This window comes from Brachybacterium vulturis, assembly GCF_002407185.1.
In the GTDB taxonomy this organism is placed as follows: domain Bacteria; phylum Actinomycetota; class Actinomycetes; order Actinomycetales; family Dermabacteraceae; genus Brachybacterium; species Brachybacterium vulturis.
In genome coordinates this window covers 1590909-1646038 of sequence record NZ_CP023563.1, presented here as the reverse complement: position 1 = coordinate 1646038, position 55130 = coordinate 1590909, and the positions used below count along the sequence as shown (strand labels likewise).

The window sequence follows — 55130 nt, the reverse complement described above, 5'->3', positions numbered from 1 at the left end:
TCCGTCACCGCGGTGCGCGCACTAGTTGCCACTACCACTAGTCACGCATACGCTCTAGTCATGAGCTCGGAACAGTGGCCCAGAGAGTGGGTCAGAGCAGCGCTCGAGGTCTGCGTCCTGCGGGCGCTGCTCGACGGTCCGAGCTACGGATACGCGATCACCCGACATCTCGCCGCAGCCAGCTTGGGAGACGTCAAGGGCGGAACGCTCTACCCTCTGCTCGGGCGTCTCGAGCAGGCCGGACACGTCGAGGTCGAGTGGCGCCCAGGAGATGGCGGGCCTGGCCGGAAGTACTTCTCACTGACCGATCAGGGACGCACACACGCCCGGTCCCTGGCGGACCGATGGGCCGCCTTCACCGCCACGACCCGAGAGCTCACCGACGGCGCACTCGCATACGAAGAGAGCAACTGACGTGACCACCATGAACAGGAACGGAGCCACGATGGGGAAGGACAGCACGAGGAGCTTCGGCACCCTGGACGCCTACACGCGGCTGGCCCCGAATGTCGAGAAGGGCTGGGCCGAGCAGTTCGTCCTCGAGCAGCGCCTCCTCGGTCTTCAGGGGAGTCGGATCGGCGACTCCCTGGCGCTCGTGGAGAGTCATGTGGTCGAATCCGGCGAGAGCGCCGAGGCCGCATTCGGTGACCCCCGGAGATACGCCGAGGAGGACGCACCGGAGCAGAGCGAGCGATCCCCCGATCGCCTTGATCGGGGCTGGAGCCTCGGCATCGTTCTCGGTCTGGCAGGCATGCTGCTGAGCACTTTCAGCGCTCAGGCTGCATTCTCCGGTGAATCCTCTCTCCATGTGACCGTCGGACTTCTCGTCGTGCTCGCGATCGTTGCGGGGTCGGCCGCGCTCGTCCTTCTCACTACGCCCGTCCTCATGCGGGCGCTCGCACAGTTCCCGATGCGAAATTGGGTCGGCTGGATGCTGCTGCTCGCCGGGATGGTCGGCGCGCTACTGCTCCTACCTCAGCCGGTCGGGGAGATCGGTGTCGTGAGCGCCCTGGTCATCGCCGGGATCCTGCTCGCCGTCGGTCTCCTCCTGCAACTCCGCGCCCACCTCCGCGGTCGCGTGCAGGAGGATCCGATCGTCGGCCCGGGTGAGCAGCCTGTCAGATCCAGAGCAGGTCTGGTCGCGGTCCTGATCTTCCCTGTCGCGACCATCGCCATGATCGGCTTCTCCTGGCTGCTCCAGGCGATCGTCGAACAGTTCTGACCGGGATCCGCTGAAAGCGTGCTCACCGCGTCGATGAGGTCGAGCTGAAGCGCCGATGTCCCGGTAGTCTGACCGGAGTCAGCGAGCCCGCGCCGTGGAAGAAGGCAGGATGAAGACCACCACGCTCGCCGCGGCGTTCTCGTTCTTCAGCACCTACCCGGACAACCCCCGCTGGTCCTGGTCGGCCGTGAGTCCCGACTCGAAGACGGTCGCCGTCACGATCTGGGAGCACGAGGTCGGCGACGACGGATCGATCGATTGCTTCGGCGATCCAGGTCTGACCACCTGGACGTCGAAGCCTGGCAATCAGGAGCGGATCCGGAATCTGCAGATCGCTCGCGACAACTGCGATGCCCTGTTCCATGTCATCTGGGTGACCGCACGCAACCTCGAGGAGAACCCCTGGACCATCGCAGGCCGGTATCCCGAGGAACACTTCATGATGAAGCTGATCGACCTGAACGAGGTGACGGGCGAGTTCTCCGCCGTCCTCGTAGATCCGGCGTCGGCGGGCCATGAACTGCGGACGATGTCCGACCGGCCGACCAAGCCGCCCGTGTACAGCCTGCGGATCCGGACCGACCGACGGCGAACGAGCGAAGCGACGTCTCGACGTGCGATCGCAACCTGTCCAACCTGCTTCATGGCGCTTCCCGCTACCGGCATCTGCGATACCTGCGAATAGGACCGACCGGCGCGGGAAGCAACCGAAAGCCTCCCCACCCAAGAGCGTCGAAGTCATCGCGTTGCTCGCCGTCGAAGAGCGCCCGGAGCTCGGCGAGGTCCGTGTCAACGAACTCTTCGTCGGCAACGACGTCGATCGACGGATGCGTCACCCGGTGGCGCTCCACGGGTCGACCAGCTCGATGCCGGTATGCGCGAAATCCTTGACGTTGCGCGTCGCGCAGGTCGCTCCGTGCGTCAGGCAGATCGCGGCGATCTGCGCGTCGGCCGTGCTGATCGGTGCTCCCGCACTCTCCCGAGCAACGAGGACGTCGGTATAACGTTCGGCCGCCGAGCCATCGAACGGAAGCACCGAGCGACTCCCCCGATACGGCTCGAGCGCCACCTCGATGCGCCTGGTCAACTCATCCTTGCGCCGACCGTCCGGGAGTCGCCGCACACCAGCCAGCAGCTCCGCGAGCGTGACGGACGTGATCGCGACATCACCCGTCAACGACGCGAGCCAATCGACCACGCGCACCTCCGGCGACGGCCGGAAGATCTCCGAGATGACGTTCGTGTCGAGGACGATCACTCGAACTCCACGGACCGTGCGACGTCGTCGCGCCTCGCGATCGGCAGGTCCTCGACTCCGCCGGCATCCTGCGCCGCGGACAGCAGCGCCATTCCGATGTGCGGCCGTCGCGAGGCCTGGGTCAGGATCTCGCGGACCTCGGCCTCCATGGAACGGCCGTGCTCCTTCGCCTGCGCGGCGAGCCGCTTCTTCACTGCTTCGTCGAGCCCGCGAACGATGATGGATGACATCAGCGATCACCTCCTCTGCTATCAAGCATGATAGCGCCGCTGCCTCGACTCGCGCCCGATGCTGTACAGCTCCTCCGATACGACACCGCCTCGACCGCCTCTCGACGAGGCGACCGGGGCGGCGCATGACTGTGATTCGGGCTGGGATCGGGGCGCGATAGAAGTACTGGTGGACGAGGATGTTGCGGAAGCCTCGGATCTGCGGCCAGGGGACGTCCGGATGCGCATCCGTGATCTCGGCGGGGAGATGGTTCACGGCTTCGCCGATGATCTGCAGATTGCGCTCGATCGCGTCCTCTGCCATCTCTGCCATGTCCGCATCACCGTCAAGAGCGGCGACATATCGCCGGCAGCGTTCGATGGCCTCGAGGACATCGGCGATGCGCTGCGCAGGGCCTCGGCTCACAGTGCGACCGCGTCGATCAGTGCCGAGTCCGAGATCGGCCGCTTGAGCAGCTGGACGGAGAACACGTCGATGTTGTCGCGGCCGAAGAGCGCTCGGGTCTCTTCCATCAGCCCGGAGGCCCGCATGAGCAGATTCCCCTCCGCAGGGTCCATCTCGACCAGGATGTCGATGTCTGATCCCGGGTGGGCGGTGCCCCGGGCAACGGAGCCGAACAGCTTCGGGCTGGTGGCGCCGTACCGGTCCAGGATCGCCAGGAACTCATCGCGATGCGCGTCAAGGAGCTCGCGGAGGGCGAGCGTCTCTGGCGTCACGGCGATCTCAGGCATGCCGCCAGGATACCGGCGACGGTGCCGATAGGCACGGCTGCTCACCCCAGCACGGCCGTTCCGCCGCCGATCTGAACTGATGAGGCCCGACGGCCTGAGCCACCTGGCAATACCTCATGTGGCGTCGGCCAGCCGGCTTCCGCGGAGGAAGGACAGCATCCGTGCACTGCACGGTGAAACGGACCTCCACCACGTGCCCGCGCACCACGTGCCCGCGCGTAGGGCCATTTGACTCAGTAGTGATAGCGGGCCTGCAGGATCACGAGGTCCTCGTCGTCCACGAGGCAGACCAGCCGGTGCTCATCGGTGATGCGCCGCGACCAGGCACCCTGCGCTCCGTACTTCAGCTGCTCGGGCTTGCCGATCCCGGAGAACGGTTCGCGCAGGCAGGCGTCGATCAGCGAGTTGATGCGCTTCAGGATCTTCCGGTCGGCGGTCTGCCAGTGCTCGTAGTCCTCCCACGCCGACTCGTCCCAGACCAGACGCACTCAGGCTTCCTCGTCTGCGCGATCGAGGTCGTGGACCTCGACCTTTCCGGCGCGGGCACGGTCGTAGGCATCGAGCAGGCGGCGGGCGTTGGCCGGCGAGCGGAACAGGTAGGCGGTCTCCTGCCACGCGGCGTACTCGTCGGCCGGCATGAGAACCGCGTTGCCCTTGCGAGAGACGATCTCGACGGCCTCGTGGTCCTCGTTCACGCGCTCGATGAGAGGGAAGAGGGTCTTGCGCGCCTCGCTTGCGCTGATGGACATGATGAGGGCCCCCGTTCGGATCGATGGTACAACTTCACGGTACCACTCCTGACGGCGGGTCGCACAGCACGCGGCGACCAAGTCATGCCGAGCACCTCAACTCCGCCCATGGACCGACACTCGCTGTGGAGACAGCCTGACGTGGCCTGCTTGTGCACCAGCCCGCCGAACCGGGACTGGATTCACACGTTGAAGCGGAACTCCACCGCGTTCCGGTACGTAGGACCATGTGCGTCAGCGCCGGTAGACGTCACGCCTGTTCCCCGCCGCGACGACCAGGACGAGGAGTTCGTCATCGTGGATCTCGTAGATGACTCGCCAGTTCCCCGTGCGAACTCGCCAGGCGTCACGGCCGGTGAGCTTCTTCGACGCTGGCGGCCGAGGCTCGTCGGCCAGCAGGACGAGTACGGCGGCGACTCGCTCCTGACCATCACGCGGGAGCCTACGGATCTGACGACCCGCGGCAGACGCGATTCGAACCGCATAGGTCATAGACCGAGCTCGCGACGGAGCTCATCCAGCGTGACGCTCTCTCCGCCTTCGGCCTTCGCCGCGTCATAGGCCGCGATGTCGTCAAGTTCCTCGGCCGCTTCCATCAGCCGATCGAGCGTGTCGGCATCCACGATCGCGCCCACCCGCCGATCGTGGCGAGTGAGGTACACGGGCTCGCTGTGCGCTCGGTCGATGAGCCGACCGAGCTGGTCGCGTGCCTTGGTTGCGGTGATCTCCATGACTCAAGAGTACCCCAAAATGTACATTATCGGGGAAACCGAGACGTCGCGGCCGACACTGCCCGAGGCCCCATGGGCGATCTCTAGCCGATCTCCGCCTGGATCTGCCGGATCACTGAGCCGAGCACGCCGCGCGACAGAAGACCTTCCCCGAGCGGTCCAGATGAGTCAGCCCCGAGGGACGGAAGCCGACGCAGCGCCTCGCGCTCACGGTCAGTGAGATCCGAGATCTGCCAGCGCACTTCTTCCTGCACGGCTTCCGGTCGACGTGGCTCAGCAAGCGAGACGGCCTTCCCAGCGTAGGCGGCAGCCCCCAGCGCGCGGGCACCCATGTGCGCAACCGCGGCCGCCTGACCCACTGCCCGTGCCGCGGAAGCACTCGCTCAGCGCATGACAGCGCCCAGCGCGCCAACACGCGCCGAGCCGAATCACTCAAGGTCTGGATCGATGCCATGCCTCGACCATAGTCGGCACGATCACGCCACGACCGTCACCATGGGCGGACGATGGGCGGGCGCGCGCTCACACGTTGAACCGGAACTCCACCACGTTCCGGCACGTACAGCCATCTGACGATCAGAGCAGAACGTCTGGCTCCGCGCCGGAGGGCAACCACTGGCGAAGCGCTCCGATCCATTCGTCGGAGGCATCAAGATGCGCATCATGGCTCCCCGCAGACAAATCGATGCGATCGGTCGCCCGGCGACGCAGGATCAGCTCGTCCTTGTCGGCTTCGCTGAACATTCCGTCCTTCGCGAAGATCGCGAGAGTCGGGATCTTCAGCGCCTCCCAATCCTCCCAGCGCGGCTCGTGCACGGCTTCGATCGTGCGTTGCATGACATCGGCGTCGAACCGCGGTCGCAGCCCATCGTGGGCCGCCTCGAGGTCGGCGACCCACGCATCGACGATCGCATCCGCTCCAAGGAAAACGCGAGCTTCAGCCTCGTCGAGGAACGGCACCGGCCACGACGCGAAATACCTCCCCAGCCCCACGGCCTCGCCCGGATCGTCACTGCCGATGACGTGTCCTTCGAGCATCACGAGACGCCCGACGATATCTGGGCGCGCAGCGGCAGCAAGGAATGCCGTGTGCGCACCCATCGACTGTCCGACGAGCGACCAAGGCTCTCCGGACACGATCTGCTCGAGCACTGCAACGACGTCATCCACGAAGGCCCTGCGTGACAGGTCGACCGGTCGGCGCGTGCTGAGACCGTGACCTCGCTGGTCCAGGAGCAGAACATGGAAGGAGTCGGTGAGCGCATCCGCGGTGGGCAGGAGTTCCCGTGAGCTGCCGGCGAGCCCGTGCAAGAGAAGGAGAGGGGGCCCATCGCCGCCACGATCAGTGACGGAGAGCTCCACATCATCGCGGCGGACCGTCCGACGGACGCCGCCCGTCATGCGATCTGCAGCGGAGTGATCGCAGCGACCTTCTCGCGCAACGCCCGCCGTCCGAGCCGCAACTCGTAGTTCGACTGCAGGTTCATCCACAACTCCTCGGACGTCCCGAAGTACCGCGCCAGACGGATCGCCGTGTCCGCCGTGATGCCCCGCTTGCCGTGCACGATCTCGTTGATCCGCCGCGGCGGCACACCGATCGACACAGCAAGCTTGTTCTGCGTGATCCCGAACCCCTCAATGAAGTCCTCCATGAGGACCTCCCCGGGATGGATCGGCTCGATCAAGTCACTCTCAGTGGTAGTCGACGAGTTCGACATCTTCTGCTCCTCCATCTCTCCAGACGAAGCAGATACGCCACTGCGCATTGACGCGGATGCTGTGCTGACCCCGACGGTCGCCCACCAACCGCTCCAGCCGGTTCCCGGGAGGAATCCGGAGATCCCCCACGTCCTTGGCCGCGTGGATGAGTTCGAGCTTCCGCATGGTCGCCCGCTGCACCGTCCGGTCGACGCGCTTGACGTACTGCTCATGCCAGATGCGTTCGGTGTCCTTGCTCCCGAACGATCTGATCACGAGACCAGCATATAACGCAGAGCGTCATTAACGCTAGACGTTAAACCTGAACTCCACCACGTCGCCATCGCGCATCACGTAGTCCTTGCCCTCGATGCGCACCTTGCCCTTGGCCTTGGCCTCGGCCATGGAGCCGGCTTCCATGAGCTGGTCGAAGGAGACGATCTCGGCCTTGATGAAGCCGCGCTCGAAATCGGTGTGGATGACGCCGGCGGCCTGCGGGGCGGTGGCTCCCTTGGGGATGGTCCAGGCCCGGGATTCCTTGGGACCGGCGGTGAGGTAGGTCTGCAGGCCCAGGGTGTCGAAGCCGACGCGCGCCAGCTGGGCCAGCCCGGACTCCTCCTGACCGGTGGACTCGAGCATCTCGGCGGCCTCGTCCTCGTCGAGCTCGATCAGCTCGGACTCGAACTTCGCATCGAGGAAGATCGCCTCGGCGGGAGCGACCAGGTTCCGCAGCGCCTGCTGCGAGGCGGTGTCCGCGAGACCCTCCTCGTCGGTGTTGAAGACGTAGATGAAGGGCTTGGCGGTCATCAGCTGCAGCTCGCGGAGTGCGGCCACGTCGATGCCGGCGCCCTCTGCACCCTGGTAGAGCGTTGCTCCGGTCTCCAGCAGAGCCTTCGCCTTGATGACGTTCGGCAGCACGGCGGGGTCGACCAAGCCGCGCTTGGTGTCCTTCTCCAGTCGCTGCATCGAGTTCTCGATGGTCTGGAGGTCGGCGAGGATCAGCTCGGTGGCGATGATCTCCATGTCGTCGGACGGAGAGACGGAGCCCTCCACGCGAGTCACGTCGGGATCGGCGAATGCGCGGGTGACCTGGCAGATCGCGTCGGCCTCGCGTATGTTGGCGAGGAACTTGTTGCCCAGGCCCTCTCCCTCGCTGGCGCCCTTGACGATGCCGGCGATGTCCACGAAGGACACCGTCGCCGACAGCAGCTTCTGGCTGCCGAACACGGTCGCGAGCTCGGCGAGCCGCGGGTCGGGCAGCGGGACCATGCCGATGTTGGGATCGATCGTCGCGAACGGGTAGTTCGCGGCGAGGACCTCGGCGCGGGTCAGGGCGTTGAAGAGGGTGGACTTGCCGACGTTGGGCAGTCCCACGATTCCGATAGTAAGAGCCACGGGAGGTGATTCTACGGGGCGCGGCCGCGCGTGCGGGAGCTGAGGGGGTGAGCCTCTGGTCTCACCCCTTCAGGGCGTCGGGGAGCTGCGGCTCATCGACCGCCGGCTGGCAGAAGATCGGCAGCGGCAGGCATCCCAGAGAGGTATCGCTCAGCCGCGCCTCCCGCACCACCACCAGGCGGGCTCCCGCACCCTCCGCGGGCGGTGCGGACTCCGGCAGCTCGAGGCTCACCGCACCGACAGCACGATGGCTGGGCCCGGGCTCGTCCAGACAACCCTCGCGCAGCGCCGGAAGGCCCTCGACCACGACGGCGGCGAGGTCGATGTCCGAGCGAAAGGGCGCGGACTGCGCATCGGCTTCCACCCGGGCCTCCGCCGCGGGATCGCAGCGCGGGTCCGGGACCACCAGGTACGCGGGCTCCCCCTGCCATGCCGAGACGTCGGCCAGCAGTGCCGTCGCGACTCCGGCCGGCTCCTCCATCGCCGCGGGCACGGCGCGCACCTCGATCTCCCGCAGCGTGCAGGTGTTGCGATGGTCCACCGTCCACCACCCCGCATCCGAGGGCTCCACTCCGCAGTGCACCGTCCGTGTGGTGCCCAGCCGCTGCCCGAACTCCGCATCCAGTGCCGCGGCGTCCTCTGCGCTCAGCCCGGCGAGCTCTGCCCGAGCCCACTCCAGGCCCGCAGTGGCCTCCTGCTGGGCGGCATGCGGCCGCAGCACCAGGGCGCGCAGGAACAGCAGCCCCCAGATCAGCAGGAACACCAGCAGCAGGGCCAGCAGCATCTGCCCGATCCGTCGGCCGATCCGCCGGCCCCCGGACGGACCGCGCGCACCGCGCGCACCGGTCATCTGCTGCTCCCCATCGGTTCCCCTCATCCTCGCGTGTCACACAGAATGCCTCACCGTCGGCCGACGGCGGCGTTCCGCCGCGGGCGTGGCGACGGTCGTCCGTCCCACCCCCGTGGTGTGCTGTGACCATGAGCGGAACATCGGGACTCCTGCTGGGCATGCTCCTGGGCGCGGCGCTCGGCGCCGTCCTGACCTGGCTGCTGCTGCGCGAGCGTGCGCGCGTCGCCGAACTGCGCCGGCGCACCGCGGCGGATGCCTCCGCGCAGCTGCTGCGTCTGGCCGATGAGCGGTACGAGCGGGACACCGCCCGGCGCGACGCCGCCGAGGAGGAGCGGGAGGCCGAGCTGCAGCGCACCCTGGCGCCCATCACGGCGACCCTCACCCATCTGGAGCAGTCCCTGGCCCGCTCGGAGGCCGCTCGGATCGATGCCGAGGGGGCGCTGCGCTCCCATCTCGCACAGCTCGCCCAGCGCGCCCAGTCCCTGGAGACCGGCACCAGCGCGCTCACGGCCGCGCTGCGGGCGCCCACCGCCCGGGGCCGCTGGGGCGAGGTGCAGCTGCGGCGCATCGTCGAGGCCGCGGGGATGCTCGAGCACGTCGACTTCTCCGAGCAGACTGCCGGCACCCGGGCCGACGGCGAGCACGGACAGCGCCCCGACCTGGTGGTGCACCTGGCCGGGGACCGGCAGGTGGTGATCGATGCGAAAGCGCCGATGGACGCCTACCTCGACGCCACCGAGGAGCTCGATCCCCAGCGCGCCGCGGCCCGGCGGAAGGCTCACGCCAAGGCGCTGCGGCACCACGTGGGCGTGCTCTCGGCCAAGGGGTACTGGAAGGCGCTCGGGGACACCCCGGAGTTCACGGTGCTGTTCGTGCCCAGCGACGGGGTGCTGGCCGCGGCGCTGGAGACCGATCCGGCGCTGCTGGAGGACGCCTTCGCCCGGGACGTGGTGATCGCCTCCCCCGCCACCCTGGTCGCTCTGCTGCGCACCGTCGCCCATACCTGGCGCACCGACGCCCTGAACCGCGACGCCCGCGAGGTGCTCGACGCCGGCCGCGAGCTGCACCACCGACTGGGCACCTTCACCTCCCACCTGGGCAAGGTGGGCCGTTCGCTGGACTCCTCGGTCGCCGCGTTCAACGAGGCGGTGGGCTCCCTGCAGTCGCGGGTGATGGTCACCGCACGCCGCTTCGAGGAGCTGGGGATGGCGGGCACGGCGCTGGACGAGGTTGAACAGCTCACCCGCCGGGCACGCACCCTGGACGAGACGGAGATCGCCGAGCTGGCCGCCCCGGCACCGCGGCCGACGACTCGCTCCGAGCCCGAGGACCGCGTCGGCTGAGCGTTTCCGGACCGATCACGTCGGTCGCCAGCAGGTCCGCCACCGCCTCCTCCTCGACCGCGAGGTCCCACTCGACCATCACCTCCGCCAAGTGCGGATCCCACGGCGACAGCGCCGGTCTCCCCGTCAGGTCCCGCGAGGGTCGCCCCTCCCGCACGACCTGCACATAGTCCGTGGCCGTGAAGCGCCACGGCACCCACTCCACCTGCGTGAGAAGGCTCCGTGCGATCCGCAGTCCGGCCCAGTCGAAGTCGCCGTGATACCGCAGCGCCGCCCCCTCGGCGGTCAGGATCTGCAGCAGCTCGACCACGGCCGCGCTCGGCTGGCCCGAGATGCACACCAGCACCGGTCCCGCGGCGTCGCCGAGGGCCTCATCGGGCTGTCCGCCGGTGGAAGCCGCCTCGCGCTCGGCTTCGGCGCGCTGGCGGGCCCAGCGTTCGGCCACCACCTCGACGATGGTCGGGTTCTCGCAGGCATGGACGACGCTGCCTCGCGGCATCGCCCGCACTCCCCCCGAACGCACCTGATCAAGTGTCAGCACCAGCGGAATGCGCGCTTCCCGCATCGCCTCCAAGGACGTCGCCGTCGCCGTCGCGGCTCTCGCCCTCCGAGCACCGTAGCCGGGATCGGGCGAGGACGCGCCGGCCACTCCCAGGACCAGGGCGGTCGAGGAGACCGTGGACAGCATGACTCCGGCCGACGCCCAGACATCACGCCGGGACAGTTCCTCGGGTTCCGCGTCGGGCATGAACGCCGCCCTGGCCACCGCGACCATCAGCCGGCCCAGGGGCCGGTCCGCATCCAGACCGTGCGCATCGCCCATCGTCTCCCGGGCGAGGACCGGGAGCGGCTGCTGCACGGCCGGCAACCGGTCCATTACCGCTGCCGCCCTGCTCACCAGGTCCGCGCCCAGCGCCGGGGTGACCGGAGCACCGATCCGGGCCGCTTCGGTTGAGGTGACCCGCTTCAGGCCGCCGGCTGCGCACCAGGGCCCCCACCACCGGGCAAGCCTCGGGAAATGCGCGATCACCGGGGCCAGCCGATCACGGGCCGCTTCCCATGCGGCCGTCTCCCGGACCTGCTGGACCCGGCGGTCGACCACCGGTCCGGTGAGGGTCTCGACGGCGTCAGCCAGGCCCGCGGGCCAGGGGCCGCGCCGCAGGATCTCCTCGACGACGGCCAGATCCACCCGCAGCGCGGTCCCGGCTCGTCGCGGCGGTCCCACCACTCGCACGGCGGCAGCTCGCTGCTCAGCCGTGGGTCCGCTGAGCTGGACCGTCCCGCTCAGCAGTGCCTCCCCGGCACCGGGGATCCGCTTCCGCACCCGGGTGACCAGCCATTCCATCGCGGGATCGCCCAGCAATCGGTCCAGCGCCGCCCGGTCCCCCGCTCGCGCTGCCGCCCCGCCCCCCGCTCGCCGGCTGCCCGCTGCTCCGTCCTCGGTCATCCGAACAGGGTCTCGCCGTCGGAGGTCGGCGGCGTGCGGGCACCGGCGCGGGCGGAGTCTGCCACCTCGCTCTGGCGGTGTCGGCGCCGGCCGTCCCAGCGCCAACGGGTCACGCCCACCGCGTCGATCCCCTCGATCCGGGACAGCTGCGCGATCGAGAGACCGGGCACCTCGGGGTAGCACCCCCACTCCCGCTCACTGGTCATCACGACGTCGAGATCGAAGGTCGCGAGCAGGCCCAGCGACTTGGCGCGCGAGTCGTCGTCGATGCCGGCGAAGGCCTCGTCGAGCAGGATGAGCCGTGGGGCGTGGTCGCTCGCGGAGTTGTAGTGCGCGGAGGCCGCAGCGAACAGCGGCACCGACACGGCCAGCGCCCTCTCCCCGCCGGACGCGGGCCCGGAGGCCGAGCGCCAGTGGCCGTTCTGTCGCCGTTCGACGACGAAGGTGTGCCACTTCCGGTAGTCCAGCGCCTGCTCCAGGTGCTCCTGCCACGCCCCGGTCGGGTCGGACTGCCGGATCTCGGCGATCCGGGCCTGGAGGAACTCGCCGATCGCAGTGCGGTCCTCCGGAGTCCAGGTGGCGTCGGAGCGCAGCATCAGCCTTCGCGCCGCTGCCAGTCCGGCAGGGGCGTCGCCATGCTCGCGCCACCGCACCCGCAGCTGCATCCCGGTGGACGTCCTGCGTTCGGCGAGTTCGCGGTTCATCCGGTCGATCTGCCCCTCGGCGGTGAGCAGCAGCTCATGCAGGTGACCCGCCACCTCATTGACCAGATGATTCTCGAGGATCTCTCGCTCACGGGCGCTGAGCAACCGTTCACGGTCGGTGACGTCCTGGTCCAGTCGCTCGACCAGGTGGTCGATGTCCACCTCCTCGTGCACCCACCGCACCCGGACCAGGAGCACGTCGCCGCGCTGCTCCGTGAAGGCGGTGTGCCCGTGCCGACTCATCTGCTGGGAGAGCTCCGTGGTCGCGCCGGAGACCCGTTGCTGAACGCTCGCCCAGGCCTCGTCGGTCTCCGCGATCTCGTGCAGATGTTGCTCGGCACTGCGAGCCAGCCCCAGGCCGGCGGTGAGGCTCCATCCCTCGGGGTCCTCGGCGGCCGGCAAGGCGAGGTCCGGCAATGCCACGCGCAGCAATCCGGTCTCGGCGAACGCTCGCAGGGCCTCGATCGTCCCTTCACGCTCCGCTGCCATCTCGCCACGACGCCGGCCGAGGTCGCGGACGTTCTCCTCCAGGCGCCCCTGGGTGCTCGCGGCGGTCAGCTGCTCCGTGCCGACCGTCTTCAGCTCCGCGGCCGTGGCCTCCAGCGCGGCGGTGGCCTCGCCGAGCCGGGCCTGGAGCTCGGCCACCGATGCGCCGACGGTCTCATGAAGGGCCTGGTATCTCGCGCGCCCGGCCGCCGCCCGGGTGCGCAGGTCCCGATGGGTCACCTCTCGACGCTCCTGGAGCGCGGTCGCCTCGGCGGCGCGGCGGTCGGCCCGTTCCTGCGCGGTGGCCGCATCGACGACCGCGCGTGCTGCCCGCCGTACCTCCACGAGAGTCACCTCGTACGCGCTCACGGCGGCCAGCGCGTCATCGGTCTGGGCAGTCGTGGTGCCCACTCCGAGCTCCCAGGCCTGCTCATCGAGCTCCCGGGCCTCCCAGTCGGCGGCGTCAGCCGCCCGTTCCCAGACGGTCAGGGCCGCATCGACCTTGGCCTGCGCCAGGTCCGCTTCCTGCTGCGCGGCCACGGCGCGATCATGGACTGAGCTCAGCTCGCGCTCCCGGGCAGCTGGGTATCCGGCTCGCTCCCGCTCGACCTGCCGGGTCTGTTCATCCGCCGCGGCGACCCGGTCCGCGAGAGCCGTGCACTCGGTCTCCAGCTCCGCGGCCCGACCGCGGAGCTCGCCCAGCAGCTCTCGACGGTGCGCCTCGCGCGCACTGGCACCGAGGTACTCCGCGCGGTCCTTGGTCCAGGACCCTCGTGCCGGTCCCGCGCCCCATCGTCCCTGGCCGTCGATCCACCAGCCAGCTCCCGATACCTCGCCCCATCCGATCCGGCTCAGCACGGCGCGGACGGCCTCCGCGCCGACCGACTCCTCGGGACCGGTTGCGGGCACCAGCACCTCGGCCAGGGAGGGGGTCGACTCCGGACCCGCCGGGCCCAGGACCACGTCCCCGTCGGCGGCCATGGTCCCATCGGGGAACACCCAGGCGTCCAGCAGTCCGGCCGATTGCAGGGCGGCCTCCACTCCGGCCCGGTCGCCCTCTGGGACGGCATCGGCGAAATCGGCCAGCCACCACAGGGGCGCGCCGTGCCGGTCGTCCCGGCGGTGGGCGTCGCGGCTCGAGGCTGACGGCGGCTCCGGGGCGCGCCCGGCCTCCAGCTCAGCGATTCGGGTGCGGACGGCATCCAGCTCCTCGGACAGCCGCCCGGCCGCGTGCGCCGCCGCGGCGCGCTCTCGACCGATACGATCACGGGCCGTCGCCGCTGCGGCGTCAAGGGCGGCCGACACGGGCGGCGTGCCCACCACGCTGCGTGCCCAGTGGTGGGAGAGCTCGGAGAGCTCATCGATGCCGCGGTCCAGCTCCATCAGCTCCAGGCCTCCGAGGTGCGCCTGGACCGCCTCCCCGTAGGCCGCCACAGCTGTCTCCACCCGCTCGTGCACGGCCCGCAGCGTCTCCGCCCGCTCGGCCTCCTCGGACTGGGCCGTGTCGAGCACCGTCCGCTGGTGATCGGCGATCGTTCGCGCACGCTGCGCCGCCTCGATCAGCCCTCGGACGTGCCGGATCCGCTCGCGCCGCCGGGCCAGGGCCCGCCGGGCGGTCTCCTCGTCCCCGGCGATGTCCGCGTGCTCGGGCTGCAGTCCGGCGGGACCTGCCTGCCGGCCCGCAGCGACCTCGTGCCGGTCGGCGTCGGCGCGGGACGCCTCGACGTGCCGTGCCGCCGCGGCGGCCTCCTCGGTCTCCCGGCGGGCGGTGGCCGCCGCCTGCTGGGCCTCCTCACCGGCCTGCGCCGCATTCCGCTCCGCCTCCCTGGCGTCGCGATCCGCCTCGTCGAGACGGTCGGCCTCGCGCATCTCCGGACTGGCCTGCAGTGCCTGTTCCTGACCCTGCAGCGTGCTCCGGCGCTCCTCGGCGTCGAGCTGGCGTCGAGCCAGGTGCTCGACCTCGGTCGTGGCGCGGCTCAGCTGCTCCTCGGCCTCACGGAGGTCGCGGCCCGCCTGCTCATAGGCCGAGTTCGCCAGCCGCACCGTGGTCGTGTGGCGCCGGGAGGCCACCTTGGCGTAGTCCCGGTAATGGCCCAGGAATGCCTCGGCCGCGCCGAGCGTGTCCTTGGCCGCAGCGATCCCGTCGCGTTCATCCTCCAGTGACCGGAACGACTCGGCGACATCGGCGACCACCGCCTGGTCCAGCGGTGCGAGGGCCTCGGTCAGCGCCGCGGACAGGGCCTTCTCGTCCGGCTTCTTGGACAGCTGGGGCTGGCGCAGCTGGATCAGCAGATCGATCAGAGCGCCGTAGCGCTCCTCCCCCAGCCGGAACAGTGCCTCGTCCACCGCCCGCCGATAGGCCGCCTGGGTGGTGTGGACCTGACCGGCTGATGTGGATGCCAGCTCGTCCCGCAGCCGTTCCTGCGTGAGGACGATGCGGCTCTCGTCCAGGAGGCGGAGATCTCCGATCCGCCGGGTGCTGGTGAACCACCAGGTCTTCACGACGCCCCTGCCGGCAGCAGCTTTCAGGCCGATCCCCAGAGTCGTGAAGTGCTCCGTGCCGTCGGCGTCCACCCGTCCGAACTCGGCCCATGAGTAGCCGGTGCGCTCCGAGTGCGGGTGCGCCCCGCCCAGCAGCAGGTTCCAGTCCATGCGCTTCTTGGGGTCCGCATCCGGTTCCACCCGCCGCGGGGCGGTGGAGCCGTCCAGCAGGAACGGCAGAGTCAGTGCCAGCACCTTGGACTTGCCGGTGCCGTTGTTGCCCCGCAGCAGCAGCCGGCCGTCGTGGAACCAGAACTGTTCATCGTCGTAGTAGAAGAGGTCGATCAGTCCCAGGCGCAGCGGCTGCCAGCGTTCGGAGGTGGGGCGCGGCGGCGCTCCGGCCGGGGCGGGCTCCTGCATAGGGCTCTGCGGCACGGGGCTCTGCGGCACATCGGGCTTCGGCACGTCGGGCTTCGGCACGTCGGGCTTCGGCACGTCGGGCTGCGGCACCGGGGGCTGATCCGTATCGGTCATCGGGGGTTCCTGTTCGTGATGGTCGGGGCGGTCACGGCGAAGCGTCGCAGCGCCGGCAACGGCTCGACGAGGGCCTCGGCGCCCTCGCCGGTGACCCGTACCAGCCCCAGGCCCACCAGCCGGTCCAGCGCACCGGTGACAATCGTGGTCTCCGCACCGGGCTCCTGGGTCGTCCTGCGCCAGTAGGTCGCATTCTCCTCGGCCAGTCGTTTCACTCGGCGTCGCAGGGTGGCGACGTCGGCCGGGCCGGAGGCGGCCAGCTGCTCGGCGAGCAGCAAGGTGGCGTGCCCGTCGGTGCCCTGCTCCGGCATCCGTACGTCGGTGAGCTGGTCCTCAGGATCGACCAGAGCGATGCCTTCCGCGCGCATCTCGGGCACCAGCCCGGTCGCGGCGGCCAGTCGGCGGGTCAGCTGGACGCGCTGGCCGACGAGATAGCTGCGCTCGTCCTCGGGGAGCTCGTCGTAGTACACCACCGGGTCGCACAGCAGACGACGGGTGACGGCGTGACGCAGGCGCCTGGTGGTCTCCTCGTCCGTGTATGCCGGGGGCGGCTGGTGCAGCGCGGTCTCGATCTGCTCGATCGAGGGCGTCGGACCGAGCGCGGCCCCGACCAGGCCGGGACCGTGGGTGGTCGAGAGCATGGTCGCCAACACCCGGCGGTCGACGTCGTACAGCGCGTCGCCGCCGGCCGCGACATAGGACTCCTCGTCACCGGCGACCCGCGCGAGCACCCCGTAGCCCAGCAGCAGCCGGATCGCCGCGACCAGATCGGAGCGTTCCTCCCGGGTGCCGAGGGTGAACTCCAGACCGCCCAGTCCGGGCTGGCGGGCGGCGAGGATGATCTGTTCGGCGAGTCGTCCGAGGGAGATTTGCGGATCGGAACGTTCGAGGACGGCCAGGGCGAGGCAGAGCAGGACGTACCGGCGCCGGGTGAAGGGCGGATCGCCTCTGCGGCCGCGGGCCGGGTGCCGCTCGGCGACGGCGACGGCGGTGGGCCCGTGCGGGACGTAGGAGGTCTGCAGGCGGACGGTCTGCGATTCGAGCACCAGCCGCCATCCGGTTTCGCGCTCGAACCACGTCCTCAGCGTGTCAGCGTGGCGGCGGGCCGCGCGGAACAGCTCGCCGTGGCTCTGTGCCCGCAGGACGGGGCGGGCCAGCAGCGCCCGCAGCACGCGGCGGCGGCCCTCGGCGTCCCGGGCCTCCAGTGCGCCCGCGATGCTGGGCGCGATGTCCAAGCGGCTCATGCGCAGACCTCCCGGGCGTGAGCCTCGAGAGCGGAGGGGTCGACACCGCCGGCAGGCAGGCACCCGTCGCCGACCTCGCCGACGTCGAGCGTCGAGGCGATGTCGACGAGATGGTCGGGCCCGGAGAATTCGCCGTCCGGCGTGGAGATCTCCATGGTGGCGGCGCCGGGGAGCCGGGTGAGGATGACCGTGAGCTCCCCGTCGGAGGTGTGCACCTGCGCGGTGGTGGCCGTCGGCCCCATCGCGGCCAGGGCGTCCCCGAGCAGGCCGAGGAAGAGCCGGAACGCATCGGGCTCGAGCTCGCCGAAGGCGGACATCGGCCGGGGACCGGCGGTGAGGATCCGGCGGCGCGCCGCCGCCGTCTGCTCCGCCTCCTGGCGCGCCCGCTCCGCGAGCATCCGTTTCGCCTCGGTCCGGTCGGTGACCCGCGTCGCCCTGCCACGGCGCTCGTAGGATCCGCTCCGCCGCAGCTGCGGGCTGATCTCCACCGGTGGGGCCTGCGCCCATGGGGTCGTGGTGCTCAGCTCGGCCTCCGCCCAGGCATCCTCGGTGGCGGAGGTGAGGCTCAGGTGCCGCACCGGTGCCAGGCCGAAGGCGGAGCGCCATAGCCGGTGCCGGTCCTCATCCGCGGGGAGCGCTGCGAACCACGTCGCCAGGGTGAGGAAGTCCTGGGTCCGATCGGTGCGACCGCCGGACCTCTCGTGCAGGGCACGCACGACGGCGAGCAGCGCCGGGATGGCGGCGCGGGCACGGGCCCGCAGCAGCTTCGCCTCGCTCTCCCGCACGGGCGTGCTGACGAACCATTCGGCCAGGCCCGACCACTGCCGCAGCCATGTGCGGCGGATCCGTGCGCGTTCGACCTGCGCCGCTCCCGGCGCGGCATCGGCCGATTCACGGTCTGCGGCGAGGCCGGCGAGGAAGTGCACGCCCTCCTCCGGGATCGCGTCGAGCAGCTCGCTGATCCGGGCGCCGCGGGTGAGCAGATCATGGATGAACCGCTCCAGATAGGCGATGAGCTCTTCCTTGTAGGCGAGGAAGGCCTCGACATCCGCGTCGTGCAGGTCGATGGTGCGCTGCATCGATCCCATGAAGGCCATGGCGTTCTCGGCCAGTTCGACGAATCGTTCCCGCAGGCTGCGCAGCGTCTGGTGAGCGACGGCCGCGTCCACCGGCCGGTCGGCCTCCTGGGCGCTGACGGTGTCGCGGAGATTGGTCAGGAGCACCACGATGTCCTCCAGCGCGACCGACTGGAGCGCGCCCCGAGTGCCGAGCGCAGCGTCGTACTGGACCAGGGCACGCTCCGCCGCCTCACCCTCGTGCGAGAGCTGGTACAGCATCCGCCGCCGATAGAAGTCCTCCAGCGCCGTGACGCGGCTCGAGTCGGGGAAGCCGAGCAGATTGCCCCATGCCGGCTGGGCCAGCCTCTCCAACGCCTCGCCGACCATGTCCTCCTCGACGGGATCGGCGCCGTCGCGTGCGAGCGCGGCGGATACCTGCTCGGGACGGACGTGGACCGTGAACCTCTCCTTCTCAGCCATCAGCACCCGCATGATGCGCCGGTACAGCGCGGCGTTGGGTGTGCTGAGATACGCGAAGGGTCCGTAGTCGACCGGTCCGCTCTCGGCGCGGGAGGTGCCGGCCTCTGACTCCGTATCGGGCGCGGGATCTTTCATGCCTCCGATCCTGCCACGGGGCTCTGACGCTTCTCGAGCCCTTCGATGAACAGCAGGGCGGCGGCGGCCGACGGCCCGTAGGGACCCGCCGGCCTCAGGACTCCGCGGTGGCGGCCTGGCCGGTCGGCTTCGTGCGGCTGTCGACGGCGCCGCGGTTCTTCATCTCCTGGCGCAGCTCGCGCGGGAGGGAGAACATGAGGTCCTCGGTGGCGGTGCGCACCGGCTTCACGTCCCCGTAGCCGCGCTCGGCGAGGACATTCAGCAGCTGCTGGACCAGGACGTCCGGCACCGACGCACCGGAGGTCACGCCCACGGTCCCGACGCCATCGAACCACTCGTCGCGCAGCTCGTGGACCGAGTCGATGCGGTGGGAGGCCCTGGCCCCGGCCTCCTTGGCGACCTCCATCAGTCGCACGGAGTTCGAGGAGTTCGGCGAGCCCACCACCAGCACCAGATCCGCGTCCGGGGCGATCTTCTTGATCGCGACCTGACGGTTCTGGGTGGCGTAGCAGATGTCGTCGCTGGGCGGGGATTGCAGCGTCGGGAAGCGCTCGCGGAGCTTGTCGACCGTCTCCATCGTCTCGTCGACGCTCAGGGTGGTCTGCGAGAGCCACACGACCCGCTCGGGGTCGCGGACGGTCACCTTGTCGACGTCATCGGGAGAGTTGACGACCTGCACGTGATCGGGGGCCTCGCCGGCGGTGCCCTCGACCTCCTCGTGGCCCGTGTGGCCCACCAGCAGGATGTCGTAGTCCTGGCGGGCGAAGCGCACCGCCTCCTTGTGGACCTTGGTGACCAGGGGGCAGGTGGCGTCGATGGTGCGCAGGTTGCGCTCCTCGGCCATCTCGCGGACCTTCGGGGAGATGCCGTGGGCGGAGAAGATGACGAGCGCACCCTCGGGGATCTCGTCGACCTCCTCGACGAACACGGCGCCCTTCTCCTTCAGGCGGTCCACGACGAATTTGTTGTGCACGATCTCGTGGCGCACGTAGATCGTCTCGTCGTAGTGCTCCAGGGCGCGTTCGACGGCGACGACGGCGCGGTCGACTCCCGCGCAGTAGCCGCGCGGCTCGGCAAGAAGGACTGTTCCGGTGCTCACGCCTCCCATCGTAGGAGCGGAAGCGCCCTGCTGACAGGCCGGTGGGTCAAGACTCACCATCCCTCCACAGGGCAGTCCCCTCCACAGCGCCGCCCGGCGTCCGCGAGCTGTCGGGAGCTCGTGCCAGAGTGGACCCATGACGCAGACCTCCTCCGGCCCGGATGCGGACAGCGCCGCGACGCCGCGGCCTGCCCCAGCCGCCACCGCCGCGCAGACCACGGCGGAGAATCCCTGGCCCCTGCGGCAGCTGTCGGTGAAGGTCGGGGAGTACGTGGCGCGGATGTCGCCGCTCTGGGTCGAGGGCGAGATCGTCCAGCTCAACCGACGTCCCGGAGCCGGGCTGAGCTTCATGACCCTGCGCGACATCGACGTGGACATGTCCTTCTCGGTCCCGGTGCGCGAGCACGTGCTGCGCGCCCTGCCCGTCGAGCCGGTCCCGGGGGCGCGCGTGGTGGTCCATGCGAAGCCGACCTTCTGGACCAAGCGCGGCAGCCTCCAGCTCGAGGCCGATGACATCCGCCCGGTGGGGCTGGGCGAGCTGCTGGCCCGGCTCGAGCAGCTCAAGCGCGTGCTCTCCGCCGAAGGGCTGTTCGCCGCCTCCCGCAAGCAGCAGCTGCCCTTCCTCCCGCGCACCGTCGGGCTGATCTGCGGGCGCGAATCCGCTGCGGAGCGCGACGTGGTCGTCAACGCCCGGCGGCGCTGGCCAGCGGTGCAGTTCGAGATCCGCGAGGTCGCGGTGCAGGGCACGAAGGCGGTGCGGGAGGTCTCTGCGGCGCTGCGCGAGCTGGACGGGCTCGAGCACGTCGACGTCATCATCATCTCCCGCGGCGGCGGCTCCCTCGAGGACCTGCTCCCCTTCTCCGACGAGCAGCTCACCCGCCTGGTCGCGGGGGCGAGGACCCCGATCGTCTCCGCGATCGGCCACGAGGTCGACACCCCGCTGATCGACCTCGCCGCGGATGTGCGCGCCTCCACCCCCACCGATGCCGCCAAGCGCGTGGTCCCTGACATCGTCGCCGAGGTCGAGCAGCTGGAGCTGGGCCGCACCCGGCTGCGGGCCGCGATCCGGGCCCGGATCGAGCGGGAGCAGTCGGCGCTGGACGCGACGCGCTCCCGGCCCGTGCTGGAGAACCCCTCCACGATCCTCGCCGGTAGGGCCGACGAGATCCGTTCACGGATCGCCCTGGCGCGCACCCTGATCGGGTCCCGCTTGGATCGCGCAGCCGATGAGATCGACCATCTGGGCTCTCAGGTGCGCTCGCTCAGCCCGCTGGCGACCCTCGAGCGCGGCTACGCCGTGGTCCAGGACGCGGACGGCTCGATCGTCCGCTCCCCCGAGCAGCCGCAGATCGGCCAGCCGCTCTCGGTGCGGGTGGCCGGGGGCCGCTTCGGAGTGGAGCGCACCGCGACCGATCCGTACTCCCCGCCGGCACGGCCCGCTGCTCCGCAGCAGTCGCACCGGCCCCCACAGACCGCACAGCCCGAGACCACCGAGGAGTCCTGATGACCCCGACCAGCAGCCCCGAGAACGATCTCACCGCCGTCGAGGGCGATCCCCGCGACGCGCAGTCCGGCACCGTCACCCCTGCCGAGGGCGCGCAGCCGCTGCCCGCGGACATCGCCGAGCTGTCCTACGAGTCCGCCCGCGACCAGCTCGTCGAGGTGGTGCGGCGCCTGGAGTCCGGGCAGGGCGGGCTCGAGGATTCGATCGGGCTGTGGGAGCGCGGGGAGATGCTCGCCCGCCGCTGCCAGCAGTGGCTCGATGGTGCTCGGGAGCGGCTGGACGATGCGGTGGCAGCCCGCCGCTCTGCGGATTCCGCGGCGGAGTAGTCCGCCGCGGGTACCTCACTCGAGCGAGGTGATCGCCGCGCTCGCGATCTGCTGAAGCGCTGCCCGGTCCGCGTTCCCGTGGACCACGAAGCCCCACTCCGCGCCCTCGCAGGCGATGCCACGCTCTGCGGTAGCCTGCTCGCCGCGCAGCAGGCTGCAGGTGGCGCCCCCGAGCTCGAGCTCCTCCTCGACGGTGCTGCCCGGGATCGCCGCCGAGAGCATCGAGGCTCCGAGCTCGGACTCCTCGACCAGCGTCACCAGCTGACCGTCCGGCGAGGTGTACTCGATCGTCCACCGCGGATTCGCCCCTGCGGTGAACCGGGCGGAGCGCTCGGTCCACTCCTCCCCCACGGCGGGCACCGCGACGGGGAAGGGTGCGACGGCCTGGGCGCGCTCCGCGCTCGCGGCCACGTCCAGCTCGGAGTTCGCCAGCGGTTCCCGCTCGGGCTGGCTGCCCACGCCGAAGAAGGCGATACCGACCACGACCACCACCGCCATCGTCAACAGCAGCGCCCACACCATGTTGCGCAGGACGGTGTTCTTCTTCGACGGCAGCTCGTACGCGGACTTCGGCTGCGGGGCGGGCTCGTCGATCGGTGATCCGGGCTCGTCGGTCCGCGCGGCCGGCGTCCGCTCCGGCGCCTCGGGGGTCTCGTGGTCGGCATCGTGCATGCGCCCATTGTCCCCGCTCAGCCTCCGTGCCGCTCCCAGCCGCCCCCATCGGACCGCGTCGACCGCGCCACAGCGCGACTCCGACCTCGGCTCCCCGTTCGCCCCTTCCGCGGAAACCTGCGATGATCGAGCGGTGACCACGACATTCCTCATCGTCGGAGAAGCGCTCACGGACATCGTCGTCGACGTCGACGGCGCGCATCGAGAGCACCCCGGCGGATCCCCCATGAACGTGGCCGTGGCGCTCAGCCGCCTCGGTCACGATGCCCAGCTGCTCACCCGCATCGGCGATGACGCTCGCGGAGACGCGATCCGGGAACACCTGGAGGCCTCCGGAGTCCGCCTCACCCCGGGCAGCTCCGTGGCGGCGCCGACGTCGACCGCCCTGGCCCGGCTCGATGCCAACGGCGCCGCGACCTACGAGTTCGACCTCGTCTGGGATCCGCAGCCCGTCGGCCTGCCCGAACGGGTCGACGCCGTGCACATCTCATCGATCGGCGCGGTGCTCGAGCCCGGTGCCGCGACGGTGCGCGACACCCTGCGCCGGTACCGGGAGACCGCCACCATCAGCTACGACCCCAATGCGCGCCCCACCCTGATGGGCGCCCCGGAGCTCGTGCGCGCCGAGATCGAGGCGAGCATCGCGCTCAGCGACGTGGTGAAGGCCTCCGACGAGGACGTGGCCTGGCTGTACGGCACTGACGACGTGGAGGACGTCGTCGACTCCTGGCGCGAGCTGGGACCGGCGCTGACCGTCCTGACTCGCGGCGCCGAGGGTGCCGTCGGCTTCTCCCCGAGCGGCCGTGTGCAGGTCTCCCCCGTCATCGTCGACGCGGTCGACACCGTCGGTGCCGGGGACACGTTCTCCGCCGGGATCCTCGATGCGCTGGCGGCGAAGGGCCTGCTGGGCGCAGAGAAGCGCCCTGCCCTCGCCGCACTGCCCAACGACGAGATCGCCGACGTGCTGCAGCGCGCCGCAGCCCTCGCAGCGATCACCGTCTCCCGGGCCGGCGCCAATCCGCCGTGGAGCCACGAGCTCGCCTGATCCTGCGGCGGACGTGCGCGCTGGTCGGCGCTTCCCCCGCAGCACCTGACTCCCCCGTCCGTTCCCGGACATCCACCCACCGCACCACGACCTGAGGAGGCCGCTTCATGAACCAGTCCACGCCCGCCGCGCAGCAGGACGGCTACCGCATCGAGCACGACACCATGGGTGAGATCCGAGTTCCCGCCTCGGCCCTGTACCGGGCACAGACCCAGCGTGCGGTGGAGAACTTCCCGATCTCCGGCCAGGGCCTGGAGCCCGCACACATCCACGCCCTCGCCCAGGTGAAGAAGGCCGCCGCCCGCGCCAACCAGGAGCTCGGGGTGCTGGATGGGACCATCGCCGACGCGATCGTCGCCGCCGCCGATGCCGTGATCGCCGGTGAGCACGACGACCAGTTCCCGGTGGACACCTACCAGACCGGTTCCGGCACCAGCTCGAACATGAACATGAACGAGGTGCTCGCGACCCTCGCCACGAACGCCGGTGTGGACACCCACCCCAACGACCACGTCAACTGCTCGCAGTCCTCGAACGACGTGTTCCCCACCTCCGTGCACGTCGCGGTCACCCAGGGCGTCGTCGAGCAGCTGCTGCCCGCGCTCGCCCACCTCGCCGAGTCCCTGGAGACGAAGGCCGAGGCATGGAAGGCCGTGGTGAAGTCCGGCCGCACCCACCTCATGGACGCCACCCCGGTCACCCTCGGCCAGGAGTTCGGCGGCTACGCGGCCTCGATCCGCTACGGCATCGAGCGCGTCGAGGCGGCACTGCCCCGCACCGCGGAGGTCCCCCAGGGCGGCACCGCAGTGGGCACCGGCATCAACACCCCGCTCGGCTTCCCCCAGAAGGTCATCGCGAACCTGGTCGAGCAGACCGACCTGCCGCTGACCGAGGCCCGCAACCACTTCGAGGCGCAGTCGGGCCGTGACGGCCTGGTGGAGATGTCCGGTGCCCTGCGCACCATCGCCGTCTCCCTCACCAAGATCTGCAACGACGTGCGCTGGATGGGTTCCGGCCCGAACACGGGGCTCGGCGAGATCTCCATCCCGGACCTGCAGCCGGGCTCCTCGATCATGCCGGGCAAGGTCAACCCCGTGATCCCCGAGGCCGTGCTGATGGTGTGCGCGAAGGTCATCGGCAACGACGCGGCGATCGCCTGGGGCGGTGCACAGGGCTCCTTCGAGCTGAACGTGCAGATCCCGCTGATGGGCACCAGCCTGCTGGAATCGGTCCGCCTGCTCGCCAATTCCTCCACCGTGCTGGCGGACAAGACCGTCGACGGTCTGGTCGCCAACGAGGAGAAGGCCCGCTTCTACGCCGAGGCCTCCCCCTCGATCGTCACCCCGCTGAACAAGCTGATCGGTTACGAGTCCGCGGCGAAGATCGCCAAGCACGCCGTCGCCGAGCGGGTCCCGGTGCGCGAGGCCGTGATCGCGCTGGGCTTCGTCGAGCGCGGCGAGCTCACCGAGGCGCAGCTGGACGAGGCGCTGGACGTGCTGTCGATGACGGCTCCGAAGGCCTGACCCCGGTAGGCCTGACCCCGGAAGGCCTGACCCCGGTGCCGTCCGCTCGGACGGCCTGAGGGGCGGGCCGGGGCGGGCGCTCCACTGCCCAGTGGGCCACCCCGTGCGGTTCCCGGGTGCACCCACTGGCGCTCAGCCAGCATGCGGGGCCGCATACGGAGCCCGTGTGCTGGCTGAGCACCACCGGATGCAGTCGTCACTCCGGACCCGGCCCTCGGCCCCCTCCACCCTGCCCGGCTCCGGCCCTCTGGACGTGCGCCCCGCGCGCCCAGCTCCACGACCTTGATCTGGAGTGCACTCCAGGGTGTTGGCTCGGCGCATGTCGATCCTGCTTCTCGTGCCCTACGCCCTGCTGGCTCTCTCCCAGCTCCTCGCCCTCGTCGCCTTCGCCCAGGCCGCGCCGACCGCCCAGCCCGGCGCGACAGCGCTGGGCGTACCGCTGCTCGCCTACCTCGCGGCGGCGATGCTGAGCCTCGGCTCCGCGGGCCTCGCCGCCGTCCCCGCCCGCATCGCGGAGCCGGGCGCTCCGGGGCCTCTGATCGGACTGGGAGTGCTGGGCGGTGTGCTGATCTGCGCCGCTCCGCTGCTGTGGGGCAGCACGATCGGGGAGTTCCACCTCAACCATCATCTGGTGCGGGCGGCGATCGTGGCCGGCTGTCTCGTGTTGTACTCGATGTATGTCGTTGCCCATCGGTGAGGTCTCCCGCCGCAGCGCGCTGAGCCCGGACACCCTGCGCTTCTACGAGCGCGAAGGGCTCCTCCCTGTGCCGGGACGCACCAGCGGCGGCGCCCGACGCTACGACCCCGCGGTGCTCGACCAGCTCCAGGTGATCTCCACCCTGCGAGGACTCGGATTCGGGCTGGACCAGGTTCGTGATCTCCTCGCCGCCAAGAGCTCCACCCACTCGGTGAGGGCGCGCATCGACGCTGCCCGCGCGAGCATCGACGGGCTCGAGGCGCTGCTGGACGAGAAGGAGAAGGCCCTGCAGGAGGCACGTGACCTGCTCAGTCAGTGGCGTGACGAACTGGATTCGGGGGAGCCGTGGCCGGATACCCCGCTCCCCCGGTGACCGCGGCCCCGCCATCTGGTCACTACGTCCTCAGCGACGCGGCGGGTCCAGATGCTCCCCGCGGCGGAGGATGGCGAGAAGCATCGCCTGCGTCTCCTCCCAGCGCAGGAACACCTGTTCCCAGGAAAGCCGCGTGACGCGGTACCCGCGCGACGTCAGGTAGAGGTCCCGCGCCCGGTCCGCGTCGTAACTGAGCGGATCGTCGTGGAACTCGCGGCCATCGCATTCGATCACCCAGCTCCTGCCCACCAGCAGGTCCATCCGTCGCCGGCCGTCCGGGAACAGCACCTGGGGTCTCACGGGGAAGTGCCGGGATTCCATCCACCAGCGCACCGTCGTCTCCGTCCCGGACTCCGCGTCCGCCCGGACCCTGGTGAGGGGTCGACGGATCCGCTGCGGCAGCGAGGCCAGGATCCGGTCCGCCTCACGCCGGGAGAGCAGCCGCCGGTGCAGCCCGGACTCGAAGAGCACGGCCGTCTTCTCTACGGGGAGGCAGTGTGCGGCATGGGTGAGGACGAGGTCGAGGGCGGGGACGGGGTCGAAGCCGGGCCAGGATCGGAGCGCGGGACCGTGCAGGATGATCTCCTGCTCCTCGGCCAGCGTGATGATCTTCCCCGCCATGCGCCGCACAGGGTGCGCGCGGGCATTCCGCAGCTCCTCACCGACACGCAGCAGCCGCGGACGGAACACATGGAAGCCGGTGTGCGGCGGCGTCCACAGCCCGTGCAGTGATGCCGCGTCCAGACAGGTGGGCCGCACCCCGAAGTGCAGGATCCGGACAAGGCCCAGCGGCGCCTCCGCCGTGACGTACCAGGGTTGGACGCTTCTCATCGTGCCGTTCGCCAACCAGCGCCGGACCGCATGCTGAGAGACTCCGTCCGCGTGGAGGAGTGTCTTGTGCCGAATGCCCCTGAGCTCCATGCCAGAGAGGGAAGCATCGACGCCGTCGCGGGGTCGGCGTACGGCCAGCACTGTGGACCGACCGGCGCTGTGGAGGAGAGGTGACCGCACCCGGAGTGGGCACCGCCCGCCCTCAGCACGCCCGCCCTCAGCACACCCGCCCTCACCACACCCGCCCTCACCACACCCGCCCTCAGCACACCCGCCCTCAGGCAGACCCATCCGCACCCGCTCACCGGCCAGGACGACACCTGAGCCGGGAGGCCGATTGCATCCACTGGCGCTCTGCCAGCACGCACCCCCGCATACGGCCCCCGCATGCTGGCTGAGCGCCACCGGATGCCGAGTCCCCGCCGCGAACCGGGCCCCGTGGCGGACCCGGGCCCACCAGCCCCACGGCACGCCCATCCGTCCCGGGCCCGGCGCCACTTCGCCCGTCAACGCCACGGCACGCTCACCCCGTCCCGGGCTCCGTTCCGCTCGACCCGCTCTGCCCCGCGGCGGCGCTCCCGCCCGACCACCCTCAGGGGATCGGCTCGTCCAGCACGTGGGTGACCAGCTCGGCGACCTTGGACCTCTCGGAGCGCTGCAGCGTCATGTGGGCGAACAGGTCCTTCTCCTTGAGCGCCTCGACCACGGAGGCGATCCCGTCGTAGCGGCCGATGCGGAGGTTGTCGCGCTGGGCGACGTCGTGGGTGAGCACCACGCGGGAGTTCTGGCCGATGCGGGAGAGCATGGTCAGCAGCACGTTGCGCTCCAGGGACTGGGCCTCGTCCACGATCACGAAGGCGTCGTGGAGGGAGCGGCCGCGGATGTGGGTCAGCGGGAGCACTTCCAGCATGCCGCGGGAGAGCACCTCATCGATGACGTTCTGCGAGACCATCGAGCCGAGGGTGTCGAAGACGGCCTGACCCCAGGGGCCCATCTTCTCGCCCTGGTCGCCGGGCAGGTAGCCGAGCTCCTGGCCACCCACGGCGAACAGCGGGCGGAACACCATGATCCTGCGCTGGGTGCGGCGCTCGAGGACCGCCTCGAGTCCCGCGCACAGCGCCAGGGCGCTCTTGCCGGTGCCCGCGCGACCGCCGAGCGAGACGATGCCGACGGACTCGTCCTGCAGCAGGTCGATCGCGACCCGCTGCTCCGCGGAGCGGCCGGAGACGCCGAAGACGGTCTGGTCCCCCGGGACCAGCCGCACCTGCTTGTCCCGGGTGACCCGGCCCAGAGCGGAGCCGCGCGGGCTGGTGAGGGTGAGCCCGGTGTGCACCGGATGGTGGGCGACCTCGGGGACCTCGACGGTCTGGCCGTCGTAGAGATCGCTCATGGTCTGCTCATCCACCGAGGCGGTGACCATGCCGGTATAGCCGCGGTCGCGGGCGAGCTCGGCCCGGTACTCCTCGGCGTGGACGCCGGTGGCCGAGGCCTTGATGCGCATCGGCAGATCCTTCGACACCAGCACCACGTTCTTGCCCTCGAGCTGGAGGTTCTTCGCGACGGCGAGGATACGGGTGTCGTTGTCGCCGAGCCGGAAGCCGTCCGGCAGGGAGGCGGTGCTCATGTGGTTGAGCTCGACGTGCACGTGGCCGCCGTCCTTGCCGATCGGTAGCGGCTGGGAGAGGTTGCCGTGCAGCTCGCGGAGGTCATCGAGGATTCGCAGCGCCTGACGGGCGAAGTAGCCGAGGTCCGGGTGGTGGCGCTTGGCCTCCAGCTCGGTGATGACCACGATCGGCAGCACGATGTCATGCTCGGCGAAGCGGTGCAGGGACTGCGGGTCGGACAGCAGCACCGAGGTGTCCACGACGTAGGTGATCACGCCCGTCTCGACATCGGCGAGCATCTGCTGCGCGGCACCGGGCAGCAGCGAGGGCACCACGGGGGCACCGTCGGGGTTCGCAGCCCCGATCGCCTCCGGGCTGCGGGTGGGCGGGAGCGATGTGGTGCCGTCGGCGGCGGGCATCGTCTCGCGAGCAATGGTCGTCTCGTCCATGGGAGCCTCCCGGAATCGCGCGGATGCCTGGACCCTAGCCCGGTGGGCGCCCGCGATCGGGCGAGCCCCACCGGATGCGGGGCCGACGTTCACCCGATCGTCATCGGAAGTTCTGCCGGACTCCCGATGCCCCCAGTGTGCCACCGGTCACACGGACCTCCGGGGAGGCGGGCGGGAGTGTCCTCGCAGAGGCGGACGGTGCGGCGCGAACGCGGTACCCGGCCGGGCAGCGCCGACTGCTCAGGCGCCGAACCGCCGCTCGCGCAGACAGAAGTTCCGCAGGGCGCGCAGCAGGTCGATGCGGCGGAATCCGGGCCAGTAGGTCTCGCAGAACCAGTACTCGGAGTGCACCGACTGCCACAGCAGGAATCCTGAGAGGCGCTGCTCGCCCGAGGTGCGGATGATGAGGTCCGGATCGGGCTGCCCACGGGTGTAGAGATGCTCGGCGATGGAGTCGATGCTGACCGCCGCGGCGATGGATTCGCCGTCCAGGCCCTGCGCGGCCAGGTCCCGCACCAGCTCCTGCACGGCGTCGACGATCTCCTCGCGCCCGCCGTAGCCGATCGCCACGTTGACCGTGAGCTGGGACTCCGGGGAGGTGCGCTCCTGTGCGCGGGAGATGTCGGCGCGCATCGCCTCCGGCAGCTCCTCGGCGTTCCCGGTCAGCCGCACGCAGTAGCCGGCTTCGATGATCCGGCCGATGGTGGCGGCGATGATCTCGTAGAGAGCGGTGAGCTCCTCGAGCGGTCGGCGCAGGTTGTCGGTGGACAGCATCCAGACGGTGACCAGCGGGATGTCGAGGTCATCGCACCAGGAGAGGAATTCGAGGATCTTCGCGGCGCCGACGCGGTGGCCGTGCTCGGTGGTCTCCCCCGCCTCCTTCGCCCAGCGGCGGTTGCCGTCCACGATCACGCCCAGGTGCTGCGGGAGCTCGAAGCTCTCGAGCTCGCGGAGGAGGCGCCTCTCGTAGACGCGGTACAGAAGGCCGTCGTCGTCCATCGCGCCGTCCTTCCCCTCGTGATGGTCGCGGCGGACCTGCCCGCCGCGGCGTCGGACCGGCGCTCTCCGCCGGTGCAGTGCGTCGCGACCGACCCCGTCGGCCCGCTCACCCATTATCGACGACCATCGCGCCCTCCCCGAACGTTCGGCGGAAATCGACACCGGATCGGCACAGCATGCACACCATGAACTTACGGTCCCGTAGGTTACGGTGAACCCATGAGTTCCGGACCCCACCGCGTCGCCGCAGAGCAGCCCGGCCCGCGACGCCCCGACCACGCCGGTCCCGGCGAACCCGGCGACCCCGGCGACCTCGGCGACCCCAGTGACCCCGGTGACCCGACCGGACCGGCAGGCGAACCCGGCGACCCGGCCGGGCCGGCAGAGGCGAGCGCGACGCCCGACCCCCGCACCCCCCGCGCCGCCGCCGAGACCGCGGCGGCGGTCGCGGAGAGCGGCGGCACCAGGATGCCGGCCGACGACGAGCTGCCCACCGCCGAGAACTTCCCCTTCGCCCCGCGTACGCTCACCCGCACCATGGCGCGGCGAGCCACCCAGCTCGGGCTGCAGCTGCCCAAGCCGCGCCTGCGCGGGATGCTGCATCTGATCGCCTTCCCCGCCACCGTGGTGGCCGGGCTGGGACTGGTCGCCCTCGGTGACACCTTGCAGATCCGGCTGGCCTGCGCGGTGTTCGTGCTGACCGCCGGCATGCTGTTCGGCGTCAGCGCCGTCTATCATCGCGGCACCTGGTCCCCGCAGCGGGCGATCATGCTGCGTCGGTTCGACCACGCGAACATCTTCCTGATCATCGCCGGCACCTACACCCCGCTGGCCATCGCACTGCTGGCGCCGCGCCAAGCGCTCACCCTGTTGGCGATCGCCTGGGGCGGTGCCGCGATCGGCGTGTGCTTCCGGGTGTTCTGGACCGGGGCCCCGCGCTGGATCTACGTCCCCGCATACATCGCACTGGGCTGGGTGGCTGTCTTCTACATGCCCCAGCTGCAGGTCACCGGGGGCTGGGCCGTGGTCTGGCTGCTGGTGATCGGCGGCCTCGCCTACACCGCCGGCGCGGTCATGTACGCGCTGAAGCGGCCCAATCCCTCACCAGCCTGGTTCGGCTTCCACGAGATCTTCCACGCCGGCACGCTGATCGGCTTCGGCTGCCACTTCGCGGCGGTCGCGGTCGCCGTGGCCTGAACACGCGAGGCCCCGCACCGCACCGCACCGCACTGCACTGCACTGCACTGCACTGAGCCGATGATCAGCGCTGCACTGACCTCAGCACCGGGCGGAGGTGCGTGCCGGGCGGGGGTCAGCGCTGGTCGTCAGCGGGCGGCGTGTCCTCGCCCGTGGGTGCGTCGTCGGCGTCCGCGGCGTCCGCGCCATCGGTCCGCCCGCGCCCGGTGCCGTCGGTCCGCTCGCGCTCGGCGGCGTCAGCCCGCTCGTGCTCAGCGGCGTCGGTCCGCTCGCGCTCGGTACCGTCGGCCCGCTCGTGCTCAGCGGCGTCCTCCCGTCGGCGCTCTTCGGCCGCCATCCGCTCCTGCACCCGCGCCCGGGCCTGCACCCGGCGCGTACGTCGGGTCATGTCGACCGCCAGCAGCACGACGGCCACTGCGAGCACGAACATCGCGAAGAATCCGGCCAGACCCGGGGAGACGGAGACCGGGGTGAACTCCTCGCCGTCCGAGGGGCTCGGGGCGGCCAGCAGCTCGCCGAGGGCGAACACAATCCCCGCGCCGCTCACGGCCGGGCCTCCACGTGCTGGTGGCGCAGACCGGCGAACAGGTCGTCCTCGGGCAGCTTCACGCCGATGCGGGAGAGGTGCAGCTCGAAGTCCTCGGTGCCCCAGGCGGCGATCTCGGCCTCGTGGGAGATGCGGAAGAACGGTCCCTCGGGATCGACCTGGGTGGCGTGGGCGCGCAGCGCATCATCCCGGATCGCCAGGAAGTCGCGCACGTCCACACGGGTGGTCAGCACCCGGTCCCTGCTCTCGTCGTAGTGCTGCAGCATCTGTTCCAGCATCTCGTTCGGAGTGCCCTCCTCCCGCAGATGCCTGCTCACCGCCGAGAACCGCTGCCGGTGGAAGCCGTTGACGTAGTAGAGCTTCGCGATCGCCCAGGGCTCGCCGAGCTCGGGGGCGAAGGCGGGATCCGCGGCGAGGTCGAAGGCGGCCAGGCTGATGCGGTTGACCTGGATGTGGTCCGGGTGCGGATAGCCGCCGTTCTCGTCGTACGTGGTCATCACGTGGGGACGCAGCCGACGCACGACCTCGACCAGCTGCCGGGCGGCCTCCTCGACGGGGAGCGTCGCGAAGCTGCCGGCCGGCAGCGGCGGCAGCGGGTCGCCCTCGGGAAGGCCGGAGTCGATGAAGCCCAGCCATTCGTGATCCACACCGAGGATCTCCCGGGCCCGCTCCATCTCCTGGCGGCGGATCCCGGGCAGCGCTTCGGGAGTCATGGACGGATCGTCGCGCAGGCGCGGGTTGAGCACGTCGCCGCGCTCCCCGCCGGTGCAGGTGATGACCGTGACCTGGACGCCCTCGCGCGCATAGCGCGCAGTCGACCCGGCGCCCTTAGACGATTCGTCGTCGGGGTGCGCGTGGACGGCCACCATCCGCAGAGGTTCATCGGGGGTGGGCAGCTGGACGGTCACGGGACTCCTCGGAGACGGCGGGAGGGGACGGATCCCACGGGGCTGGTGCATGCGTCGCGCGCGGGAGCGGTCACGGCGCACCAGCGTCAGATCCTACGCCACCGGCACCTGTCAGCACCTGGGAGGAGGCGGGGGCCGTGACCGCGGCGGGCTCGGTGGCCGGGCCGCCGGCTCGGAGGAAGTTCTCGGCCCCGGTCTGGGAGACTGGGCCCATGAACGATGCCACTGATCGCCACGCGGACCGCTACGGGGGGCCGCTCGTGAGCCGACGCACGGCCCGCGTGCTCCTCGCACTCGGCGCGGCGGCGTTCCTGGCGGTCGTGGTCTACGTCGGGCTGCAGGTCTCGCAGAACCCGGTCCGCTCGGAGCTCCTCGCGTACGACCATCTTGCCGACGACGTGATCGCCGTCGACTTCCAGGTGACGATGGACCCCGGCACCGCGGCGACGTGCACGATCCAGGCGCTGAACAAGGGACGGGCCCAGGTCGGCTTCGTCGAGACGGAGATTCCTGCGCAGGAGACCCGTCGCAGCGCGCACCACGTCGAGATCTCCACCCAGGGCGATGCCGTCTCCGCGGAGATCATCGACTGCACGACCCGCTGAGGCCGCCCGCCCGCCACTCCTCCCGACGCCGTCGTGCGCCCCTCGCCTGCGACGCCGACCGTTCTGTCGGCCCGTCGCCCCGGATTACTCGATCCGCGAAATCGCCCTCGGGTCCCCAGGAAAGGGTTCTGCGCGGTGTAAAGTATTGCGGAACCGGCATCTCGCCGATCATCATCACCCGCACACGGGGCGCATGAGGACATGTGCCCCGTGATTCGCGTATCGGGGGCTCTTCGCTCCCCTGCGCACTACTGAGGACGACAGGAGTGAACCCATGAGCAGCCAGCCGAATGGCGCCTGGCTCACCCAGGACGCGTACGACCGCCTTGCCAAGGAGCTCGCAGAGCTCGAGGGCCCGGGACGCACCGAGATCGCCGAGCGCATCGCCGCGGCTCGCGACGAAGGGGACCTCAAGGAGAACGGCGGCTATCACGCCGCTCGTGAGGAGCAGGGAAAGATGGAGGCCCGGATCTCGGACCTCCAGCGACTCCTGAAGAACGCCGTGGTCGGCGAGGCGCCGAAGGACGACGGCATCGTCGAGCCCGGCATGGTCGTGGTCATCTCGATGGCCGGCAAGGAGCGCACCTTCCTGCTGGGCAACCGCGAGATCGCCGACGGCGACGACACCCTCGAGGTGTACTCCTCGGAGTCGCCGCTGGGAAGCTCGATCCACGGCTCCAAGGTCGGGGACTCCGTCGACTACACGGCCCCGAACGGGAAGTCCTTCCCGATCGAGATCCTCCAGGCCTCGCCCTACAAGGTCTGAGCCGCCGCTGCCCGCACCAGCAGTGCGCGCAGGAGAGGGCCCCCGCGACCGGCTGCTGCCGGGGCGGGGGCCTTCTCGTCGTGCAGGGTGCCCTCGTGGTGAGGGGTGTCGGGCGACTCAGGCACCGCCTGTGCGCGGAGCGTCGCCCTGGCCCGGCTCACCGTTGTGCCCCGGGACGCCGTCCTGGCCCGGGAGGCGGTCCTGGCCGAGGACGCCGTCCTCGCTCGGGACGCGGTCCTGGCCGGGGGTGTCACCGTCGAGCGGTGCAGCATCCGGCGCTGCCGCATCGGCCTCGTGCGCGGGAGCAGCGGTCCGCTGCGGGGCGGCGTCTGCGCGCGGCGCCTCGACCGCTGCCGCCTGCCGCGCACCCGAGGGGCGCAGGGACGACAGGCCCGGCAGCATCGGCCGCTTCCGCTCCTCGGCGGCGCGCGCCGCAGGATGCGGCCTGCGGCGGGTCAGCGCGGCGAAGTGCTCGGCGCTGCCGCGGTCGTGCCCGAGGTCCGGGGCCGGGTCCCGACCCACCACGTACAGCAGGGTCGCGTTGAGGAAGGCCAGCACCGGGATGGCGAACAGCGCCCCGGCGATCCCGGCGACCAGCGCGCCGGTCGCGACGCCGAGGAACACCGCCAGCGGATGCAGCTCGACGGCCTTGCCCATCAGGAAGGGCTGCAGGACGTTGCTCTCCAGCTGCTGCACGACCAGCACGATCGCGAGCATGATCAGCGCACCGATCCAGTTGTTCAGCACCAGCACCAGCAGCACGGCGATCGCGCCCGAGGCGATCGCACCGACCAGCGGCACGAAGGAGAACAGGAACACCAGCAGCCAGATCGGCACCGCATAGGAGCCGAGCCCCAGCCCCACCATGCCGATCGCGATGCCGAAGGCGTCCACGGCGGCCACCAGGATCTGGGTGCGCATATACGCCGAGAGCGCCTTCCAGCCGCGGCGGAAGGCCTCATGGGTGGGGACCCGGGCCGCCGGCGGCAGCAGGCCCACCACCCAGCGCCAGATCCCCGCCCCGCCCGAGAGCAGGAAGAACAGGGTGAACAGGGCCACCACGATCCCGGTGGCGACGTTACCGAGCACTGCCGCGGTGCTCACCGCACCGCTGACCAGCTGACCGGAGTACTGCTGCAGCTGGTCGATCCCCTCGTCGATCGCCGAATTGATCATCGGCGTGTCGATCTGGAAGGTCGAGGTCGCCCACCCCACCAGGCCCTGGAACCCCCGGACCGCCTTCTCCTGGATATCGGCGAACTGCGCGACCAGCTGCCGGCCGGCCAGGGTGAACATCCCCGAGATCACCAGCAGCAGTCCCAGCAGGGCCACGCCGCTGGCCGCCCCCCGGCCCAGGAAGGTGTAGCGGGTGAGCACCTTGACCACCGGGGTCAGCAGCGCGGCGAGCAGGATCGCGATCACCACCGGGATCACGATGGTGGTGATCTGCATCAGGCCCCAGAGGATCAGGGCCGAGGCTGCGACGACGACGATCAGCCGCCAGGACCAGGATGCCGCCCGACGCACCCCGATCGGCATCTCTTCCACCTCGGGGGCAAGGCTCTGTGCCCGCGGGGTGGGGCGCAGCTTCGACATGGGGCTCCTTCCGTGAGCCGGGCGGCTCCTCGGGCATCCTAACCGCGAGCTGCTGGGCGCAGTGCACACCAGAACGCCCCGGACGCGACGAAGGTAGGCCCCTTTCCCACCGAGCGGCGGACCCCTCGAGGCCCGCGCGAGAACTAGCGTGAGCTCATGCGCAGCGACCATCCGACGTCCACAGCGGAACCCACCACCCCCGAGACCGCCGACGCCCCGGGCGCCCTGCAGCGGGACCTCCCACCGCAGCCCGTCCCCGGTCCGGCCGCACCGGTGACCGCCGGGAGCGCGGTCCCGGACCGCACCGCCCTGTCCCTGCGCGGGATGCGCAAGTCCTTCGACAGGACTGAGGTGGTCCACGGGATCTCCCTGGACGTGCCCCGCGGCTCCTTCTACGGGATCGTCGGCCCCAACGGCGCCGGCAAGACCACCACCTTGTCGATGGCGACCGGCCTGCTGCGGCCCGACGGCGGCACCGCCCACGTGCTCGGGCACGACATGTGGGCCGAGCCCCATGAGGCCAAGGCCCGCCTCGGCGTCCTCGCCGACGGCCTGCGGACCTTCGACCGGCTCACCGGGCGCGAGCTGCTCACCTATGTGGGGCTGGTGCGCGGGATGGAACCGGCCGTGGTCGAGGAGCGCATGGAGTCGCTGCTGTCGGCCCTGGACCTGGCGGGCGAGGACGGCAAGCTGGTGGTCGACTACTCCGCCGGCATGACCAAGAAGATCCTGCTCGCCAGCGCCCTGCTGCACGCACCGCGGCTGCTGGTCCTGGACGAGCCGCTGGAGGCGGTCGACCCGGTCTCCGCCCAGGTGATCCGCACGATCCTCACCGCCTATGTGGACGGGGGCGGCACCGTGGTGCTCTCCAGCCATGTGATGGAGCTGGTCGAGGGGCTGTGCAGCCACGTCGCGATCATCGCCGACGGAGAGCTGCTGGCCGACGGCACGCTCGACGAGGTCCGCCGGGGCGGCAGCCTGGTGCAGACCTTCATCGACCTCGTCGGCGGCGGCGATGTGGCGGAGGGGAGCCTGTCGTGGTTGGAGTCCTGAGCAGCGAGCACACCGCGACCGCGGCGGCGCAGAGCGTCTCCCACGGGGAGATCTCGCAGAGGACCCTCATCCGCCTGCAGCTGAAGCTCAAGTGGACGCTGTGGAAGCGGTCCTACCGCAAGAACGTCGGCAAGCTCATCGGCACCATCGTCGGGGTGCTGTACGCCCTCGGCGGGTTGGCGGGCCTGGTGGCGCTGTTCCTGGGCACCACCCTGTGGGCCGGGGAGGGCGAGACCTTCCCGCTGGTCGTGCGCGGCCTGGGCGCCGTGACCGTGCTGGCGTGGTTCCTGATCCCGGTGCTCGCCTTCGGCCTCGACGACACCCTGGATCCGCGGGCCTTCGCGCTCTTCCCGCGCACCGCCGAGGAGCTGCAGCCGGGGATGTTCGCCGCGGCGGGGCTGAGCCTGCCGAGCCTGTTCACCCTGGTCGCGGTCGCCATCGCGACCGGTTTCGAGCTGCTGTGGCTGATCCTGTTCGGCCAGGGTGCGCTCTGGATCGTGCTGGCCGCCCTGGTGCTGATCCCCGCGAACCTCGCCGCCTTCGCCCTGTGCCTGCTGCTGCCGCGGGCCTGGTTCGCCCACTCCGCCAGCCGCGCCTCCTCCCGCAGCGGCCGCGAGGTGGGCGGGATCCTCGGCTTCCTGCTGCTGTTCGCGGCGATCTACGCCTTCTCCCTCGGCGCGCAGAAGGTCGACGACCTCGACGTCACGCTGCTGCGCGAGTGGCTGCCGCGGATCGTCGAGATCCTGGCCTGGACCCCGGTGGGGGCGCTGTTCGCGGTGCCGATGGATCTGGCCGAGGGGCGCGTGCTGAGCGCGCTGCTGCGCGCCGCGATCGGCGCGGTGACGATCGCCCTGGTGTGGCTGTGGTGGCGGCGCTCGATCGATGCCTCCCTCACCTCCGCGCTGACCGGCGACGCCTCCTCGGGCGATGCCAAGGTCTCGCCGCTGGTGCCGCGCTTCGTGCGTCCCGGCCCGTTCGGGGCCGTGATGGGCAAGTCGCTGCGCTATTGGCGGCGCGACACCCGCTACCTCGCGACGCTGGGCATCTACCCGGTGATCATCGTGTTCTTCGCGGCGATGGGACTGATGCTCCCCGAGTCCCGCGGGATGATGCTGGGGATGGCGATCTTCATGTGCGGCATGAGCGGGATCAGCCTGGCCAACGAGATCGGCTTCGACGGCCCCTCGGGCTGGGTCAACCTGGTCACCGCAATGCCCGCCCGGGCGAACCTGCTGGGCCGCATCGCCGCCCAGGCGGTGCTGATGGTGCCGGGCGTGGTGGTGGCGATGATCGTGCTCCCGCTGCTGTACGGCAGGACGGACCTGATCCCGCTCGCGGTGATGGGCGCGCTCGGTGCGATGGTCTGCGGCTGGGGCATCTCGATGGTGGTCAGCGTGCTGCTGCCCTACCCGAGCTCGCCCCCGGGCACCAACCCGATGAAGGACAAGTCCGCCTCGAGCTCCAACGCGATGCTCGCGATGGCCGTGGCGATGGTCGGGGTCTTCGTGCCGCTGCTGCCCGCGATCGGCGTGGGGGTCTGGGGCGCGATCGTGGGCAGCCTTGCGCTGACCCTGCTCGCCGGGGCACTCGCGCTGGTGGCCGGTGCGGTCATGTTCCTGGTGGGGCTGCGGATCGCGGCCGTGCGGCTGGACGCCCGCTACCCGGACGTGTTCCAGAAGGTGCGCAACCACCTCTGACGGGCTCGGTCGTCCGCTCGCCGCAGCACGGAGCGGCGCGGCTTCAGGCTGGCGAGCCTCCGTCCGCTCCCAGGTCGCGCTGCATCACCAGTGCGTCGATGCGGCGGCTGCGGATCCGGTAGTAGCCGCGACGACGGTCGATCTCCCGGTAGCCGGCAGCGGTGTAGAAGGCGCGGGCTCGCTCGTTGTCCTCGCGCACCTCGAGCAGCATCCGCTGGGCGCCGCCGTCGCGGGCCTGCTGCTCGCACCAGTGGAGCAGCGCGCGGCCGATCCCCCTGCCCTCCTCGCGGGTGCCGATGGTGTGCAGGTCCGCGAGGTCGCCGGCGAGCATGATGCCGGCGTAGCCGAGCAGTGCGCCATCGGCCCTCTCCCCCTGGGCGGCGACCACGTAGCGGCGGTCGGGGTGGGCGATCTCCTCGGCGAGCTGGAAGACGTTCCAGGCCTCGTCGGGGAACAGCTCGAGCTCGGCGACGGCGATCTGCTCGACGTCCTCGACGGTGGCCGGGCGCAGCGCCCAGGGCGCGCCGTCCTGGGAAGCGCCGTGCATCTCAGCGGCCCAGGGCGCTCTTGCGCGCGGTGGGCTTGGCGGCGTCGGGCTCGCGCAGGTACATCGGCTCGGTGCTGCTGAGGTCCTCACCGCGGGCGCTCAGCGCGGCGGCGGCGAGGATCAGGTGCCCGGCGTCGACGTGCACCAGGTCCATGGTCGCCGGCAGCAGCTCAGGGTAGATCCCGGTGCCGGAGCCGACCAGCACGTCGCAGGCGGTGAGCTCGTCGGCCACGTCGGCGGGAGTGTGCACTGCAGGCTCCGCGGTCCGGGTGACCTCACCGGTGCTCTCGCGCCGGTAGCGGGCGTGGTAGACCTCGCGGCGCCGGGCGTCCAGGGCGACGCCGACGCTGACCGGGCCCTCCGGTGCGGGTCCGAGTGCGGCGAGCGCCTGGTGGGCGAGGGCATCCAGGGAGCTGAGCCCGTGCAGGGGCACTCCCAGCACGGCGGCGATCGAGCGTGCGGAGACCAGCCCCACCCGCAGTCCGGTGAAGGGGCCGGGGCCGCGGCCGACGACGACCCCGGTGAGCTCGGTGCGCTCCACGCCCGCCGCCTGCAGGGTCTGGTCGATCAGGTCCAGCAGCACCTCGTCGTGGTGGCGGGAGCGCTCATCGGAGCGGACCTGCAGGATCTCGGGGGCGGGCCCGGTGAGCTCGCCGCGGGCGACCGCGGTGCTCACCGCCCCGGAGGTGTCGATCCCCAGCAGCATCAGCGGTTCTCCTTCGCGGGTCGGGTGGTCGGGGCGGCGTCTCGGGGCTCTGTGGTCCCCTCCGCCGCGATGAGGGGGGCCAGCGCGTCCTCCAGCTGCCGGATCGCCTGCTCGTCCCAGCGGGGGCCGCTGGGGATCAGGTGCAGGGTGCGCGGCTCGTCGGGGTCCTCGGGGTCCTCGACCCGGTCGGGTCGGTCCAGCACCACCAGCAGCGTGGACTCGGCGAGATGCTCGACCCGGTCGCGTCCCCATTCCACGACGGTCACGGCGCGGTCGAGATCGGCCTCCAGGTCGAGGTCGTCGATCTCGCCCTCCCCGCCGAGGCGGTAGGCGTCGACGTGGACCAGATCGAGCCCGCCGGCGAGGTGGGGGTGGACCCGCTCGATGACGAAGGTCGGGGAGGCGACCGGGCCGCGCACCCCGAGCCCGGCACCGAGCCCCTGGGTGAAGGTGGTCTTGCCCGCCCCGAGCGGGCCATCCAGCACCAGCAGGTCCCCGGGCCGCAGCACGCCGGCCAGGGCCTGGGCCACGGCGCGGGTGCCCTCGGCGTCACCGGTGCGCACGGTCAGGGAGCGCATCAGCGGACCTCGCGGGTGACGCGTCCGGAGACGGAGGTGAGGACCTCGTAGGAGATGGTCCCGGCCGCCTTCGCCCAGTCCTCCGCCGTCGCGGCGCCGGGGCCGTTCGGGTCGCCACCGGCATCGCCGAAGACGAACACCTGGTCGCCGGCGCGGGCATCGGAGTCCGGGCCCAGATCGATGACGATCTGGTCCATGCTGATGCGGCCCACCTGGGGGGCTCGATGGTCGCCGCTCTCGGTGCGGACCACCAGGTCCACCTGGTCGCTGCCGGTGCGGTGGAGGCCGTCGGCGTACCCGATCGGCACCAGGCCCAGCCGGGTGGGGCGGTCGGTGCTGCGGATCCGGCCGTAGCCGATGCTGTGCCCCTCGCCCACCTCCTTGACCAGCGCGAGGCGGCTGGTGAGGGTCATCGCGGGGCGCAGCGGCACCTCGGCGGGGACCGGCGGGTAGCCGTACAGCGCGATCCCGACCCGCACCAGGTCGCGGTGGAGATCGGGGCGGGTGAGGGTCGCGGCGGAGTTCGCGATGTGGCGCAGCGGGATCGGCCCCACCTCCTCGGCGAGCGCCGCGCAGGCGGAGTCGAACAGCTCCACCTGCTGATCGGTCGCCGGATCCTCGGGGTCGTCCGCGCTGGTCAGATGGGTCCAGGCACCGGCGACCTGGATGAAGTCGTCCTCCCGCATGGCGGCGCCGAGCTCACGGATCTGCCAGGGCAGCACGCCGTTGCGGCCCATGCCGGTGTCGATCTTCAGGTGCACGCGGGCGCGGCGGTCGGCCTCGCGGGCGGCCTCGGAGACCAGTGCGAGCATCTCCGGGGAGCCGACGGAGACGTCGACCCCGGAGCCCAGCACCTCGGGCAGCACGATCTTCGCGGTGTGCGGCTCGAACAGCCAGGTGAGGATCTGGGCATCGAGGCCGGCGCGGGCCAGGGCCAGGGCGCTGGCGGGATGGGCGACGCCGAGCCAGGTGGCGCCCCCCTCGATCGCGGCGCGGGCGGCGGTGAGCATGCCGTGCCCGTAGCCGTCGGCCTTGACCACGGCCATCAGTGCTGTCTGCTCCTCGAGCAGGGTGCCCATGGCGCGGGTGTTCTCGGTGATCGCCGACGGGTCGATCACCGCCCGGTTGGGCACGTGCCGAGGGTCCTCGGCAGGGATCGGGATGGTCATCGAGCTCCTCGGTTCACGGCTGGGCGCCCGCCAGGATAGTCCCGATCGCCTCCGGCAGGTGCGCGGCGACGTCGAGGGCGACCAGCGGCTGTCGGCCGTCGCGGGAGGCGAGGCGGCCCGCACGGCCGTGGAGGATCGCGGCCAGGGCGGCGGCATCGGGTCCGGGAAGCCCGGCGGCGAGCAGGGTGCCGAGCACTCCGGCGAGCACGTCCCCGGTGCCGGCGGTGGCCAGCTGCGCCGTCGCATCGTCCTGGGCGCGCAGCGGGCCGCCGTCGCCCGGGGCGATCAGGGTGATGGCGCCCTTGAGCAGCACGGTCGCGCCGGTGGCGCGGGCGAGCGCAGGGGCCAGCTGTGCGCCGGGCAGCTCCGGGTCGACCTCGAGCCGCGTCGCGAGGCGCTCGGCCTCCCCGCGGTGCGGGGTCAGCACCACGTCCGGGCCGAAGCGGTGCGCGGTGGTGAGCGCCGACAGCGCTCCGGCGTCGATGACGCCGCGGCGGAGCGTACCGGTGCCCTCGCGCAGCCCGTCCAAGCCGGCTGTGGCGCGGGGATCATCGGCCGCGAGCCCGGGGCCGACGACCAGCGCGTCGGTGCGGCCGACGGCGGCGAGGTCGACCGCGCCCGGATCGACGACGGTCTCCGCGATGGGGTGGGTGACGATCTCGGGCCGTTCCCGCAGCACGAGGTCCAGCACCCGCTCCGGGGCCAGGCAGCGGACCATCCCGGCGCCGGTGCGCGCGGCGCCGGAGGCGGTGAGGACCGCGGCGCCGGGGAACTGCTCGCTGCCGGCGGCGAGCGCGACCACGCCGCGGGTGTACTTGCTGGCGTCCCGGTCGGGGTGCGGGAACAGTGCCCGCACATCGGCGTCCTCGAGGCGGAGCACGGTCGGGGCGGCGGTCAGGTGCGGGGACAGGCCGAGGTCCACCAGGTGGATGCTCCCGCTGCGCTCGGCGCCGCCGGGCAGCAGCAGGCCGGCCTTGAGCGCGCCGAAGGTGACCGTCTCCCGCGCGAGCAGGGCTTCGGCGGCGGCCTGCCCGGTGGTGGCGTCGACGAAGCTCGGCAGGTCCACGGCGATCACCGGGACGCCGCTGCTGCGCACCACGGCCAGCAGTGGGGCGAGGGCTGCGGGCACCTCGGGGCGGCCGCCGAGGCCGAGCATCGCATCGAGCACCACGGTGGTGGTGGCCAGCTGCTCCTCGAGCATCCCGGGAGCGGTATCGGCCAGCGGGAGGATCGTGCCGCCGGCGGCGCGCAGAGCGGCAGCGCCCTCCTCATGGAGGCGGTCGGCGGTGGCGATGGCGTCAGCGGCGATGCCGTCGCGGCGCAGGAGCGCTGCGGCGTGCAGTCCGTCACCGCCGTTCGCGCCGGCGCCGGCGAGGACCAGCACGCGTCCACCCCGGCCGCGCAGCTCCTCCGACGCGGCGGAGCGCAGGTGCTCGGCGACGTGTTCGGCCAGCGCCCGCGCGGCACGGAGCATCAGCGGCTCCCCCGCGGCGAGCAGGGGCGCCTCGGCATCGCGGACGGCCTGGGCGGAGTAGGCGCGGTTCATGGGGCCGGATCCTTCGGTGATGCCGTGCCGCGTTCGGCGACGACGATCGCGGTCGCGACGTCCCCGTCGTGCGAGAGGGACAGGTGCAGGTGGACCACGCCCTGCTGCTCGGCGGCGCGCAGGGTCGCGCCGCGCAGGCGCAGGTAGGGGCGGCGCACGTGGGTGCGTTCGACGGTGACGTCCTGCCAGGAGAAGTCCCCGGGGGCGCCGAGGGCCTTGCCGACCGCTTCCTTGGCGGCGACCCGGGCGGCGCGGGAGGCGGCGGAGAGGCTGCGCTCGGTGGGCGTGAGCAGCCGGTCCAGCAGGGCCGGGGTCCGCTCCAGCATGGCGGTCAGGCGCGCGATCTCGACCACGTCGATGCCGACGCCCACCACGGTGCCGTCGTCCCGGGGCGCGAACGCCCGGCCCCCGAAGCTCTGATCGGGGCCGGGGATCGGCGCTGCGGTCGGAAAAGTGCTCACCTGGGCAGTATCACACCCCGGCCTGGGCAGGGGGTCAGGGGCGAGGTCACTCGACGGTGACGGACTTGGCGAGATTGCGGGGCTGGTCCACGTCCAGACCCTTCGCGGTGGCGAGCTCGCAGGAGAAGATCTGCAGCGGGATCACGGTCAGCAGTGCGGCGAACAGTGTGCGGGTGGCGGGCACCCGGATCACCTCATCGGCGAAGGGCAGCACCGCATCGTCCCCCTCCTCGGCGATCACCAGGGTGCGGGCGCCGCGGGCGCGCACCTCCTGGATGTTGGAGACGACCTTGGAGTGCAGGGAGTGGCGGCCGTTCGGGGAGGGGACGATGACGAACACCGGCTGCCCCTCCTCGACCAGGGCGATCGGTCCGTGCTTGAGCTCGCCGGCGGCGAAGCCCTCGGCGTGGATGTAGGCGATCTCCTTGAGCTTGAGGGCGCCCTCCATCGCCGTCGGGTAGCCCACGTGGCGGCCCAGGAACAGCACGCTGGTGGCGTCCTGCATGTCGCGGGCGAGCTGCTCGACCTGCGCGGAGCTGTCGAGGACCTGCTGGATCTGGTCCGGGATCTGCTCGAGGTCGGCCATCAGCGCGGCGATCTCGTCGGGGTAGAGGTTGCCGCGCACCTGGGCGAGGAACAGGCCCAGCAGGTAGCAGGCGGCGATCTGGCCCAGGTAGGCCTTGGTGGAGGCGACCGCGATCTCGGGGCCCACGTGCAGGTACAGCGCCGCATCGGCCTCGCGCGGGATGGTGGAGCCGCGGGTGTTGCACAGCGCGATGACCTTCGCGCCCTGCTCGCGGGCGTGACGCACGGCCATCAGGGTGTCCATGGTCTCGCCGGACTGCGAGATCGCGACGACCAGGGTCTTCTCGGTGACCACCGGGTCGCGGTAGCGGAACTCGTGGGCGAGCTCGACCTCGGTGGGGATGCGGCACCAGTGCTCGATCGCGTACTTCGCGACCGCCCCGGCGTTGGCGGCGGTGCCGCAGGCGACCACGACGATCTTGTCGATGCTGCGCAGCACCGAGGGGTCGATGTCCATCTCGTCCAGTCGCAGGGCCCCGTCCTCGAGGCGGCCGCGCAGGGTGTCGGCGACGGCGCGGGCCTGTTCGTGGATCTCCTTGGCCATGAAGGAGTCGAAGCCGCCCTTCTGGGCCGCCACGGCGTCCCACTCGATGGTATAGCGCTTCGCATCGGTGACCTCGGCGCCGTCGAAGTCGATGATCGCGACCGAGTTCGCGGTGACGGTGACCACCTGGTCCTGGCCGATCTCGAGGGCCTCCTTGGTGGAGTCCACGAAGGCGGCGACATCGGAGCCGAGGAAGTTCTCGCCCTCGCCGAGGCCCACCACCAGCGGGGAGTTGCGGCGGGCGGCGACGACGGTGTCCGGGGCGCCCTTGTGCACGGCCAGCAGGGTGAAGGCGCCCTCGAGGGAGGCGGCGGCGCGGCGCATCGCCTCGGTGAGGTCCCCGGTCTGCTCCATCTCGCGGGCCACCAGATGGGCGGCGGCTTCGGAATCGGTCTCGGAGGTGAAGGAGAACCCGTCCTGCTCGAGCTCGGTGCGCAGGCTCGCGAAGTTCTCGATGATGCCGTTGTGCACGACGGCGAGCTCGCCCTCGCGCCCGCCGAGGTGGGGGTGGGCGTTGACGTCGGTGGGGCCGCCGTGGGTGGCCCAGCGGGTATGGGCGATGGAGACCTGGCCGCTGGTCCCGGAGGCGCCCTCGAGCGCCTCGCGCAGGTTGGCGAGCTTGCCGGCGCGCTTGGTCACGCGCACGTCGTCGCCATCGATCACGGCGACGCCCGCGGAGTCGTAGCCGCGGTACTCGAGGCGGGCGAGGCCCTGGAGGGCGACGTCCACGGGACGGGAGGAGGGGCTCTCGGCCCGGGGGCCTGCATATCCGACGATTCCACACATGAGGCTCACGCTAACGATCGCCGCGGCTCGGAGAGACGCTCGCGCCGGATCAGCGCGAGGCCTTCCTCACCTCCGGACGGTGCGACGCGCACCCCTGGCCGCCCAGGCCCCGGAGCGATCAGAAGTGAGCATCCGGCCCTGCGCGAGGCTGACCGGACGGGGCCGGGAGCAGCCGTCGACGTGGGGACCCGGTCGCATCTGCTGAGCGCGTGCACGGTGCGGCGCCGGATGCTGGGACAATCAGCCTCATGAAGGCCGCGTCGACGTCGAGCACCGTCACCCCGTTCGAGGAGATCTCCCGGGAGGACTGGGCGCGTCTGTCGCTGCAGACCCCGCTGCCGCTGTCCGAGGAGGACGTGACCCGGCTGCGCGGGCTCGGCGACCGGGTGGACCTCAGCGAGGTCGATGCCGTGTACCGGCCGATCTCGCGCCTGCTGAACATCCAGGTCGCCGCCGCACAGGCGCTGCGCCGGGACCGGGAGAGCTTCCTGGACCAGCACCAGCACCGCACCCCGTACCTCATCGGGGTGGCCGGCTCGGTGGCGGTCGGCAAGTCCACCACCGCCCGCCTGCTGCGCGAGCTGATGGCCCGTTGGCCCGACACCCCGCGGGTGCAGCTGGTGACCACCGACGGCTTCCTCTACCCCAATGCGGTGCTCGAATCCCGTGGGATCATGCAGCGCAAGGGCTTCCCCGAGAGCTACGACCGGCGCCGCCTGCTGCGCTTCGTGGCAGATGTGAAGGCCGGGCAGGAGCGCGTCGAGGCGCCCGTCTACTCACACCTGACCTACGACATCCTCGAGGACGAGCGGGTGGTGGTCGAGCAGCCCGACGTGCTGATCGTGGAGGGGCTGAACGTGCTGCAGCCGGCCCGGCCCCGCCGCGACGGCCGTCTGGGGATGGCGGTCTCGGACTTCTTCGACTTCTCCGTCTACGTCGATGCGCGCCTCGAGGACGTCCAGCGCTGGTACGTGGACCGCTTCCTGCAGCTGCGGCAGACGGCGTTCTCGAACCCGCGCTCCTACTTCCGCCGCTACGCGGACCTCACCGACGAGGAGGCCAAGGAGACGGCGCTGGGGATCTGGCGCTCGATCAACGGCCCGAACCTCACCGAGAACGTGGTGCCCACCCGCGGCCGCGCCGACCTGGTGCTGCGCAAGGACGGCCGGCACCGAGTGCACTCGGTGCTGCTGCGGAAGGTGTGAACCGGACCCGGCCTGTTCAGGCCGGGCCGGACGGGCTCAGAGCCCCACGCGCTCCCGGACGATGACGGCGAGGCGCTCGGCCAGCTCGGACGCCTGCTCGTCCGTGGGCGCCTCGACCATCACGCGCACCACCGGTTCGGTGCCGGAGGGGCGCAGCAGCACGCGGCCGGTCTCCCCCAGCTCGGCCTCGGCGGCGGCGATCGCATCGGCGACCCCGCGGTCGATGGTGGCCTTGGCCTTGTCGATGTCCTTGACGTTGAGCAGCGCCTGCGGGAGGCGGGTCATGACGCCCTTCAGCTCCCGGGCGGTGCGACCGGTCTCGGCCATCCGCTGCAGCAGGTGCAGGGCGGTGAGCTCGCCGTCACCAGTCGTGGCGTGCTCGGCGATGATCACGTGGCCGGACTGCTCACCGCCGATGGAGTAGCCGCCGAGGTTCATCTCCTCGAGCACGTAGCGGTCGCCCACGCCGGTCTGCGCCAGGATGATCCCGTGCTGCTTCATGGCGAGCTTCAGGCCGAGGTTGCTCATGACGGTCACCACCAGGGTGTCGTCGTGGAGCTTCCCGCGCTCCTTGAGGTCCAGGGCGAGGATCGCCATGATCTGGTCGCCGTCGATGATCTCGCCGTCGGCGTCGACGGCAAGGCAGCGGTCGGCGTCGCCGTCGAAGGCCACGCCGATGTCCGCGCCGTGCTCGCGCACGGCGGCCTGCAGCGGGCCCAGGTGGGTGGATCCCACACCGTCGTTGATCAGGCCGCCGTCGCTGAGGTCCCCGATCACATGCACTCTCGCACCGGCGCGGCGCAGCGCCTCGGGCCCGGTGAGGTAGGAGGCGCCGTTGGCGCAGTCCGCGACCACGGTGAGCCCCTCCAGCGAGCGGTCCACGGTGGCGACCAGATGCTCGACGTAGGCCTCGACCGCGCCCTGAAAGCGGCTGATGGTGCCCACGTCGGTGCCCTGGGGGCGGTCCCACTGCTCACCGAGGCGGGCCTCGATCGCGTCCTCGACCTCGTCGGGCAGCTTGGTGCCGCCGCGGGCGAAGAACTTGATGCCGTTGTCCGGGGCGGGATTGTGGGAGGCGGAGATCATCACGCCCAGATCCGCGCCGGTGGACTGCACCAGGTAGGCCAGGCCCGGGGTGGGCAGCACCTCGGCATCGAGCACGTCGATCCCGGCGGCGGCGAGCCCCGCGCACACCGCGGCGGAGAGGAAATCGCCGGAGGGGCGGGTGTCGCGGGCGACGATCGCGCGGGGCCGGGCGCCGCCGAAGGCGCCCAGCGTGCCGAGCACATGGGCCGCGCCCACGCTCAGCTCGACCGCGAGCTCCGCGGTGATGTCGCCGTTCGCGCGTCCGCGCACTCCGTCGGTGCCGAAGAGTCGTGCCACAGGGTTCTCCTCACGAGGATGGGTATCCGGGGGCCGACGGGAGTGCTGCCGCACGGCAGCGCCGCGCGGCATCCGCGCCGGTGTCCGCTGTGAGACTACCCGCTGAGGGCCTGCCCGCCGCTCCCGTTCCTCGTCACGACGGGGAGCCGGGGGCTACTTTGGAGGGATGCCCGATCCCGTCCTGCTCCCCCGACTGCTGCCCTCCGCGATCAGCCATCACGTGGGCGATCGCACAGCGAGCCGCGGCCTCGGTGCCGCAAGGGCGGGCCGGGTCAGCGACATCACCTGGGATCCGGCCACGACGGTCGTGTCGGCGGCGGTCGCCGACGAGGACGGCGCCGTCCACCGCGCCGAGGTGGAGCTGGCCGAGTACGAGGACGACTCCGTCTCCCGCCGCTTCCACGCCCCGGGTCCCGGCGGGCTGTGGCGCCCGCGCCGCTCGGGCTGCGACTGCCTCGTCGGAGAGTCGTGCGTGCACGTCGCGGCGACCCTGTACCGGGTCAACGACCTCGGCACCCAGGCCATGCACGAGAGCCCGCCCGCCGAATGGCGCAGCGTGCTGCGGCCGCTGCTGAACTCGACGGTCACCACCGGTGCCACCGGCAGCGCGGGGTCATCGGCCGCAACCCTCCCGCGCCCGCTCGCGCTGCGCTTCGATCTCGAGGCGGGCACCTCCGGGACCGGCACCTCCCGCCACCACCGGGAGACCGCGACCGCCGAGCACCTGCACTCCGGGGCGGAGCTGTGGCTGGGGATGCGGCCGCTGACCCGGGGACGCAAGGGCACCTGGATCAAGGGGGACCTGTCCTGGCGCAGCTTCGAGTTCCGCCTGGCCGGGCGAGACTACGATCCGGCCCACGGCGAGGCCCTGACCCGCCTCTTCGCGGCGGCGTCCGTCGAGCGCTCCTACTCCAGCGGCGCGATCGAGCACCTCTGGCTGAACTCCATCACCTCGCCGCTGCTGTGGCAGTCCCTCGAGCACGCCCGCGCCGCCGGGGTGGAGTTCCTGCCCGGCGCCGGTCTCGCCGCGATCGAGCTGGTGGGCGGCGGTGAGGTGGGCCTGGACCTGCAGACCCGCGGCCCCTCCCAGGAGCTGCAGGTCACCCCGCGCATCAGCATCGGCGGCCGGCCGGTGGAGCAGGGACGGCTGCTGGGCGCTTCCGGTGTGCTCGACGTCGAGGAGCTCGCCGAGGAGCAGCTCCTGGCCCGCCTCGCCCCGCTCGGCGCCGCCGTGCCGCGGGCGCTGCGCACCCTGCTGCACCGTCGGCAGCCGCTGGTGGTGCCGCCCGCGGACCGCGAGACCTTCCTCGAGGTCGCCTACCCGCAGCTGCGCGCCCTGACCGCGATCACCAGCGAGGACGGCAGCGTCGAGCTGCCCGCGGCGCGCCGGCCCACCCTGCACCTGAGCGCCGGCTACGCCTCCGGGGACCGCCTCTCACTGCGCTGGTCCTGGCGCTACCACGAGCCGGACCGGCAGCTGCCGATGGATCAGCGCCACGGCGCCCACCGCGACCTCGCCCATGAGGAGGCCGTGATCGCCGAGGCGATGACTCTGTGGCCGCTGTCCCCCACCGACACCCCCGAGCTGCTCAGCGGCACCGACACCGCCCGCTTCACCGAGCACGTGCTCGATGACCTCGCCGCCCTGGATCACGTCGAGGTGGAGGTGACCGGCACCCGCCACGCCTACCGGGAGCTGGACGGCGATCCGCGCGTGCGGATCACCCAGCAGGCCTCGCCCGGGAAGAACGACTGGTTCGACCTCGGGTTCGAGATCACCATCGAGGGCCGGCAGATCCCGTTCCCGAGCCTGTTCGTGGCACTCGCCCGGGGGCGCTCGACGCTGCTGATGCCGGACCGCACCTACTTCTCGCTGGATCATCCCGCCTTCGACGCGCTGCGCGAGCTGATCCGCGAGGGCGAGGCGCTCGCGGAGTGGGAGCCCGAGCAGCAGCAGATCTCCCGCTTCCAGGTGGACATGTGGGACGACCTCCAGGAAGCGGCCGACGAGACCGTGGCGAGCAGCGAGTGGAGCCGCACCGCGCTGTCCCTGCGCTCGCTCGAGCAGACCCCCGCTCCTCCGCTGCCCAGCTCCCTGCACGCGGAGCTGCGGCCCTACCAGCTCGAGGGCTTCACCTGGCTCGCGTTCCTGTTCGCCCACGGGCTCGGCGGGGTGCTGGCCGACGACATGGGCCTGGGCAAGACCGTCCAGACCCTCGCCCTGATCGCCCGCGCCCGCGAGCAGGCCCCCCAGGACCCGCCGTTCCTGGTGGTGGCGCCGGCCTCGGTGCTGCCGGTGTGGCGGCGCGAGGCCGAGCGCTTCACCCCGGGCCTGGAGGCGCGCGTGCTGGACCGCACCGCCGCCTCCCGCGGCACGGATCTGACCGCGGCGATGGTCGGCGCGGACGTGGTGGTCACCAGCTACTCGGTGCTGCGGATCGACGAGGAGGACTTCGCCGGCACGCCCTTCCAGGGCTTCGTGCTCGACGAGGCGCAGTTCGTGAAGAACCGCCGCTCCCGCACCCACCGGGCGGCCAAGGGTGTGCGGGCGGGCTTCCGCCTGGCGATCACCGGCACCCCGATGGAGAACTCGCTGGATGACCTGTGGGCGATCTTCGATCTGGTCGCCCCGGGCCTGCTGGGCACGGCGATCGGGTTCCGCAAGCGGTTCACCCTGCCGATCGAGACCGGTGATCATCCCGGGCGGATGGAGCTGCTGCGGCGCCGGGTGCGGCCCTTCCTGCTGCGCCGCACCAAGGAGCTGGTCGCCGCCGAGCTGCCCGAGAAGCGCGAGCAGGTGCTCACGGTGACCCTCTCGCCGGAGCATCGCGCGGTCTACGACTCGGTGCTGCAGCGGGAGCGGAAGAAGGTGCTGGGCCTGATCGACACCGATCTGGACCGCAGCCGCTTCATCGTGTTCCGCTCCCTGACCCTGCTGCGGATGCTGGCGCTGGACCCGTCGCTGGTGGACGCCGAGGAGTACGCCGACGTGCCCAGCTCGAAGCTGGAGGCGCTGTTCGACCGGCTCGAGGAGGTGATCGGGGACGGGCACCGGGTGCTGCTGTTCAGCCAGTTCACCTCCTACCTGGACCGGGTCGCGGCCGAGCTGGAGAGGCGCGAGGTGCGCTATGCGCATCTGGACGGCTCCACCCGGGACCGCGACGCGGCGGTGACCGGCTTCCGCGAGGGCGATGCCCCGGTGTTCCTGATCTCGCTGAAGGCGGGCGGCTTCGGTCTCACCCTCACCGAGGCGGACTACGTGTTCCTGCTGGATCCGTGGTGGAACCCGGCCGCAGAGAATCAGGCCGTGGACCGCGCCCACCGCATCGGCCAGGAGCGCCAGGTGATGGTGTACCGGATGATCGCCGAGGACACCATCGAGGAGAAGGTGCTCGCGCTGCAGCGCCGCAAGGCCGAGCTGTTCGATGCCCTCACCGACGGCGGCGAGGCATTCCGCTCCGCAGTGACGGCGGAGGACCTGAAGGAGCTGCTCAGCTGACGGAGCAGCGGGCTGCTGGGGCTACGGGCTGAACGCGGGATCCGTCTTGGTGTTCCGCCGCGTCAGGTCAGGTGCGATCCGGGTGCCGCGGTGGGCGGTCGGCACGCGGCTGATCGGTCGTTCCACCGCGCCACCACAGGGCCAGGCGCACACCGACGGCGACGAGCGCGATCGCACCCACGAGCAGGGCCAGCATGACCAGCGCGTCCCAGGCACCGATCGCCAGGAAGTCACCGCCTGCAGCGACGATCCGGTCCCCGTCTCCCATTCTGTTCGTCACCGGCACTCCGCCCTGCGCGGCGATCGTCAGCTCTCTGGCCCTGCACGGCCGCCAGCGGCTCTGAGCTCCCCTCAGGCTAGCCACTCCGCGCGCCCCGCACCGTACCGCCCGACATCCTGCGCCAGGGTGCGGCCGTCCAGGGTGAGCGGCGGCGGGACGGCCTCGAGCACCCCGGCCTCGGAGGCCACACGACGTCGCGGGACCTCGAGCGCCGCGAGCTCCCCCGTCCGCGCCGGCAGATCCAGCAGCGTCCGCGCCGCCCCGAGCAGATTCGCCCGCACCGTGACCGCACGGCCGCGGGCGAGCGCTTCGAGGATGTGCGCGGCCAGGAGGTGGCCGGTGGCGTGATCGAGGGCCTGCACCGGGAGCGCACCGGGGCGCTCCTCGGTGCCGCAGCGCACCGCGATCCCCGTGGCGGCCTGCACGATCGAGTCGAAGCCCGCACGCCGCCCCCACGGGCCGTGCTCGCCCCAGGCGGAGAGCGAGACGATCACTGCCTGCGAAGCGAGCTGCTCGAGGTCCGTGATCCCGCACCCGAGTCGTTCGAGAGCCCCGGGACGGTAGCCGTCCAGGATCACGTCCGCCTGCCCGGCCAGGGCGCGCACCCGGTCCGCGTCTTCACGTCGCCGCAGGTCCAGCACCACTGAGCGCTTGCCCATCCCGGTGGAGAGATGCTGGTCGAGGATCTCAGGCCGGTGGGGCGGATCGATGCGCAGCACGTCGGCGCCCAGGCAGGCGAGCAGCTGCGTGCAGGTGGGGCCCGCGATCACCCGGGTCAGATCCAGCACGCGCACACCGACCAGCGGCAGCGGACCGCTTTCTGCGTCCCCGCCTGCGCGGCCGACAGCGCTCAGCGCCGATCGCCCACCATGGTCCTCGACCCGCGACCAGGGCTCCTCCGCCGCGGCCACCGCGTGCGGGTGCGCGAGCCACTGTTCCTCGGTGCGCACGGCGACGGCGATCCCGCCGGCGGTGAAGACCCGTGCCTCGACCTCCGCCGCGTCGCGCCGTCCGATCTCGCGCTCGAGCCCCTCCCGGTCATCCACGCCCAGCACCTCGCGGAGCACTGCGGTGTGGTGGGGGTAGTTCCCGTGCAGACGCACCCAGCCGTCACGCGCCGCGACGAACCCGGAGAACTCACCCCACGGCTGCGGGGCGCGTCCATCGACGCGCAGATTCTCGATCGCGGCGAACGATGCAGCGATCAGAGCGTCCGTGGTCTCCACGCTCACCTCCAGCTCACGGGCGGCGGCGAGCTCAGCGGCGGCGTCACGCACGCGATGCACCGCGATGCGGGCGAGCTGCTCGACATCGAGCGGCCCACCCCACCAGCGACTCCTCAAGAGGGACATGCGTCGAGACTAGCGCCGGAACCGGCTCCGTCGAACCCAGAACCGTGGCCACGGCAGTGCCGGCGGTCGGGAGATGTCGCCACAGCGACCTGTATGCCGATATCGCCGTACTCCTCGCGCAGACGCCAGTACTCGACCTTCCGCCGCCCGGCCGTGGCGCAGCCGGGTCGAGCCGGCGCAGGCGGCGCAGGCGGCGCGGGAACTTCTGCCCCGCACACGACGATGCCCCCGACCCGGAGGTCGAGGGCATCGCGCGTACTGCGTGAGCGGTGCGGAGCAGTGCCCCGCGGCCGATCAGCGCTTGGAGTACTGAGGCGCCTTGCGGGCCTTCTTCAGACCGGCCTTCTTGCGCTCGATGATGCGATCATCGCGGCGCAGGAAGCCTGCCTTCTTGAGGGTCGCGCGGTTGGTCTCCTCGTCGATCTGGTTCAGCGCGCGGGCCACACCGAGGCGCACGGCCCCGGCCTGACCGGACGGGCCGCCGCCGTGGACACGGACGATCACGTCGAAGCGGCCCTGGAGGTCGAGAGCCGTGAACGGATCGTTGATCTCCTGCTGGTGCAGCTTGTTCGGGAAGAAGTCCTCGAGGCTGCGCTCGTTCAGGGTCCACTGGCCGGAGCCGGGGATCAGGCGCACGCGAGCGATCGCGCGCTTGCGACGACCGGTGCCGTAGCCCGGTGCGATCGCGGACTGGCCGGCGCCGACGGCGGCTTCGCCGGTCGACTCGGTGGTGAAGTTCGAGGGTGCCGACTCTTCGGTCACGTCCTCGAGGACCTCGGTGGTTTCGGGGGTGGTCTCAGTCACGGTTCTCCTTGGTTCTTCCGTGCGGCAGGGCGGAGTGGCGGGGCACCCGCTTACTGCGCCACCTGATCGATGGTGAACGGAACGGGCTGCTGAGCGGCGTGCGGGTGCTCGGAGCCCGAGTAGATCTTCAGCTTCTTGATCTGCTGATCAGCGAGCTTGTTCTTGGGGAGCATGCCGCGAATGGCCTTCTCCACGGCGCGCTCGGGGTTCTTCTCGAGCAGCTCGGAGTAGGGGGTGCCGCGGAGGCCGCCGGGGTAGCCGGAGTGGCGGTAGGCGAGCTTCGCCTCCCGCTTGTTTCCGGTCAGCGCGACCTTGTCAGCGTTGATGATGATCACGAAGTCGCCTGCATCCACATGGGGTGCGAAGACCGGCTTGTGCTTTCCCCGCAGGAGCTGGGCAGCCTGGGAAGCGAGCCGGCCGAGGACGACATCGTCTGCGTCAATGACGTACCAGGAACGCTCGACATCGCCGGGCTTCGGGGTGAACGTACGCACTCGTGCCTTCTTCTCTCGTCGTGGTGCCCGGGCGGCGGGACGCCGACCAGGCACGGTTCGATGGACCGTGGGCACGCTTCCTTCGGGTAAAAGCATGGCCCCTATGGTTGGACCCGGACCGTTCCGCTCACGACGCGACGACGGTCCTGGATGTGGGTGAGATCCCCCATCGTGCCGGACCGTGAGGAACGGCAGCGGAGTCGGGCACACATCGAGGCACAACGACCGCTCATCCTACGGGGCCCCTGAGTGGAGCGTCAACGCGAAGCGGCTGTTCGCAGTGTGATCTGCGCCCGGTCCCCCCCCCCTGCAGCCTCCGGCCGGGCTCAGTCGGACTCCGCGGACTCCGGCTGGTCCATCGACAGCGGCTGGCGCAGGGTGCGGGTGCGCGCGGCCCAGGCGGCGAGCTCCTCGTCCGGCGGGTAGGCGACATGGTCCAGGGTGAGGCCCTGCGGCGGGCACAGCGGTGCGGAGCCGGCGCCGTCCCGGGTCGGGGAGACCCGGGTGCGGGCGGCGAGCACCTGCGCGGGCCAGTCCTCGTCCCGGCGGCCCTCCCCCACCCCGATCAGTGCCCCCACCAGGGAGCGGACCATGTGGTGGCAGAACGCATCGGCGACGACGGTCGCGACGATCAGGCCCTCGTCGGCCCGGCCCTCCCCGGGACGCTCCCAGCGCAGCTCCCGCAGCTCACGGATCGTGGTCGCACCCACCCGCGGCTTGCAGAAGGAGAGGAAGTCGTGCTCGCCCACCAGCGCGGCGGACGCCCTCGACATCGCGGCGACGTTCAAGGGCCGACGGTGGCGCAGCACGTCCCGGCGCAGCGGATCGTGGGCGGCGGGGCCGTCGGAGATCCGATACCGGTAGCGGCGCCACTGCGCACCGAAGCGGGCGTCGAAGTCCTCCGTGACCTCGCGGGCCACGTG

General features: G+C 71.3%; 55 protein-coding genes and 1 pseudogene (1 of these 56 only partly in view). 17 read left to right on the top strand and 39 right to left on the bottom strand.

Features of this window, described 5'->3' with window-relative positions:
- The first annotated feature begins 60 nt into the window (after window positions 1–60).
- The 3 genes from CFK38_RS07415 (at window position 61) to CFK38_RS07405 (ending at window position 1907) form a co-directional block, all read left to right on the top strand.
- The gene (locus CFK38_RS07415) at window positions 61–414 is read left to right on the top strand and encodes a PadR family transcriptional regulator (protein ID WP_096802500.1); all 354 of its coding nucleotides are present in this window, start codon (window positions 61–63) and stop codon (window positions 412–414) included.
- Window positions 415–424: 10 nt separating this feature from the next.
- Window positions 425–1222 carry a hypothetical protein gene (locus CFK38_RS07410; RefSeq protein ID WP_157773402.1) on the top strand — a complete coding sequence of 266 codons (798 nt, stop codon included), beginning with the start codon at window positions 425–427 and terminating at the stop codon, window positions 1220–1222.
- Window positions 1223–1331: 109 nt separating this feature from the next.
- Window positions 1332–1907, top strand: a complete 576-nt coding sequence (locus CFK38_RS07405) for a hypothetical protein (protein WP_096802498.1) — start codon at window positions 1332–1334, stop codon at window positions 1905–1907.
- 147 nt (window positions 1908–2054) lie between these two features.
- Here CFK38_RS07405 and CFK38_RS07400 read toward each other — a convergent pair whose 3' ends face one another.
- The 14 genes and pseudogenes from CFK38_RS07400 to CFK38_RS07335 form a co-directional block, all read right to left on the bottom strand.
- Window positions 2055–2480 (bottom strand): type II toxin-antitoxin system VapC family toxin, encoded by a 426-nt coding sequence (locus tag CFK38_RS07400; RefSeq protein WP_096804262.1) that lies wholly within the window; start codon window positions 2478–2480, stop codon window positions 2055–2057.
- On the bottom strand, window positions 2477–2710 hold the full coding sequence (locus tag CFK38_RS07395; protein ID WP_096802497.1) for a FitA-like ribbon-helix-helix domain-containing protein: 234 nt from the start codon (window positions 2708–2710) through the stop codon (window positions 2477–2479). The genes CFK38_RS07400 and CFK38_RS07395 overlap by 4 nt, the downstream gene beginning before the upstream one ends.
- Window positions 2711–2882: 172 nt before the next feature.
- Window positions 2883–3116: pseudogene (locus CFK38_RS17880) on the bottom strand (HepT-like ribonuclease domain-containing protein); the annotation flags it as partial.
- A complete protein-coding gene (locus CFK38_RS07385; RefSeq protein WP_096802496.1) occupies window positions 3113–3442 on the bottom strand; it encodes a nucleotidyltransferase family protein in 330 nt (109 codons plus the stop codon). The gene CFK38_RS07385 and the pseudogene CFK38_RS17880, both read right to left, overlap by 4 nt.
- Before the next feature lie 233 nt (window positions 3443–3675).
- Entirely contained in the window at window positions 3676–3930 is a 255-nt protein-coding gene (locus CFK38_RS07380; RefSeq protein WP_096802495.1) for a Txe/YoeB family addiction module toxin, read from the bottom strand.
- Window positions 3931–4191 (bottom strand): type II toxin-antitoxin system Phd/YefM family antitoxin, encoded by a 261-nt coding sequence (locus CFK38_RS07375; RefSeq protein WP_096802494.1) that lies wholly within the window; start codon window positions 4189–4191, stop codon window positions 3931–3933. It lies immediately after the preceding gene.
- Window positions 4192–4425: 234 nt separating this feature from the next.
- Window positions 4426–4683, bottom strand: a complete 258-nt coding sequence (locus CFK38_RS07370; RefSeq protein ID WP_096802493.1) for a type II toxin-antitoxin system RelE family toxin — start codon at window positions 4681–4683, stop codon at window positions 4426–4428.
- Entirely contained in the window at window positions 4680–4922 is a 243-nt protein-coding gene (locus tag CFK38_RS07365; protein ID WP_096802492.1) for a type II toxin-antitoxin system Phd/YefM family antitoxin, read from the bottom strand. The genes CFK38_RS07370 and CFK38_RS07365 overlap by 4 nt, the downstream gene beginning before the upstream one ends.
- A gap of 83 nt (window positions 4923–5005) precedes the next feature.
- Window positions 5006–5254, bottom strand: a complete 249-nt coding sequence (locus CFK38_RS17825) for a hypothetical protein (protein ID WP_338025023.1) — start codon at window positions 5252–5254, stop codon at window positions 5006–5008.
- 244 nt (window positions 5255–5498) lie between these two features.
- Window positions 5499–6323: an alpha/beta fold hydrolase gene (locus CFK38_RS07355; RefSeq protein ID WP_096802491.1), complete on the bottom strand. Its 825-nt coding sequence runs from the start codon at window positions 6321–6323 to the stop codon at window positions 5499–5501.
- Window positions 6320–6640, bottom strand: coding sequence for a HigA family addiction module antitoxin (locus CFK38_RS07350; RefSeq protein WP_096802490.1), 321 nt, complete (start codon window positions 6638–6640; stop codon window positions 6320–6322). The genes CFK38_RS07355 and CFK38_RS07350 overlap by 4 nt, the downstream gene beginning before the upstream one ends.
- Window positions 6615–6896, bottom strand: a complete 282-nt coding sequence (locus CFK38_RS07345; protein ID WP_096802489.1) for a type II toxin-antitoxin system RelE/ParE family toxin — start codon at window positions 6894–6896, stop codon at window positions 6615–6617. The genes CFK38_RS07350 and CFK38_RS07345 overlap by 26 nt, the downstream gene beginning before the upstream one ends.
- 33 nt (window positions 6897–6929) lie before the next feature.
- Window positions 6930–8015 carry a redox-regulated ATPase YchF gene (gene ychF / locus CFK38_RS07340; protein ID WP_096802488.1) on the bottom strand — a complete coding sequence of 362 codons (1086 nt, stop codon included), beginning with the start codon at window positions 8013–8015 and terminating at the stop codon, window positions 6930–6932.
- A 61-nt stretch (window positions 8016–8076) separates the two neighbouring features.
- Window positions 8077–8865, bottom strand: coding sequence for a hypothetical protein (locus CFK38_RS07335; protein WP_096802487.1), 789 nt, complete (start codon window positions 8863–8865; stop codon window positions 8077–8079).
- Window positions 8866–8993: 128 nt separating this feature from the next.
- Between CFK38_RS07335 and CFK38_RS07330 the strand changes: the two genes are divergently transcribed.
- A complete protein-coding gene (locus tag CFK38_RS07330) occupies window positions 8994–10208 on the top strand; it encodes a DNA recombination protein RmuC (protein WP_096802486.1) in 1215 nt (404 codons plus the stop codon).
- On the opposite strand, the gene CFK38_RS07325 is transcribed toward CFK38_RS07330, so the two are convergent.
- The 5 genes from CFK38_RS07325 to CFK38_RS07305 all read right to left on the bottom strand — a co-directional run bounded on the left by CFK38_RS07325 (window position 10105) and on the right by CFK38_RS07305 (window position 19885).
- Complete coding sequence (locus tag CFK38_RS07325; protein WP_096802485.1) at window positions 10105–11655, bottom strand: TIGR02679 family protein; 1551 nt, start codon at window positions 11653–11655, stop codon at window positions 10105–10107. The two genes, CFK38_RS07330 and CFK38_RS07325, sit on opposite strands and share 104 nt — an antisense overlap.
- Window positions 11652–15860, bottom strand: coding sequence for a TIGR02680 family protein (locus CFK38_RS07320; protein WP_096802484.1), 4209 nt, complete (start codon window positions 15858–15860; stop codon window positions 11652–11654). The genes CFK38_RS07325 and CFK38_RS07320 overlap by 4 nt, the downstream gene beginning before the upstream one ends.
- Window positions 15857–17104 (bottom strand): TIGR02678 family protein, encoded by a 1248-nt coding sequence (locus CFK38_RS07315; RefSeq protein ID WP_096802483.1) that lies wholly within the window; start codon window positions 17102–17104, stop codon window positions 15857–15859. Before CFK38_RS07315 ends, CFK38_RS07320 begins: the two co-directional genes overlap by 4 nt.
- Entirely contained in the window at window positions 17101–18777 is a 1677-nt protein-coding gene (locus CFK38_RS07310) for a TIGR02677 family protein (RefSeq protein ID WP_096802482.1), read from the bottom strand. The genes CFK38_RS07315 and CFK38_RS07310 overlap by 4 nt, the downstream gene beginning before the upstream one ends.
- A gap of 94 nt (window positions 18778–18871) precedes the next feature.
- Window positions 18872–19885 (bottom strand): 4-hydroxy-3-methylbut-2-enyl diphosphate reductase, encoded by a 1014-nt coding sequence (locus CFK38_RS07305; RefSeq protein ID WP_096802481.1) that lies wholly within the window; start codon window positions 19883–19885, stop codon window positions 18872–18874.
- Between the two features lie 127 nt (window positions 19886–20012).
- On the opposite strand from CFK38_RS07305, the gene xseA reads away from it, so the two are divergent.
- Window positions 20013–21380 (top strand): exodeoxyribonuclease VII large subunit, encoded by a 1368-nt coding sequence (gene xseA / locus CFK38_RS07300; RefSeq protein ID WP_096802480.1) that lies wholly within the window; start codon window positions 20013–20015, stop codon window positions 21378–21380.
- Window positions 21380–21706, top strand: coding sequence for an exodeoxyribonuclease VII small subunit (locus CFK38_RS07295; protein ID WP_096802479.1), 327 nt, complete (start codon window positions 21380–21382; stop codon window positions 21704–21706). The genes xseA and CFK38_RS07295 overlap by 1 nt, the downstream gene beginning before the upstream one ends.
- Window positions 21707–21721: 15 nt before the next feature.
- On the opposite strand, the gene CFK38_RS07290 is transcribed toward CFK38_RS07295, so the two are convergent.
- Window positions 21722–22378 carry a DUF4245 family protein gene (locus CFK38_RS07290; RefSeq protein WP_245851257.1) on the bottom strand — a complete coding sequence of 219 codons (657 nt, stop codon included), beginning with the start codon at window positions 22376–22378 and terminating at the stop codon, window positions 21722–21724.
- A 133-nt stretch (window positions 22379–22511) separates the two neighbouring features.
- On the opposite strand from CFK38_RS07290, the gene CFK38_RS07285 reads away from it, so the two are divergent.
- From CFK38_RS07285 to CFK38_RS07270, 4 genes are all read left to right on the top strand, one after another.
- On the top strand, window positions 22512–23423 hold the full coding sequence (locus CFK38_RS07285; protein ID WP_096802478.1) for a carbohydrate kinase family protein: 912 nt from the start codon (window positions 22512–22514) through the stop codon (window positions 23421–23423).
- Between the two features lie 107 nt (window positions 23424–23530).
- A complete protein-coding gene (locus tag CFK38_RS07280; RefSeq protein WP_096802477.1) occupies window positions 23531–24946 on the top strand; it encodes a class II fumarate hydratase in 1416 nt (471 codons plus the stop codon).
- A gap of 319 nt (window positions 24947–25265) precedes the next feature.
- Entirely contained in the window at window positions 25266–25643 is a 378-nt protein-coding gene (locus tag CFK38_RS07275; RefSeq protein WP_096802476.1) for a hypothetical protein, read from the top strand.
- Window positions 25624–26016 carry a MerR family transcriptional regulator gene (locus CFK38_RS07270; RefSeq protein ID WP_096802475.1) on the top strand — a complete coding sequence of 131 codons (393 nt, stop codon included), beginning with the start codon at window positions 25624–25626 and terminating at the stop codon, window positions 26014–26016. The genes CFK38_RS07275 and CFK38_RS07270 overlap by 20 nt, the downstream gene beginning before the upstream one ends.
- A gap of 30 nt (window positions 26017–26046) precedes the next feature.
- Here CFK38_RS07270 and CFK38_RS07265 read toward each other — a convergent pair whose 3' ends face one another.
- From CFK38_RS07265 to CFK38_RS07255, 3 genes are all read right to left on the bottom strand, one after another.
- Complete coding sequence (locus CFK38_RS07265; protein WP_245851256.1) at window positions 26047–26847, bottom strand: endonuclease domain-containing protein; 801 nt, start codon at window positions 26845–26847, stop codon at window positions 26047–26049.
- Between the two features lie 592 nt (window positions 26848–27439).
- Complete coding sequence (locus tag CFK38_RS07260) at window positions 27440–28750, bottom strand: PhoH family protein (protein WP_096804260.1); 1311 nt, start codon at window positions 28748–28750, stop codon at window positions 27440–27442.
- A gap of 390 nt (window positions 28751–29140) precedes the next feature.
- Complete coding sequence (locus CFK38_RS07255) at window positions 29141–29899, bottom strand: isoprenyl transferase (protein ID WP_096802473.1); 759 nt, start codon at window positions 29897–29899, stop codon at window positions 29141–29143.
- Between the two features lie 219 nt (window positions 29900–30118).
- Between CFK38_RS07255 and trhA the strand changes: the two genes are divergently transcribed.
- A complete protein-coding gene (trhA, locus tag CFK38_RS07250; protein WP_420835791.1) occupies window positions 30119–31096 on the top strand; it encodes a PAQR family membrane homeostasis protein TrhA in 978 nt (325 codons plus the stop codon).
- Window positions 31097–31211: 115 nt separating this feature from the next.
- Here the strand turns inward: trhA and CFK38_RS17120 are convergent, their stop codons facing one another.
- Entirely contained in the window at window positions 31212–31643 is a 432-nt protein-coding gene (locus CFK38_RS17120) for a hypothetical protein (protein ID WP_157773399.1), read from the bottom strand.
- Window positions 31640–32551, bottom strand: coding sequence for a mycothiol conjugate amidase Mca (mca, locus tag CFK38_RS07240; protein ID WP_096802472.1), 912 nt, complete (start codon window positions 32549–32551; stop codon window positions 31640–31642). The genes CFK38_RS17120 and mca overlap by 4 nt, the downstream gene beginning before the upstream one ends.
- A gap of 212 nt (window positions 32552–32763) precedes the next feature.
- On the opposite strand from mca, the gene CFK38_RS07235 reads away from it, so the two are divergent.
- Together CFK38_RS07235 and greA are read left to right on the top strand one after the other, a co-directional pair.
- The gene (locus CFK38_RS07235) at window positions 32764–33156 is read left to right on the top strand and encodes a DUF4307 domain-containing protein (RefSeq protein ID WP_096802471.1); all 393 of its coding nucleotides are present in this window, start codon (window positions 32764–32766) and stop codon (window positions 33154–33156) included.
- Window positions 33157–33430: 274 nt separating this feature from the next.
- The gene (gene greA, locus CFK38_RS07230) at window positions 33431–33922 is read left to right on the top strand and encodes a transcription elongation factor GreA (protein WP_096802470.1); all 492 of its coding nucleotides are present in this window, start codon (window positions 33431–33433) and stop codon (window positions 33920–33922) included.
- Between the two features lie 117 nt (window positions 33923–34039).
- Here greA and CFK38_RS07225 read toward each other — a convergent pair whose 3' ends face one another.
- Window positions 34040–35518 carry an AI-2E family transporter gene (locus CFK38_RS07225; protein ID WP_096802469.1) on the bottom strand — a complete coding sequence of 493 codons (1479 nt, stop codon included), beginning with the start codon at window positions 35516–35518 and terminating at the stop codon, window positions 34040–34042.
- Between the two features lie 156 nt (window positions 35519–35674).
- On the opposite strand from CFK38_RS07225, the gene CFK38_RS07220 reads away from it, so the two are divergent.
- Entirely contained in the window at window positions 35675–36571 is an 897-nt protein-coding gene (locus tag CFK38_RS07220) for an ABC transporter ATP-binding protein (protein ID WP_420835790.1), read from the top strand.
- Window positions 36556–38268, top strand: coding sequence for a hypothetical protein (locus tag CFK38_RS07215; protein ID WP_096802468.1), 1713 nt, complete (start codon window positions 36556–36558; stop codon window positions 38266–38268). Before CFK38_RS07220 ends, CFK38_RS07215 begins: the two co-directional genes overlap by 16 nt.
- 43 nt (window positions 38269–38311) lie before the next feature.
- Here CFK38_RS07215 and CFK38_RS07210 read toward each other — a convergent pair whose 3' ends face one another.
- Genes CFK38_RS07210 through glmS form a run of 7 tightly spaced genes read right to left on the bottom strand, consistent with a single transcriptional unit; the run spans window position 38312 to window position 45190 of the window.
- A complete protein-coding gene (locus CFK38_RS07210) occupies window positions 38312–38815 on the bottom strand; it encodes a GNAT family N-acetyltransferase (protein ID WP_096802467.1) in 504 nt (167 codons plus the stop codon).
- 1 nt (window position 38816) lies between these two features.
- A complete protein-coding gene (gene tsaB, locus CFK38_RS07205; RefSeq protein WP_096802466.1) occupies window positions 38817–39521 on the bottom strand; it encodes a tRNA (adenosine(37)-N6)-threonylcarbamoyltransferase complex dimerization subunit type 1 TsaB in 705 nt (234 codons plus the stop codon).
- Entirely contained in the window at window positions 39521–40099 is a 579-nt protein-coding gene (gene tsaE, locus CFK38_RS07200) for a tRNA (adenosine(37)-N6)-threonylcarbamoyltransferase complex ATPase subunit type 1 TsaE (protein WP_096802465.1), read from the bottom strand. The genes tsaB and tsaE overlap by 1 nt, the downstream gene beginning before the upstream one ends.
- Complete coding sequence (alr, locus tag CFK38_RS07195) at window positions 40099–41268, bottom strand: alanine racemase (RefSeq protein ID WP_096802464.1); 1170 nt, start codon at window positions 41266–41268, stop codon at window positions 40099–40101. Before alr ends, tsaE begins: the two co-directional genes overlap by 1 nt.
- A 13-nt stretch (window positions 41269–41281) precedes the next feature.
- Entirely contained in the window at window positions 41282–42814 is a 1533-nt protein-coding gene (locus tag CFK38_RS07190; protein WP_096802463.1) for an NAD(P)H-hydrate dehydratase, read from the bottom strand.
- The gene (locus CFK38_RS07185) at window positions 42811–43275 is read right to left on the bottom strand and encodes a holo-ACP synthase (RefSeq protein WP_096802462.1); all 465 of its coding nucleotides are present in this window, start codon (window positions 43273–43275) and stop codon (window positions 42811–42813) included. Before CFK38_RS07185 ends, CFK38_RS07190 begins: the two co-directional genes overlap by 4 nt.
- Window positions 43276–43321: 46 nt before the next feature.
- A complete protein-coding gene (gene glmS / locus CFK38_RS07180; RefSeq protein ID WP_096802461.1) occupies window positions 43322–45190 on the bottom strand; it encodes a glutamine--fructose-6-phosphate transaminase (isomerizing) in 1869 nt (622 codons plus the stop codon).
- A gap of 248 nt (window positions 45191–45438) precedes the next feature.
- On the opposite strand from glmS, the gene coaA reads away from it, so the two are divergent.
- Complete coding sequence (coaA, locus tag CFK38_RS07175) at window positions 45439–46395, top strand: type I pantothenate kinase (protein WP_096802460.1); 957 nt, start codon at window positions 45439–45441, stop codon at window positions 46393–46395.
- 36 nt (window positions 46396–46431) lie between these two features.
- On the opposite strand, the gene glmM is transcribed toward coaA, so the two are convergent.
- Entirely contained in the window at window positions 46432–47778 is a 1347-nt protein-coding gene (gene glmM / locus CFK38_RS07170) for a phosphoglucosamine mutase (RefSeq protein ID WP_096802459.1), read from the bottom strand.
- Window positions 47779–47944: 166 nt separating this feature from the next.
- Between glmM and CFK38_RS07165 the strand changes: the two genes are divergently transcribed.
- A complete protein-coding gene (locus tag CFK38_RS07165; RefSeq protein WP_096802458.1) occupies window positions 47945–51277 on the top strand; it encodes a DEAD/DEAH box helicase in 3333 nt (1110 codons plus the stop codon).
- Between the two features lie 67 nt (window positions 51278–51344).
- On the opposite strand, the gene CFK38_RS07160 is transcribed toward CFK38_RS07165, so the two are convergent.
- From CFK38_RS07160 to truA, 5 genes are all read right to left on the bottom strand, one after another.
- Window positions 51345–51557, bottom strand: coding sequence for a hypothetical protein (locus tag CFK38_RS07160; RefSeq protein ID WP_157773398.1), 213 nt, complete (start codon window positions 51555–51557; stop codon window positions 51345–51347).
- A gap of 71 nt (window positions 51558–51628) precedes the next feature.
- Window positions 51629–52909 carry a CoA transferase gene (locus tag CFK38_RS07155; protein ID WP_096802456.1) on the bottom strand — a complete coding sequence of 427 codons (1281 nt, stop codon included), beginning with the start codon at window positions 52907–52909 and terminating at the stop codon, window positions 51629–51631.
- Window positions 52910–53203: 294 nt separating this feature from the next.
- A complete protein-coding gene (gene rpsI / locus CFK38_RS07150; RefSeq protein ID WP_096802455.1) occupies window positions 53204–53713 on the bottom strand; it encodes a 30S ribosomal protein S9 in 510 nt (169 codons plus the stop codon).
- A gap of 50 nt (window positions 53714–53763) precedes the next feature.
- Complete coding sequence (gene rplM, locus CFK38_RS07145) at window positions 53764–54207, bottom strand: 50S ribosomal protein L13 (protein ID WP_096802454.1); 444 nt, start codon at window positions 54205–54207, stop codon at window positions 53764–53766.
- A gap of 326 nt (window positions 54208–54533) precedes the next feature.
- Window positions 54534–55130 carry the 3' portion of a tRNA pseudouridine(38-40) synthase TruA gene (gene truA, locus CFK38_RS07140; protein ID WP_096802453.1) on the bottom strand. Its footprint extends 363 nt past the window's final position, so 597 of the gene's 960 nt are visible here — the last part of the coding sequence; its start codon lies off the right edge, out of view — the gene reads right to left on this strand; the stop codon is at window positions 54534–54536.

Excerpts from the sequence above, each read along its gene's own strand:
- xseA (WP_096802480.1), top strand. The coding sequence starts at position 20,013 with ATGACGCAGACCTCCTCCGGCCCGGATGCGGACAGCGCCGCGACGCCG.
- CFK38_RS07255 (WP_096802473.1), bottom strand. The coding sequence starts at position 29,899 with ATGGACGACGACGGCCTTCTGTACCGCGTCTACGAGAGGCGCCTCCTC.
- tsaB (WP_096802466.1), bottom strand. The coding sequence starts at position 39,521 with ATGCTGCTGGGGATCGACACCTCCGGGGCGGTGAGCACCGCGGTCGCC.
- glmS (WP_096802461.1), bottom strand. The coding sequence starts at position 45,190 with ATGTGTGGAATCGTCGGATATGCAGGCCCCCGGGCCGAGAGCCCCTCC.
- CFK38_RS07275 (WP_096802476.1), top strand. The coding sequence starts at position 25,266 with ATGTCGATCCTGCTTCTCGTGCCCTACGCCCTGCTGGCTCTCTCCCAG.
- CFK38_RS07190 (WP_096802463.1), bottom strand. The coding sequence starts at position 42,814 with ATGAACCGCGCCTACTCCGCCCAGGCCGTCCGCGATGCCGAGGCGCCC.
- CFK38_RS07225 (WP_096802469.1), bottom strand. The coding sequence starts at position 35,518 with ATGTCGAAGCTGCGCCCCACCCCGCGGGCACAGAGCCTTGCCCCCGAG.
- CFK38_RS07335 (WP_096802487.1), bottom strand. The coding sequence starts at position 8,865 with ATGACCGGTGCGCGCGGTGCGCGCGGTCCGTCCGGGGGCCGGCGGATC.
- CFK38_RS07210 (WP_096802467.1), bottom strand. The coding sequence starts at position 38,815 with ATGCACGGCGCTTCCCAGGACGGCGCGCCCTGGGCGCTGCGCCCGGCC.
- CFK38_RS07235 (WP_096802471.1), top strand. The coding sequence starts at position 32,764 with ATGAACGATGCCACTGATCGCCACGCGGACCGCTACGGGGGGCCGCTC.
- coaA (WP_096802460.1), top strand. The coding sequence starts at position 45,439 with ATGAAGGCCGCGTCGACGTCGAGCACCGTCACCCCGTTCGAGGAGATC.
- CFK38_RS07320 (WP_096802484.1), bottom strand. The coding sequence starts at position 15,860 with ATGACCGATACGGATCAGCCCCCGGTGCCGCAGCCCGACGTGCCGAAG.
- CFK38_RS07315 (WP_096802483.1), bottom strand. The coding sequence starts at position 17,104 with ATGAGCCGCTTGGACATCGCGCCCAGCATCGCGGGCGCACTGGAGGCC.
- CFK38_RS07325 (WP_096802485.1), bottom strand. The coding sequence starts at position 11,655 with ATGACCGAGGACGGAGCAGCGGGCAGCCGGCGAGCGGGGGGCGGGGCG.
- greA (WP_096802470.1), top strand. The coding sequence starts at position 33,431 with ATGAGCAGCCAGCCGAATGGCGCCTGGCTCACCCAGGACGCGTACGAC.
- CFK38_RS07155 (WP_096802456.1), bottom strand. The coding sequence starts at position 52,909 with ATGTCCCTCTTGAGGAGTCGCTGGTGGGGTGGGCCGCTCGATGTCGAG.
- trhA (WP_420835791.1), top strand. The coding sequence starts at position 30,119 with ATGAGTTCCGGACCCCACCGCGTCGCCGCAGAGCAGCCCGGCCCGCGA.
- CFK38_RS07330 (WP_096802486.1), top strand. The coding sequence starts at position 8,994 with ATGAGCGGAACATCGGGACTCCTGCTGGGCATGCTCCTGGGCGCGGCG.
- CFK38_RS07355 (WP_096802491.1), bottom strand. The coding sequence starts at position 6,323 with ATGACGGGCGGCGTCCGTCGGACGGTCCGCCGCGATGATGTGGAGCTC.
- CFK38_RS07305 (WP_096802481.1), bottom strand. The coding sequence starts at position 19,885 with ATGGGAGGCGTGAGCACCGGAACAGTCCTTCTTGCCGAGCCGCGCGGC.
- CFK38_RS07370 (WP_096802493.1), bottom strand. The coding sequence starts at position 4,683 with ATGACCTATGCGGTTCGAATCGCGTCTGCCGCGGGTCGTCAGATCCGT.
- CFK38_RS07375 (WP_096802494.1), bottom strand. The coding sequence starts at position 4,191 with ATGTCCATCAGCGCAAGCGAGGCGCGCAAGACCCTCTTCCCTCTCATC.
- CFK38_RS07265 (WP_245851256.1), bottom strand. The coding sequence starts at position 26,847 with ATGAGAAGCGTCCAACCCTGGTACGTCACGGCGGAGGCGCCGCTGGGC.
- CFK38_RS07280 (WP_096802477.1), top strand. The coding sequence starts at position 23,531 with ATGAACCAGTCCACGCCCGCCGCGCAGCAGGACGGCTACCGCATCGAG.
- alr (WP_096802464.1), bottom strand. The coding sequence starts at position 41,268 with ATGACCATCCCGATCCCTGCCGAGGACCCTCGGCACGTGCCCAACCGG.
- CFK38_RS07415 (WP_096802500.1), top strand. The coding sequence starts at position 61 with ATGAGCTCGGAACAGTGGCCCAGAGAGTGGGTCAGAGCAGCGCTCGAG.
- CFK38_RS07405 (WP_096802498.1), top strand. The coding sequence starts at position 1,332 with ATGAAGACCACCACGCTCGCCGCGGCGTTCTCGTTCTTCAGCACCTAC.
- CFK38_RS07290 (WP_245851257.1), bottom strand. The coding sequence starts at position 22,378 with ATGCACGATGCCGACCACGAGACCCCCGAGGCGCCGGAGCGGACGCCG.
- CFK38_RS07395 (WP_096802497.1), bottom strand. The coding sequence starts at position 2,710 with ATGTCATCCATCATCGTTCGCGGGCTCGACGAAGCAGTGAAGAAGCGG.
- CFK38_RS17825 (WP_338025023.1), bottom strand. The coding sequence starts at position 5,254 with ATGGGTGCCCGCGCGCTGGGGGCTGCCGCCTACGCTGGGAAGGCCGTC.
- CFK38_RS07270 (WP_096802475.1), top strand. The coding sequence starts at position 25,624 with ATGTCGTTGCCCATCGGTGAGGTCTCCCGCCGCAGCGCGCTGAGCCCG.
- CFK38_RS07365 (WP_096802492.1), bottom strand. The coding sequence starts at position 4,922 with ATGGAGATCACCGCAACCAAGGCACGCGACCAGCTCGGTCGGCTCATC.
- CFK38_RS07165 (WP_096802458.1), top strand. The coding sequence starts at position 47,945 with ATGCCCGATCCCGTCCTGCTCCCCCGACTGCTGCCCTCCGCGATCAGC.
- CFK38_RS07220 (WP_420835790.1), top strand. The coding sequence starts at position 35,675 with ATGCGCAGCGACCATCCGACGTCCACAGCGGAACCCACCACCCCCGAG.
- CFK38_RS07295 (WP_096802479.1), top strand. The coding sequence starts at position 21,380 with ATGACCCCGACCAGCAGCCCCGAGAACGATCTCACCGCCGTCGAGGGC.
- CFK38_RS07410 (WP_157773402.1), top strand. The coding sequence starts at position 425 with ATGAACAGGAACGGAGCCACGATGGGGAAGGACAGCACGAGGAGCTTC.
- CFK38_RS07385 (WP_096802496.1), bottom strand. The coding sequence starts at position 3,442 with ATGCCTGAGATCGCCGTGACGCCAGAGACGCTCGCCCTCCGCGAGCTC.
- tsaE (WP_096802465.1), bottom strand. The coding sequence starts at position 40,099 with ATGCGCTCCCTGACCGTGCGCACCGGTGACGCCGAGGGCACCCGCGCC.
- CFK38_RS07310 (WP_096802482.1), bottom strand. The coding sequence starts at position 18,777 with ATGAAAGATCCCGCGCCCGATACGGAGTCAGAGGCCGGCACCTCCCGC.
- CFK38_RS07260 (WP_096804260.1), bottom strand. The coding sequence starts at position 28,750 with ATGCTCGCCGATGTCGAGACGGGCGTGATCACCTACGTCGTGGACACC.
- CFK38_RS07350 (WP_096802490.1), bottom strand. The coding sequence starts at position 6,640 with ATGTCGAACTCGTCGACTACCACTGAGAGTGACTTGATCGAGCCGATC.